Raw genomic sequence first — 55,606 nt, forward strand, 5'->3', positions numbered from 1 at the left:
TCATCATCACGTCCAGGTCGGTGCCGACGCCGTCACGACGGGGCCCCTAGCCGTCCTCACGCAACGTCAGCGCGATCTTCGGGCACAGTTGGACAGCCGTTCGGACGTCATCCTCGCGGTCCTGCGGTATCTCTTCGACGTTGACCACAGCGAGGTCTTCGTCGTCGAGCTCGAACACGTCGGAGGCAATTCCCACACAAACGGCGTTCGACTCGCACAGATCGCGATCCACCTCTACCCGCATCCGATACCCCTCTCCCAAGCCGAATTTCGGCGGTCTGCGATGATGCTGAATGATAGAACGAAATATGTTCAATTGTTACACGCAAGGGAGATGCTCATGAGCCGCCTCGACGATCGGAATGCACTGGTGACCGGCGGAGCGCAGGGGCTCGGCAGGGCGATCTGCCGTCGTCTCTCCGCAGAGGGGGCCAGGGTGACGATCGTCGACCTGAACGATGACAAGGCCGCCGAGTGCATCGAGCTCATCGAGCGCGACGGCGGCGTCGCAAAGTATGTGAAGGCGAATGTCGCCAAGCGTGACGACATCGCCGCCGCCGTCGACGTGGCGGCGCTCGCCGGTGAATTGCACGTACTGGTCAACGCTGCGCAGTATTTCGCGATGCCGAAGGCCCTCGAACTGGTGTCGGACAAGGACTGGGAGCTGTCCGAGGCGACCGGCCCGAAGGCGACGTTCCGGTTCATGCAGCTAGCGCACCCGTTCCTCAAGGCCGCCGGCAAGGCATCGGTGATCAACTTCGTGTCGGGCTCGGCGATCGGTGGAATCGCTTACACCGGACCGTATTCGGCTGCCAAGGGTGCGATCGGCGCGCTGACCAAGGTGGCGGCCAACGAGTGGGCGGCGCACGGGATTCGGGTCAACGCCGTCTGTCCGTTCGCGCTGACCGATGTGCAGCGCGACATGATCGGCACCGAATGGGACAACTACTCCCGAACTGCCGACGCGTCGCCGATGAAGCGCGGGGCCGATCCCGACACCGAAATCGCACCAGCAGTGGCGTTTTTGGCCAGCGACGATGCGGCGTTCGTCACCGGCACCGTGCTGCACATCGATGGCGGGATGACGGAGCTGTCCACCGTCGACTACTCCAGCTCGCCGGGCGTGTTCAAGTAGTCGGCGCTACGCTGCCGGCGTTCTCGGGAAGCGCAGCATCCTGCGGGCGTTCTCCTCGACGATCAACGCGCATTCGTCGTCGGGAACGTTGGCCAACACCTCGGCCGCGCGTTTACGCGAGTTGGGCCAGCTGGAGTCCGAGTGCGGGAAGTCGGTCTCCAGGGTGATGCGGTCGATTCCGATCATGTGGCGATTCGCCAGGCCGTGCTCGTCGTCAATAAAGCAGCCGTAGAAGTGTTTCCGGAACAGCTCCGAAGGCCTGGTATCAAAGTCGATCGGCTGGTAATAGCGGTGGCGCTCCCACACGTAGTCCGTGCGTTCCAGGATGTACGGCAGCCAGCCGATACCGCCTTCGGCGAGGGAGAATTGCAAATCGGGGAATTTCTGGAGCTTCCCGGACAGCAGCAGATCGACGGTCGACCACATCAGGTTCGTCGCGAACAGGGTGATCGCGACGGCGTAGGGCGAGTCCGGCATCGGGCGCACGCCGTTGACGGCGTCGAGGGTCGAGTACTTCTCCATCGAACTGAACGAGAAACCGGGCACGTAGCCGCCCGAGCCGAAGTGCATCGACACCGGCATCTGCGCCTCGGAGCAGATCTGCCACAACGGATCCCAATGGTCGGAGTGGAACGACGGCAGCCCGAGTGGAACGGGACTGTCGGGAAACGACACCGTCCGCGCACCCATGGCAGCCGTTCGCTCGGCCTCGGCGACGCACGCATCGATGTCCCACGTGGGCAATAGCGCCAGCGGTATGTAGCGTTCGGGTGCGGTTGGGCACCACTCCTCGATGTAAAAGTCGTTCCAGGCCTTCACGCACAGCAGGGCCAGTTCCTTATCTTGGGCGCGTTGGAAGGTGCCGCCGGCGAAACCGGGGAACGACGGAAAGCACAACGCGGCCTGAGTGCCGTCGAGATCCATATCCGCGATGCGTGCGACCGGGTCGTAGCAGCCGGGAATCATGTCCTCGTAGCGGACGGGATCCAGACCCCACTCCTGCATCGGCCTACCGGCGACCGCGTTCAAGCCGATGGTGGGGTAGATGACGCCGTCGTAGCTCCAGAGGTGCTTGCCGTCGCGCTCGATGATCCGTGGCCCGGCTTCGCGGTACTTGGCCGGTAGCCGGTCTTGCCACACTCTCGGATGTTCGACGAGGTGGTCATCCACGGAGACGATCTGATGATTGTCCTGCAGCGGCATGGTGGTCCTCCGCGGTGATCTGCACGGCTGTCGGCCGTGCCTGGGCTACGCCTAAATGATAGTACAACTGAACAATCAATGACTAATTGTTACGTATCATCGCCCGGAGTGGGGTGGGAGAGATTCCGGCGCGCAGTTCCGGGATATCCGAAAAATTTCTCGAAGTTGGCGTCGTTGATTGGGCTGACGTCGTTGCGCTTGGCCGCGATACGCAAGTCGCGGAGGCGAATCTCGGCCCGATTGAGTTCCTCGGGGGTGCCAGACTCCGCCACACGCTGCACCTCCCGTGCGGCCGCAGCGATCTCCAGCCGCAAGCGTTCGCCGACCTCGCCGAACGTCAACAGATCGTGATCGGTCTCGTCGAGCTTCTCCCGCTCGGCGTCGTCGGGCTGATCGATCGGCTCAGGCATCGGCGTCATTCCCTGCGACTTTTGCTGGGCGGGTGCGGGCCCACCGCGACGGTCGCAGTGCCCGGGGTCGTGCTCGTACCGTGTTGATCCACCACATCTATCGTCAGGTGAACCAGCTCGACACCGTCGACGATTTCCTTGCCGACGACCTCCCCGACGGCGTGCAGCTCATCGCCCTTCTGGTTCATGCTCTTGTATTTCGCTGTCAGAGAACGGATCTCGCCGTCGTCGCCAATCCAAGCCCGTAACATGTTCGCCAGGTAGGCGAGTCGCAGATTGCCCATGCCGAACGCGCCGGCTTCGTTGCCCGCCGCTCGGCCGGCGGCGTCGTCCATATGGATGGGAATGAATTCGTCATTGACCGCCGCGTACCGGTTCCACTCCGCGAAGCCGGTGGTCCGAACGAACTCCGGGATCCGGTCACCGACGGTGATGGCGTCGTAGTCGAGCGTCATAACGCCACTCCTAGCACCTTGGTGTCGAGGTACTCGGCGAGTCCCGCTCGGGCGCCCTCGCGCCCTAACCCGCTTTCCTTGATACCGCCGAACGGCACTGCCGCCGAGGTCGGGTTGATGTCGTTGATCCCGATCATCCCGAAGTCCAGAGCTTCGGCGACCCGGATGGCGCGGGTGATGTCGCGGGTATAGAGGTAGGCGGCCAGTCCGTAACTTGTCGAGTTCGCCAGCTCGACGGCCTCGTTCTCGTCGTCGAACACCGTGACAGGGGCGATCGGCCCGAATGTCTCCTCCGAACAGATCAGCATGTCCGGTGTGACCTCTGACAGGATCGTCGGCGCGAAGAAGCAGCCGCCGTCGAAACCGGTTCCGCTCAGGCGTGATCCGCCGATCACCACCGTCGCGCCCTTGTCGACGGCGTCTTCGACCTGACGTTCCATCTTCTTGATGGCGACGTCGTCGATGAGCGGACCCACCGTCGTGCCTTTCTGTAGACCGTCACCGGGCACCAGCTTCTCGACGCGTGCACGCAGGGTCGCAAGGAATGGCTCTGCGATCGAGCGATGGACGATGAACCGGTTGGGGCAGATGCAGGCTTGGCCGCTGTTGAGGAACTTGACCAGCGCGGCCCCCTTGGCGGCATGTTCGGGATCGGCATCGGCGAAGACGAGAAACGGTGCGTGGCCGCCGAGTTCCATCGACACGCGTTTCATTGTTGCGCCCGCCCGCGATGCGATCATCTTGCCGATCTCGGTCGACCCGGTGAAGCTGATCTTGCGCACCATGGGGTCGGCGAGGATCTCGTCGGCAACTGGCTCTGGGTCTGAACACGTAACCAGGTTGACCACCCCGGAAGGTACGCCGGCGTCGGCGAACACCCGGAACGTCTCGATCGCGCATAGCGGCGTCTGTTCGGCGGGTTTGAGCACCGACGTGCACCCGGCGGCCAGGGCGGGCGCGACCTTGCGGGTGATCATCGAAATCGGATAATTCCAGGGCGTTATCGCCGCGCAGACGCCCACCGGCTGCTGCAGTACGAGGAACCGTTGGTCGGCGCGGGCAGACGGAATCACTTCCCCGTAAACGCGTTTCGCCTCTTCGGCGAACCAGAGCAGGAAATCGGCCGCGTAGCCGACCTCGGTGCGTGCCATCCGCAGCGGCTTTCCCTGCTCCTTGGTCATCAACGCCGCCAACTCGTCTTGACGTTCGAGCATGATCCGATGTGCCGCGATCAGGACCTCTGCACGCTCATAGGCGGTCTTTGCTCGCCAGGCCGGTAGTGCGGCGGCCGCGGCGTCGATCGCCGCCCTGGCATCAGCGCGGTCACCGTCCGGGACGGTGCCGAGCACGGACCCGGATGCGGGGTTCGTGCTGTCAAATATCCTGCCCGACAACGCTGATCGCCACTCGCCTGCGATGTACATGCTTGTTCTCCTCGTGGGCTTTCAGTAGCGGATCAAGGTGTCGACACGGGTGCGGACCACGTCGCCGCGTTGATTGCTGAGTTCGCGTTCCAGGTTCAGATACAGCATTCGGCCCAGCTTGCCGTCACGTTCGGTCGCGTCTTTGATGCGCCACCGGCCTGTGATCACATCGCCGGGGCGCATCGGCTCGCCGAAGGTGAACTCGACACCGCCGTTGAGCACGCGCTGAGCCGGCTCCCCGGGTTGAGGCAGGGCGTAATGAGCCGGGCCCGCATCCGGCGCCTCGATCGGCCATGCGAAGGGGTTGAAGTCGTCGGGGGCGATGATGCCACCCCACCTGGTCGTGCGGGCGTAGTCCTCATCCCAGTAGAGCCGAGGGGGTGGCTCGGGCCAGTAAGTGGCGATCGCCCACTTCCGGATGTCGGAGCGCTCGATGGGAAACGACGGCGCACCCTGACCGTGCCAGACGCCAAGCACGTCGGCGAGCCGCGCGCTGAGCAGACTCCCGGTCACGCACCACCCCTGGTGCGGCGGACGTCCTTGAACGGGACCCCGCGATCGGCGGCGTGTTCCCGAGGGAATTCCAGCACTCGCTCGGCAATGATGTTGCGCGCGATCTCGGTTGTGCCACCGCCGATGTTGACGATTTGACGGGACAAGAATTTCTCGCCGATAGCGGTGAACGCTGTAGTTCCCACGACGCCCTGTTCTCCGACCAGGGCCAGGGCGGTGTCGAGGACCAAGTTCTCGCATTCGGCGAAGAACAGCCGAGTCATCGATCCGGATGCAGGTGACATCTGCCCGGTGGACACACCGTGAAACACGTGCTCCCCCAGGGCCTTCTCCACAACTCGGTGCGCGAGGGCGCGTCCCGCGAGGCGTCGCGCCCAGCGATCATCGGATTGCTTGGTCGCCGCGACGAGAGCGACGAGGTCGATCGGGCCGCCGCGACCCGATTCGGCTGCGCCGCAGTTGGCGTATTCGGAGCCTTTCGCGACGGCCCGGCGTTCGTGGAACAGTTGCCGCGATGCAACGGCCCATCCGCCGCCAACCTCACCGACCACGTGTGCGTCGCCGAGCTCCACGTCGTCGAGGAACTCCTCGCAGAACTCCGCGGAGCCGTTGACCTGACGAATCCGCCGCAACGTCACACCCGGTGTGTCAAGCGGTACCAGGAACATCGTCAGGCCGTCGTGTTTGGGGACGTCCCAGTCCGTGCGTGCCAGACACAGCCCGAAGTCGGCTGCGAAGGCGCTGCTGCTCCACGTCTTCGCGCCGTTCAGTATCCATCTGTCGCCGCGCCGTTCGGCTCGCGTGACGACGCCCGCGAGGTCCGAGCCACCGCTGGGTTCGGAGAGTAGTTGGCACAGCACTTCTTCGCCGCGCAGTGCGGCGGCGATGTGGGTGCGCTTCTGGTCCTCACTGGCGGTGTCCAACAGGGTGGGGCTGCAGATGGTCAGACTCGGGATGTTGAGGATGACGGGCATGGCGTAGTCCTTGGCCTCTTCGTTGAATGCGAGCTGATACGCGTAGCCGAGTCCCAGGCCGCCGTACTCCCGGGGATAGCAGATGCCGGCAAATCGGCCGTCGAAGAGCCGCCGCTGGAGCTCGCGAGCATGCTGCCACGTGGCATCATCGGCGCGATCGGCGAATTGGGGCTCGCCGTTGAGCGGCGACATGTTGGCGGCGAGCCACTCCGCGGCGCGCTTGCGGAACTGGGGCACGGTCTCGGTCATCGGGTGAACTCTTGTTCTGCGAGAACGGCGTAGACCCGTTCCTGGTGTTCCTCGGTGGTACCGAACAGGGCTCGATCGACCTCGATGCGGCGCAAAAAGACATGCAGGTCGTGCTCCCAGGTCACGCCGATCCCACCGTGCAGCTGGACGCAGTCCTGCGCGATCGCCACCGAATACTCGCCGACGTACGCCTTCGCCGCACTCACCGACACTGCGGCATCAGCCGATCGTGCCGACACGTCCCGCGTTGCCTTCGCCACGATCGCCCGGCACGCCTCGAGATGTGTCTTCATGTCGGCGAACCGATGTTTGAGGGCTTGGTAGGACGCCAGCGGGCGACCGAATGTGTGGCGGTCGAGTGCCCACGCGACTGTCATCGCGAAAACGCTGTCGAGGGCGCCGATGATCTCCGCGCACTGCAGCAGCTGTACGACGAGCGCCTGGCGCTTCACTAATTCGGTTGTCTCCGAAGGTGTTCCGACTGCCGCATCGAGGCCAACTTCCACTCCGTCGAACCGGATAGACGCGTAATCGCGGACCAGGTCAACCCCCGTCTGCGGGCTGATTTCTACGCCAGCTGCGTTTGAAGGCACGAGGAACTGTTGAACTCCCTGCGTGCCCTGTGCTGTTACCAGCAACAGGTCGCTGGAAATGCCCGCTTCCACCCGGTCCTTGATCCCGTCGATCCGGTATCCCCGCGCGGTCAGCGCGGCGCTGGTGGTCGGGCTGTCGCCGAACACTCGGCCCGGCTCGGCAACCGCCCACGATGCCACCAGCGTGCCCGCAACGACGCCACGAAGCGTATCCGCATGTGCTGCAACAGTGCTCGCCTCCACCAACGCCACGGCCACGGCGCTCACGGGCAGTAAGGGACCTGGTGCCACGCCGCGGCCGAACTGCTCGGCGACGATGGTCAGGTCCGCGACGCCGTCGCCCGACACGCAACCGCCGCCGAACTCCTCGGGAACCAGCAAGGCGGTCCAGCCGATTTCAGCACCGCGTTGCCACCAGTCTCGCTCGTAGGGGATGCCGAGCTGATGCAGTTCGCGAACCCGAGCGATGGGCGCTTCACGATCAAGGAAGTCCCTGCTGGTGGACGTGAAGAGTGAGAGCTCGGCGTTATTCGCCACTGCTGTGGACACCCGTCGTCCTTTCACTCAGTCCCCACGAGCCGATACGACTTCCAACAACGAGACAGTATCTGTCATAGTGTTTCGAGGATAGTGGGACGGGAGAGTCGTGATCGAAATCGGTCGACAATGGCATGTCAATCACGTCGTCGACGATTACCGCACGGTCGCCGAGTTTTATCGCACCGTCTTCGGTGCGGTCGACATCTTCACTGATGAGTGGCTGGACGCGGAGAAACGCTGGGCATCCATGCTCGCCATCGCGGACCTCGCCGTCGACGTGATGGAGCCGACTGCTGAGGGAGCGGAGCTGCCTCTCGGTAAATTCCTGAAGCGATTCGGCCCGCACCTCCACGCCGCCGCGTATTTCGTGAACAGTTCACCCGCCGATGTCTACGACGCCTTGAGTGCTGCAGGGGTCCGTTGCTTCGGACTCGGGGGCTCCGGTCGCGACGCTGTGGCCGCTTCGCCGATGAGTCCGATCTTCACCCACCCGAAGGACACTGCAGGCCAGCTCGAATTCATGCCGTTCGTCGAATCGAGGCCAGGACCGCTAGGTGTCCCTGGTAAATGGGAGGACCCCAGATTCGTCGCGGGCTGGTCTACTCGGCCGTGGCAAGCGCATCCGCTCGCCATCGAAGGCTGGCGGATCGGTGTTGTGGTCCGCGAACTGGACCGGGCCACGGGGATCTACACGGCGTTGGGTGCCACGGTGTGCGAGCAGGAGCGTTCGGCCGGCTCCCTGCGGCGGGTGCTAAAGCTGGGAGCCAACACCACCGTCGAACTCATCACGCCATTGTCCGAAGACACCGTCGCGGCGCGCGATCTCGCGGCCAACGGTGAAATCATGCACTCCTGCGTCTTCGAGACGGCTGACCTCGCGGCGGCCGAATCGCACCTCGTCGACCACGGCGTCGTGATCGCCGACCGAGACGGGCACCGCCTCATTGCCGACCCGAAGACATGCCACGGTGCCGCCATCGAATTTATCGGGCATGGCTGAAAGCGCCGCCCGGCTCCGTCCGCTGTGCCGCGTCGACTATGAGCTCGGCGAGCCCATTGAAGTGTCCTCAGGCCCTGCAGGCAGCGTGACAGTCGGCGAGATTACTGCGGCGCGTTTCGACGGCGACCGGCTGCGGGCCTCGCTGAAGGGACGGGCCGCCGCGGATTGGGCAACCGTCGAGCCTGGCGGTCGAGTCCGCGTGGACGCGCGGCTGACGGTCGAAACCGACGACGGCGCAGTCATTCTCGTCACCTACCTCGGCAGAATGAACGCGCACACAGGAATCGTGTACTCATCTATGTACTTCGAAACCGGAGACGACAGGTATGAGTGGTTGACCCGAATACTCGGCGTCGCGAAGGGGAATGTCACCGGACGCAGCCTGACCTACGACGTCTTCGAGGTCGTCTAGGACGGCAACCTCATGCGCGCGACGGGCGTTCGATCAGCTCGAGAAGGTTGCCATCGGGGTCTGTCAACATCAGCCCGCGGTTCCCGCCGCCGAACACTACGGTGCGATCTGCCAGTAGTCGACCACCGTGCTCGACCACCCGATTGGCCAGAGCGTCAACGTCGTCCACTCGAATGGACAGGTGGGTGAAACCGAGCATGTTCATCGGGCGGGGCTCGGCAACCCCGGTGGTGCCCGGTTCGGTGTATCCAAGCAACTCCAGACGGAAGCCATCGCGTTGCAGATAAACAAGATCCAGCACCAGACCCTCGACGTCGAGCAGCTGCGCTGACGCCGCGTCGTCGACGCGCATCTCGCCGACCTTCTCGAAGCCGAGCGCACCGCAGTAGAACGCGGTTGCTTTCGTCACCTCGCGCACGCACAGTCCGATGTGGGTGACGCGGTACCCGGAACTCATCGTGCGATGTCGTCCAGAAGTGCGTTGTGCTCACCAAGCAGCGGAGCGCGCGTGGGTACGGCGGTGGGGCTGGCGCCGAACAGGTAGGGGGCCCCCGGATACGTCACGGTGCGACCCAATTCCGGGTGCTCGACCTGCAGGTGCATACCCCGCGCGATCGTGTGCTCATCGTCGAAAGCCTCGTGTGGCGCCAGGATCGCCCCCGCAGCGAACCCGCGGCGCTGACTCGCGAGGAAGAACTCTTTGGCGGGTAGCCGAGACGCGATGAGGGTGACCGCGTCGCGCGCCGCACTGAGAATCGCGGTGGTCTCATCGTCTTCGCCGATTGCCGCGAGATCGACCGGCTGCTCGCGGTCGGCGGCCAGCTCCAGGAAGTACGTCTCCGGCAGTTCCTCGACGAGGTCGAGCTCGGTGAGCCAGTCGACCAGCCGCGTGAACTCTTCGGGCTTACGTGGCAGCACCCCCGTCGTCGCGTAATGTCCGTCCGCACAACGGACTTGGACCGGTGAGCTCGGGGTCGGGTAGGCGTGCCGTCCGGTCTGCCTGACGCAGACAGCCTGATTGACGAGCCAGTGGTAGGTCGTCTGTTCGCAGGTGACGTTGCACGCAGCGGTCACGTTTACGTCAACGAACTGGCCGACGCCGGAGTGATCGCGGTGCGACAGGGCGACCAGCGCGCCGATCGCCCCGTACATGCCGCCGATGTTGGCGGACTGGTCGCCCGAACCACGCATCGGTGCGATGGAATGGTCGTCGTAACCGCAATTCCATACTGGACCGCCGCCGGCCAGCACGGTGAGATCGGTAACGGGGTCGTCGGCGCGGGCACTCCCGACGCCGAAGGGAGAGATCGACACCCAGATCAACGCGGGCTGTGCCGAGGCGACTTCGCGATAACTCAACGCACCGCTGGCCACGCGGTTGCTGCCTGCCAGTACCACGTCCGCGGTGGCAATCAGCTGGCGCAGTTTCTCGACCCCGACTTCGGCATTGAGATCGATTGTTACACTCCGCTTTCCGACGTTTCCTGCCCACCAGCGCAGGCTCCGGTTCGCATCGCGTTCGTCATCGACGAATGGAGGTCGGTGCCGATGCGGCGAGCCTTCGACAGGCTCGACCACGACGACGTCTGCGCCGAGTTCAGCAAGCGTCCGGCCGGCTATGGGCGTGTACTGATCGGTGATCTCGACGACGCGCACGTCGGCCAGGGCGCTCAGATCACACCTCGCTGGGTCCAGTCGTCGAGTGTCTCGTCGTCGTGGCCCAGCAACTGCCCGAGAATCTCGCGGTTGTGCTGCCCGAGTTTGGGCCCGCCCGAGTCGATACTCCACGGCGTGGCGGAGAACGTCATCGGAACACCCTCCACACGAACGCTTCCGATGTCCGGGTGCGTGACGGTGGGGAACAACCCCATGCGCACCAGGTCGGGATCGGCGTCGATCCGCTCCGGTGGACTCTTGACGACGCTGGCCGGCACGCCCGCACCGACGAGATCGTCAGCGAGGCTGACGGCGTCGCGCACTGCCGTCGCGGCGCCGACGATGCCGTCGAGTTCGTCGGCGGCCGCGACCCGCTGGGCCAGGGTGGCGAATCTGTCCGTGATCAGCGCAGGCTCATCGAGGACCTTTGCTAACAGCGCGACCTCGCGCTCGTCGCGGCACGCGATCGCGATCCACCGATCCTCGCCCTGGCACGGGTAGATGCCGTGTGGCGCGTATTCGTCGAAATCGGCACGGTTGCCTGAGGGGTGAGCGGTTCGCCCGTTAACTGTCCAGTCGAGGACTTCCGTCGGAAGCATCGCTATCCCGGCGGGCACCGTCGCCAAGTCGACGTGCTGTCCTTCCCCGGTGCGGTCGCGGTAGTGCACGGCCGCCAAGATCGCCGCCGTCATGTAGAAGGCGGAACCGTGGTCCATGTAGGAGAACCCCCAGCCTGCCGGCTCGGTGTCGGGCAGCCCTGAGGTGTAGGTCAACCCGCTCATCGCCTGGACGATCGGTCCCCAGGTCTTGAAATCCCGGTAGGGCCCGGTATGTCCGAACCCGCAGTTGGAGACATAGACGATGTCTGACTTGATGCGCTTGAGGTCCTCGTAGCCGAACCCGCGATGTTCCATGACACCCGCCGCGAAGTTCTCGCAGACGACATCGCTGACCGCGACGAGTTCGCTGAGGAGCTGCTTGCCTTCGTCGGTGCGAAGGTTAATCGTGACGCCGTATTTGCCCACGTTGTGATTGTTGAAGCCGGCGCCGAGATCCACACCGCGCCGGTCGTCGATATACGGTCCCACCCCGCGCAGCGCGTCCCACAAGCCGTTGGTGGCCGGATCCTCCACGCGGATGACCTTTGCGCCGAACGCTGCCAGGATCTTCGTCGCACCGGCGCCTGCCAACTGCCCACTCAGATCGCACACCCGAAGGTGTGAAAGCGCGCCTGCCACGCCCGCCACCATATCGCAAATAGACATATGGTGTTCTATTGTTCACCTATGACTGCGGTCACTGACGCACAGAACGGAGAAGCGTGTCGATGAGCAGACCGATGTCCGGAGTGCGTGTGCTCGAAGTCGCCCAGTGGACGTTCGTCCCGGCAGCCGGTGCGGTGCTCGCGGACTGGGGTGCTGACGTCATCAAAATCGAGCACCCGCAGACCGGTGATTCCCAACGGGGGCTTCGGCAACTCGGCCACGTCAAGGTGGAGGGCGACCGTAACCCCGTGATGGAACACGCCAACCGCGGCAAACGCTCAGTGGCACTGGATATGTCGACTTCGGATGGGCACGAGCTGCTCATGGAGATTGCGCGCACCAGCGACGTGTTCCTGACGAACTTCCTGCCCGATGCCCGTGCCAAGCTCCGCATCGACGTGGACGACCTGCGTGCCGTGAACCCCGACATCGTCTACGCCCGCGGAAGCGCTTACGGCCCGCTGGGTCCCGACGCCGGCACCGGGGGCTACGACATGACAGGCTTCTGGAGTCGCGCCGGGGGTGCGATGGGTGCCACGCCGTGCGACCTGGACGGCGTGGTTCCACAACCCGGTCCGGCGTACGGCGATTCGATCGGGGGGATGACGATCGCTGGTGGGATCGCCGCCGCGCTGTTCGAGCGCGAGCGCACGGGACATGCTCGGGTCGTTGACATTTCGCTGTTGGGAGTCGGTGTCTGGGCCTCCGGCGTAGCGGTGAACGCCGCGCTCGTCAGCGGCGAGGCGTGGCAAACCAACCCGGCGGGGGCGAACGTCGCGCCGAACAACCCCCTGACCGGGTTCTACCGGACCAGCGACGGCCGGTTCCTGGGGCTGTCGATGTTGCAGGGGTTTCGCTACTTCGGTGAGTTCTGTCGGCGGGTGGGCGTGGCCGACTTGGCGGTCGATGAACGCTTCGCCAGTCACGCGAAGCTGGCGGAGAACGCGCCCACGGCCATCGAGGTGCTGCGGTCAGCGATCGGTGCTCAACCGTTGGAGCACTGGCGAAGGGTGCTCGACGGTTTCGAGGGCCAGTGGGCAGTAGTGCAGAACACCGCGGAGGTGGCCGCTGATCCGCAGGTCCGCGCGAACGGAAACATCGTCGCGGTGGAACAAGACGGTCAGACGTTCGACCTGGTAGCCAGCCCGGTACTCTATGACGAGATGCCCCTGACGTTGGCTCCGATGCCCGAATTTGCCGCTCACACAGAGGAACTCATTCTCGAGCTCGGGGGTGACTGGGATCGCATCCTGGCCCTCAAAGAGAGCGGCGCGATCGCTTGATCAGGCGCTGAGGATTGCGGCGGCGCACGATCCGCCGCCGCCGACTGCCTGCACAAGTCCGATTCGAGGGTCGCGTACCTGTCGGCCCTCGGCTTCGCCTCGAAGTTGAGCGACGATTTCGGCCGCCTGAGCCAATCCTGTGGCGCCGATGGGGTGGCCGCGCGCGATGCAACCCCCGTCGGTGTTGGTAGGCAGCGTGCCGTCGTTGGCCAGGGCCCCCGACTCCGCGTGTTTGATGACGTCGGCGGAGTCGGCCAGTCCCATCGCGATCAGAGCGGTGATCTCCTCGCTGGCGCACATGTCGTGCAAGGACACTACGTCCACGTCGGACGGATCGACTCGCGCGGCCGCGTAGGCACGCTGAGCGGTCAGCGTCAACTGCGAGGGCGGCCCAACCACCGGTCCGATGGTCGGCCACTGCGGATCTAGGGGCCAACTTGTCTGCTCGATCGCCAGCACCGAGATCGAACGGGATTGCGGCTGCGCGGTGACGACTACCGCCGCGCCCCCGTCCACCGATGCGTGACACATCATCTTGGTCAGCGGATCCGCAACCATGCGCGCGTTCAAGACATCGTCGACGGTCACTGGATCGGCACTCCGCCTGGCCGCCAAGGGATTCAACCGGGCCTGGTTATGCGATTTCGCCGCGACCGCCGCGATGACGTCCGGTCCGCAACCCGCGTCGTGCAGCCACCGCGCCGCCTCGATCGCATAATGCGTCTGAGGCGGGAATCGGTCCCAGAACCCCACCGCGGCAGGCACGACGCCACCAGGCTCCAACGCCGTCGTCTTCTCGTATCCGATCGCCAGCGCGGTTCGACACCGCCCAGATGCCACCGCCCACACGGCGTGCCGAAGCGCGACCAATCCACCGGCCGACGCGCTCTCCGTGGCAGTGACGGGAATTCCCGTTCGGCCCAACGTGAGAGCGACCTTCATCCCTGTCTGCGGCGGCGCGAGGGCGGACGCGGTGAACACCTCGCCGACCTCGTCGTAGTCGACGTTGGCGTCCGCCAGAGCTTTTCGCGCCGCGGCGATTCCCAGATCGGCTAAAGGCACCTCGCCGTGTCTGCCGAATTCAGTGACACCGACACCGCTCAGATAGGCAACCGTCACTGGGCACCTGCACAGAAGACGTCGATCTCCAGATCGTCGAATGTGCGCGTCACCAGTGATCCGACGGTGCCGGGGGCGGGCCGGGCGCCGTCGACGAGAACCTGGATCCGCCCTTTCGGCGTATCGACCCACGCCACGCTGTATCCGTCGGGGCCGAAATCCGCGAATGGCGACTTCGACGGAATGAAGGTCGACGACCAAACGGTCGCGACGTGATCAGGTGATGACATCGGCACGGGCCGTCCTCTCGTGGTCCACATTTGCACTCCCGAGCGCAGGTGGGGGCGACAGCGTCACCGGCCCTTCACCCCTGAACCGCCACGGCAGCCCGACGAGCCGAGCTGTGCCGAGATCGGGGTCAGGGTGTGCAATTTCGGGAAAGAATCCGCGTTCCGTCAGGTGGTTGTCGGTGATCAGCTCGTCGGCGCGGCGCACGACTGCGGCCTCGACTCCCGCTCCCTGCAACTTGAAGACGGCGTCTTCGGACCGATTGATCGCGATGAGTTTCGCGACGAACTCGGCAGTTTCGGCGTGGCATTGCTCGCCGCACAGCTCGACGGCGACCCAGCGCCCGTCGGTGGCTCGATAGACGGCACGCTGGACGTCGAGGTTGTCGGGAAGGGAATCGGTGGACGCCGCGGTGAGGTACTCCGACACCGTCGATGCGACGACTTCGGCCATCGACAGGTCCACGACGGCGCCGCCAGACCGGCTCGGTCCGAGAGCCCACGCGGCGATGACGACCGCGCCCACGACAGACGACAACGGGTCCGCCAGGACCGTGCCCAAGCGCGCCGGTGTTCCGTCCTGGCCCGTGGTGAGTCCGGCGAGGCCCCCGTAGGACTGAACGTTGTTGGCGTACACGCGGTAGCCGGCCATCGGGCCGTCGGAACCGAATCCCGACACCCGCAGGGTGAGTCGACCGGAGTCGGCGAGCTCGGCCGGGTCGACCCCGAAACGGCTCAGGCGGCTCGATCCGACATTTTCGATCAATACGTCAGACTGGTCGAGGATTGCGGCGACGTCGTCGACTGCCCGTGCGGGATCGAGCAGGACGCTGCGCTTGGAGTGGTTCGCGATCGCGAAGTAGGCGCCCCGCTCCGGGCCGGCGATGCCATCCGCGAAAGGTCCACTACGCCGGTAGATGTCGAGCCGATCCGGGTCTTCGAGCCGCACGACGCGGGCGCCCATCGCGCCGAGGAGCGCCCCGACGATGGGGCCTGCAAGTACGTGCGTGAGTTCGGCGATCCTGAGCCCGGCCAGGCCCGGCGCGGACTGCCTGCCTTTCTGGGAGAGGCTGATCGACCATGGTGGACCCAGCACGGCGGCCGTCTGGTCGGCCAGTCGAACGTGGTGCAGCGAACCGCGATGGGCCAACTGCGGTGAGTCGAGGAGCTCGGCGGGGTGGTTGACCGGCGTTGAGGGCACGCCATTGGCCTGCAGGAGTGCAGCACAGTCCGCTTTGAGCCGGCTGGCGGTCCATTCGGTGACCCGCGCGTTGATCAGGTCGGCGTGTTCGATGCGCGCCTGCCGCTCATCAAGTCCCGTGGCCCATGCGGGTTCCTCGAGTGCGGCGCGCAGACCGCTCCACTGATGATTCTCGACAGCGGTGATTCGGACCAGTCCGTCACGACAGGTGAAGACACCGGACGGTGCCAAATAGCGGCCGCTGCCGGCCCGACCGGGACACCGGTAGAGGATGTGGGCGCATTCGGGCAGGGCGGCGGTGAAGATGACCGCCTCCTGGGCGGAGACGTCCACGACGACAGAGCCGCCCTCGCGGTTGCGACGATCCAGTCCGTGCAGCGCGGCCAGCGCCGCAACCGCCCCGACAGCTTTCGATGCGACGTAACCAGGGGCCGGCACCGGAACCCCGCCGGCGTCCTCAATGGTGGCAAGGAGTCCCCCGCTGGCCTGTGCCGTGATCTCGCCGCCGGGCCGATGATGGCGCGGGCCATCCACCCCGAACGCGGACACGACCACCACCACGACCCCGTGCTCGGCATCCGGTGTAGCGTCCGCCTCGTCGACGATGACGATGTCGTAGTCCTGCAAGCTCGGAACGACGCCAGCGGGCAGTACGGCCGCCTCACGGTTCAGCACCAGATCGACGGCCGCGGCCTTCCCGTCGGGTGTCTCGACCACCGGACCAGCGCGATGGACATGGGTGCCCGATATCCGGTCGACGGCCGCCCCAAGGGAGGCGAGAAGCGCCGCCGCCGCGGAGCCGGGTATACCCGTGCCGTTGTGCAGCACGCGAATTCCCGACAAAAACCCCGAAGACGGCACGGCGTCGGTCACCCTTCGTCAGCTCCTGCCCATAACGTATTCACACGGGACGGCATGACGATTGAACAGCATTCGTTCTATTGTTGTCCAACGTGGCGCCCGGCCCGTTGGCTTCACACATTCACATATCGTGTTCTATTGTTCAGGATATGTCGATGATCACAGCTCTGTCCGAGTCCCGGTTCGACGACGCGTCGTTCTACCTCGGCGACCCGAACGCCACCTTTCGCCAGCTGCGCGAGACCGATCCGGTGCATTGGTACGAGCAGGGCAAATTCTGGGTGATCACGAAGTACGACGACATCAAGACGATTTCCGCGCGACCTGAGAAGTTCAAGTCCGAACGCATCGCGATCATGATGGACCTCATCGCGCACCGCGAGGGACGTGACCCGCAGGGTTACGGCGGCCGCGGCATTCTCTTCATGGACCCGCCCGAGCATCGTGCCCATCGCAAGGCGATCGGCGTGCGCTTCACTCCGGCGGCGGTGGCCAAAATCGAGGCGCGCGTGCGCGAGGTGATCGCATCGATTTTCGACGATCTCCCCGACGGCGAGTTCGACTGGATCGAGCGAGTCGCCGAGCCGTTCCCGGTATACGTCTTTGCCCATCTTCTCGGGGTGCCGGAAGTCGACTGGCCGAAGGTCGCCGGCTGGGCCACCACGATCGCCAAAGTCGGCAGCGGCGTGGCCGACGACGGTGACATGGAGACCATCTTCGGTGAGGTAGCGCCCTATCTGATGGCACTGGTCGCCGAGCGCGCCGACGAGCCCACCGACGACTTGTTGTCAATGCTGTCGCAGGTGCATATCGATGGTGAGCCCTTCAACGAGATCCAAGTGATGACCTATGCGCTCACACTCCTCGCCGCCGGTAGCGAGACCACGCAGAGCCTGATCGCCGGTATCGCAGCGTGTTTCGACATGCACCCAGATCAGGCCGAGCAGGCATTCGCGGACCCCGAGGTCGGCACCAACGCCGTCGAGGAGGTGATGCGCTGGTGGACGCCCGTGATGAGCATGGCGCGGCAGGCGGCCCACGATACCGAGGTCCGTGGGGTGACGATCCGCGAAGGCGATGGAGTTCTGCTGGCGTACGCCTCGGCCAATCGCGATACCGACCACTGGGGTCCCACCGCCGAGCGCTTCGACGTCCACCGTCCCGACGCGTCAGGCCACCTGGGGTTTGGCGTCGGGGAGCACTTCTGCATGGGCGCGGCGCTGGCGCGCAGGGAAGCACGCGTCGTACTGGACGAAGTGATCAAGCGGGCCAAGGGATTACACGTCACCGGCGAGGGTGTGCTGCGGCCGTCGGCACTTGTGCATACCTTCGACCGACTGCCGGTGACGCTGGAATACCGGTAAGCCCCGATCCCAACAAACCTGCAGGGACCACGCCGTCACCTCGTCTGCAGCCACGCCGTCACGGCGGTGCGGTGCTCGGCCCGCGATCCCAGCGCCGCGGCCCGCGACGCAGCCCGGCGCAGGTGTACGTGCGCCTCGTGTTCCCAGGTGTAGGCGATCCCGCCGAACACTTGCATCGCCCCCTCGGGCACCCGACGCAGGGAGTCGATAGCCCAGAAGCACGCCAGTGAGACCAGGGCCGCCGCATCGGGATGCTGGAGCTCGACCGCGTCGGCCGCGCGATTCACCAGGGCGCGTGCGATCTCGATCACCGAACGCTGGTCCACCAGGCGATGTTTGATCGCTTGCCGGGTTCCGATCGGTCGGCCGAACGTCACCCGTACTTTGGCGTACTCCACGGCTGCGTCGTTGGCCGCCGCCGCGATCCCGATCAGTTCGGCGACCGTGGCGAGCCGGCTGCGCTGTAGTGCGTCATGGTGCTGCTCGACCGCGCGGGCACCCGACGCCAGGGCCCGCAGCGGCGCGTCGTCCAGGGTGATGCGCGCCGCGGGGTTGTGGTCGAGGGGTTGCTCGGGTTGGCGCCCGACTCCAGGACCTGTGGTGTCGACGACGCCCAGCACGGGTTGGCCGTCGCGCCGTCCGAGAACCAGGAGCTGGTCGGCCGCGCCTCCGTAGGGGACCAGCGGCCAGGTGCCGTTGATTTCTCCCTCGCTGAGGGTTGCGCCGACGTCATCGAGAATCAGGGTGAGGCCAGCGGCACAGCGCTGTTCGCACCAGGCCGCCGCGGCCGCCGAGGCGAGCGGGACCGGGAGCGCGGCCGCGCCCGCCGCCTCGGCAAGCACGCACAGCTCGCGAAGCGAACCACCACCGCCGCCGTGTGCTTCGGCGACCAGAACATCCGGCCACCCCAAGTCGAGCACGGTCTTCCACAGCTGTTCGTCGAACGCTGGGAGAGGGCCGTCCAGGAGCGCGCGGGCGCGCTCGACCGTCCATGCCTGGTTCAGGATGTGGTCCGCAGTGCTGCGCAGCTCGGCGAGTTCTGCTGCAGCGTCGGCGATCTCGTCGAGCGATGGCTCGCGGTCACGGGTCACGGGGCAGTCCCAACAATCTCTCGGCGATGACGTTGCGCTGTATTTCGGATGTGCCGGCGCCGAATGTAGCGGCGCGCATCAGCAGGTAACTCTTTGCTACGTTGCCGTTCTTGGCGGCCGACGGTGAACCGCGCTCCAGAGTGCCAAGCGGGCCGGCCAGGTCAAGTCCGAAGTTCGCCATCGCCTGGTCGACTTCGGAGGTCAGCAGTTTCGCCATGGACGCCTCTGGTCCCGGGCTGACGCCACGGACACCCGCGGCGGTCGCCTGCGAAGCAATCTGGCGCAGCGCCTCGACCCGGGCGGTGAAGCCGGCCAGCTGATCGGCGATGTACTCATCGTCTAATCCCTTGTTGCTCAGCGCATTCGGCCGTTTAGCGAGACCGACGAGAATGTCCAGCCTGCGCTCGATCCGGTGGGTCCGGCTCTGGCCGACCCGCTCGTAACCCAGCGTCGACTTCGCTACCCGCCAACCGTCGTGCAGCGGGCCGAGCACGCGGGACAGCGGCACGCGGGCAGCATCGAAAAACACCTCGCTGAACTCGGCGTCGCCGGAGATCTGCCGGATCGGCCTCACCTCGATGCCCGGCGTCGCGAGATCGGCGAGAATGTAGCTGATTCCCTTGCGCGGCTCAGCGTTTGGATCGGTGCGAGCAAGGAGGTAAATGCGATCCGCGTAGTGCGCCTTCGACGTCCACACCTTCTGACCGGTGATCACCAGCTCGTCACCCTCGATCACGGCGCGTGTCGTGAGCGCGGCGAGGTCGCTACCGGCATTGGGTTCGCTGAAACCCTGGCACCAGACGTCCTCAGCCGACAGGATGCGGGGCAGAAAGAACTTGCGCTGCTCCTCGGTGCCCCACTGGATGATGGTCGGCCCGAGCTGATTGATGGCGCTGCGGTTGATCGGTTCAGGTGTACGCGCAGCGGCCATTTCAGCGGTGAAGATCAACTGCTGGACCGGTGTGGCGGCACGCCCGCCAAACTCCGTCGGCCACGAGATAGCTGCTAATCCGGCCTCGTGAAGCCGCTGCTGCCACAACCGCATCCGGTCCAGACGATCCGCGTCGGTGCCTGCACCAGACGAGATGTCTGCGGTGAGCGCCGACGCAAGAAAGCCCCTGACCTCGTCACGGAACGCGCGGTCCGACGCGGACAGCGGTACCCCGTAGTCGCGGTCGGTCACGGGTGGCCTTGAGCCGCTGCGCCGTCGGCCAGCCAATCCGCCATCATTCCGTAGACGGCTTCGATCGCCTCTCTGGCGGCGTCGGCCTCGCGCTCGGCGGAGCCGACCGGTTCGTAGTCGACATCCCACGTGATGTCGGCGCCGTCCTCGGCTGGATGAACTGTGACGACGGCTTCGAATCGCGAGACCGGCAGCGGATTGTCGGCGATCGAGTAGCCCAGCTCCATCCGATCGTGGTCCAGGTGGGTCAGCGTCTCGACGACGGGGTTGCCGCTGGGGCCGTAGATCGATCGGCTCATGCCGATGCCGTCGCCGGTGACGTCGACTCGACCGGTTACCGGGATCCAACTGACGTCCGCGAAGTCGGCCAGCAGCGCCCACACCCTTGATGCGGGCGCATCAACCCGTTTGGCGATTGCGATTCGGGGCATGGGCGAACATTAGCAGCCGACTGAACAAATAATCGGATAGTGTTCTGATGTGCAGTGGTGCATTCGCGACGAGAGGCGAACAGGATGGGTGAGACGGCGCAGGGTGCCGACGGCCTCGAGGTCGACGACGACTGGGTTCGATACGAGGTGGTGGAGCCACACATCGCCGAGATAACGATCAACCGGCCAGACCGGCGCAACGCCATCCTCTCCCCGGACATGCATGACCTTTTCAAAGACCGGCTCGACAGGGCTGAAGCCGACGATGACGTCAAGGTGGTCGTGCTCGCCGCGGCCGGCAAGGACTTCTCCAGCGGTGACGACGTCCGCAGGCTCCCCATCGAGAAAGCCGGTCTGAACAAAGGAAAGCGGCTCCCGCAGACGGCGCGACTGGCTAACGCTCGCCGACTGCATCGGCATCTCACCAACTGGCTCGAGTTTCCCAAGACGGTGATCGCAGCGTGCCAGGGCGCAACACTCGGGGCCGGGATGAACTTGGCGTTAGCGGCCGACATCCTGGTCGTTTCCGATGACATGTACCTGGCCCGACCGCAGGCGCGTATCGGGTTCGCAGGCTTCTCCACCGCCATGCCACTGGCACTGCTCAAGCTCGGCCCTAACCGGGGATACGAGGCAATGATCACCGGCCGCAAGGTGCGCGCCGCGGAACTCAAAGACTGGGGCGTGGCCGCGTCAGCCGTGCCGGCCGCTGAACTGCGGGATGAGGCAATGCGGTACGCGCGTGCGATCGCGCATCACTCCGCCGACGGCCTGATGATCGGCAAGCACGCGCTCATCACCTTCTGGAACGCCGTGGGCATGGCGCAATTCGGTGACTGGGTTCCGATGGGGCACAGCGTGTTCAGCAATCTGTCGTGGCGGGACGACGAGTTCAATTTCATGAAGGAGCGCTCGGCTCGCGGCGGTCGTGAAGCGATGGCCGAGTTGGAACGTCGCTACGCGGAATGGGGCTTCGAATAATCAGCTATACAGATTGTGTTTATGTGTTCTGTATGCTGAATCGGAGCCACCAGTTAGAGGAGTGATGATGGGTGTTCTTGACGGGCGAAAGGCGCTGGTGACGGGCGCTGGTCGTGGTATCGGTGCCGCCGTCGCAGAAGGTCTGGCGGCTGAAGGAGCTACCGTTCTGGTTTCCGACGCTGGGGTAGCCGTCGACGGCAGTGGCCACGACGCGGGTCCCGCCGAAACCGTCGCCGCGGCGATCAACGAGCGCGGCGGCAAGGCGTTCTCCGACAGCACCGACATCACCGATTTCGCTGCGTGCGAAGAGTTGATCACCCGGGCCGCCGCCACGCTCGGCGGATTCGACATCATGGTGAACGCAGCGGGGATCTTGCGCGACGGCATGGTTTTCAAGATGAGCGAGCAGGACTTCGACTCCGTCGTCGCGGTGCATCTCAAGGGCACGTTCAACCTGACCAGGCATGCGGCGGCGTGGTGGCGGGAGAATCGCGGCGGCCAGTATCGCCTGATCAATTTCACATCGATGTCGGGCCTGCAGGGTGCGCCGAGCCAACCCAACTACGCCGCCGCAAAGATGGGCATCGTCGGGTTGACCTTTTCCTGTGCGAACGCACTCAAGGGCTACGGCGTGCGCTCCAACGCGATCGCCCCTATCGCGGGCACGCGCATGACCCAGGGCATCAAAGGCGGTGGCAGCATGGACTATTCGCCGGAGAACAAGCGGCTCGCGCCGGAGAACGTCGTCCCTCCGGTCGTGTACCTGGCCAGCGAACAATCGGAATGGCTGAACCGTCGCGTGATCTTCGCCGGCAACGGCCGCATCAGTCTGATGTCGAACCCTGTCGTTGAACGCGAGATCGTCTCCGCGTCCGGCACCTGGGACGTTGCCAGCGCGTTCACCGAGATCGAGACGTCGTTCAAAGAAGCGGTGCTCTATCCCAACATCTTCGACAAGCCGCCCGCCGGCTAAGTCACCGGAGAGGGGTGCGCGATGACCGCCATCGACGTTGGGACCGAATCGGAGGCGACTGGCAAGGTGCCGCCGCGCTATGCGTGCGGGGAGACGTTCGTTCCCAAGAGCCGCTACATCGATCCCGAGTTCCTGCAGCTTGAGCTTGACCGGCTCTTCACGCAGGTCTGGCAGCCTGCGTGCCGGGAGGAAGAGATCCCCGACCCGGGAAGCTATTACGAGTACACCATCGGCCGACAGTCGATCATGGTGGTGCGGCAAAAGGATGGAGAAATCAAGGCGTTCTACAACGCCTGCACCCATCGTGGCATGAAAGTCGTGCGGGGGACCGGGTGCGCTGTCGGCGGCGACCTGCGATGCGAATTCCACGGTTGGCGATACGCGCTCGACGGTCGTTCGTCATTCGTCCCGTCGCGCGACGAGTTCCTCAACCGTCCAAGAGAGCAGTGGTCGTTACGTCAGGTCGCCGTGGGCACGTGGGGCGGTTGGGTGTTCGTCAGCATGGCCGAAGACCCGCCTGAGCTACTCGAATGGCTGGACCCGCTTCCCACCGCGTTGGAACCGTTTCGTCTGCAGGACATGCGATTTCGCTGGCGCAAGCGCACCACGTTGGCGGCCAACTACAAGACGGTCATCGACGCGTTCATCGAGGGCTACCACACCCCGGGCACGCACCCGCAGACATTGCGACCTGTTCAGGGGCCGCGGCCTTCCGCTGAACCCGCACCACCCCAAGAGTTCGTCTACGCGCCGTACACGCCGACAATCCCTTACCGCAATCACTCGCGCTTTATCTACACAGCCCGGCCCGACAGCGGTGACCGCGACAACGCGCGCAAGGAACAGGCGGCGCGACCAGAGGTGTTCGCCAATTCCATGCAGTACAACTACCTCGAGGTCGGTTCACTGGTCACCGAGCGGGACTACCGCGCGGCACAGCAGCTGGCCACCATGGAGCCCAGTGACATCCCGCCGTTCGTGTTGTACCACCAGATGTGCGAGGAGTTAGCGCAGGCCGAGGGCGTCGATTTCCCGAAGATGAGCATGGAGCAGTACTTCGCCGGCAACGGTGACTGGCATGTCTTCCCCACGCTGGTGATCTTGGTAGAGAAGTCGTGCTTGCTGGGCTACCGCATGCTCCCTGACGCCGAGGACCCGAATCGCTGTGTGTTCGAGATGTTCTCGCTCGAGCATTTCGCCCCGGGTGAGGTGCCCGAGACGAGCTGGCTCGAGGTTGAACGCTGGCAGGACCACGACGGCTGGGGCGAACTGCCCACCCAGGATCTCAAGAACATCGACGCCATTCACGCCGGTATGCATTCGCGTGGCTTCGAAGGTCTCTGGCTGAATACCGCGCAGGAAATGTCGATCCGCAACGAGCACGCAATCGCCGACCGTTTCCTTTTCGGTGTCGACGTCGATGCCTGACGATTCTGCGGGCACGCGACCGTTACCCGCGCTGACTGCCGGCAATCGCCCATACTGGACATCGGGCGCAGACGGGGTATGGCGTTTGCAGCGCTGTCCGAAATGCGAGCGCCTGCTTCACCCGCCCACGCTGCGTTGCCAATACGACCACGCCGTACCGGTGTGGGAGGCGCTGTCGGGCCGCGGCACCGTCGAATCCTGGACGGTCAATCATCACCCATTCTTTCCCGGTATGCCGACGCCGTACGTCATCGCCTTCGTCAACCCGATCGAAGACCCCCGCGCACGAGTGTTGACCAACCTCGTCGACGTCGACCCCGAACGGATTCACGCCGGCATGCCGGTACGCGTGACATTCGAATGTTGTTCTGACGGTGAGGACGACGACGTATACCTGCCCATGTTCGCCCCGGAGCACTGATGTCGGGACGGCTCACTGACGATGTGATCATCAGCGGCATAGGCCAATCCGACGTCGGACGCCGACTCGGACGCGATCCGCTGGAGCTGACGGTCGATGCATGTGTTGCCGCAGTCGAGGACGCCGGACTCACCCTCGCAGACATCGACGGCCTGACGACCTATCCGGGGGCCTCAATGGCCGGAAAGGGCTTTTCCGGAGCCGGACTACGGGAACTGCACGACGCGCTCGGAATTCGGCCCAACTGGGTCGCCGGTGGTGTCGAGTACCCGGGGCAGCTGGGCGCGGTGGTCGATGCGATGCTCGCCGTCGCGGGAGGTATGGCGAACCACGTACTCTGCTGGCGCAGCATCTGGGAGGGCACGGCGCAGGGCAGCGGCCGCCGTCGCGGCTACGGCGTGCCCGCGGGCTCGCGCGCGACCGGTCAACTCGGCTGGCAGTTGCCTTACGGTGTGTCAGCGGCGAACCTCGCCGCGATGCAGATCCGTTCGCGTATGGAGCGTTTCGGGCTGAAGCGGGAGCAACTCGCTCAAATCGCGATCGTGCAGCGCACGCACGCCAAGCTCAACCCGAGCGCGGTGTACACCGATCCCATCGACCTCGACGCCTATCTCGGGGCGAAGATGGTCTCGGACCCGCTGTGCATGTACGACTGCGATATCGCCTGCGACGGCGCGACGGCGTTCGTGGTGTCACGCGCGGAACACGCAGCCGCACTGGATCATCCCGGTGTCGTCATCGAGGCGCTGGACTGTGCGCACCACGATAGGTTTCTCTGGGAGGGTGGTGAGGACATCGCCCGCTTGAACTCCCGGTGGTCGACCATTTGGGACCGTACCGATTTCACGCCGGCCGACGTCGACTACGCGTCTCTATATGACGGTTTCAGCGTCTTCGTCCTGTGCTTCCTCGAGGACTTCGGGTTCTGTCAGTTCGGCGAGTCAGGGGAGTGGGTGGCCGATCCGGCGCGATTTTCACTCGGCGGCGAGTTGCCCATCAACACCGCGGGCGGGCAGCTCTCGGGTGGTCGCTTACATGGCTTCGGTCATTTGCACGAAGCCTGTGTGCAGGTACGCGGTGACGGTGGCGCCCGTCAGGTGGCTGATGCCACCCTGGCGGCCTGTGGTGTCGGTGGTGCCAACAGCGGCACAACGATGATGCTGTTACGCCGGTCGAACTGATGAGCGCACACCGAGACGAAGACCTGCTTGCCCGGGTCAGGCTTCTGGAGGACGAACGGGATATCGCGCGATTGGTGGCGTCGTACGGTCCTCTCGCGGATGCGGCGGATTCCGACGGCGTAGCGAACCTGTGGACGGAGGACGGAACTTACGACGTCGACGGGTGGGTTATGCGCGGCCGCAACGAGATTCGGGCGATGGTGAGCTCACCGCAGCATCACGCACTTGTCACCGATGGGTGCTGTCATTTCCTCGGACCATGCGCGGTGACCGTCACCGGCGATGCCGCCACGGCGGTGTGTGAGTCGTTGGTGCTCCGGCGACGAGATGAGCGTTACGTCGTATTCCGAGCGTCTGTCAACCACATTGAGCTGAACCGGACAAGCGGCGGTTGGAAGATCGCGGCGCGTGTCACACGAACACTCACCGGCAACGGTGATGCAGCCGACCTCGTCCGCAAAGGCATCGGCCAACCCGCTGGCGATTAGGCGACGAACGTCGTCTTCGTATCGAGGTACTCCATGATGCCGGCGCGACCGTTCTCCGAACCGAGACCAGATTGCTTGACACCGCCGAACGGCGCGTGCGGCTGCAGGGTCCAGGTGTTAATGCCGACGTTGCCCGCCCTCAGCGCACCGCCGACCCTCATCGCACGGCTGACATCTTTGGTGTAAACGGCTGCGCCAAGCCCATATTCGCTGTCGTTGGCGATGCGGATGGCATCGTCTTCGGAATCGAACGGGATGACGCACAGGACCGGGCCGAAGATCTCCTCCCTCGCAACGGGCATCCGGTTGTCGACCTCGACGAGGACCGTGGGAGCGACGAAGTTTCCCGTCGTGGGTGCACTGGCTGGTGCCTCGATGCCTCCCGCAGCGACCGTCGCGCCGTCGGCGACGGCGCGACTGATGTGGTCGAGCACGCGATCCCGGTGTCCGGCGCTGATCATCGGCGCCGCGTTGACGACGGGATCGAATGGATCGCCGTATCCGGCGGCCGCCGCGAATCCGACCAATTGATTGACGACATCGTCGTGCACCGACCGCTCGACCAGAATCCGAGATTGGCACACGCAGACCTGACCAGACATCCCGAGAAACGCATTGCCCGCTGCCATCGCCACTGCGAGACCCACGTCGCCGTCGGCGAAAATGAGCGCCGGACTTTTGCCTCCGAGTTCCAGTGATACGCGGCCGATTCGGGCGCCCATGGCCGATGCGATGGCGCCTCCGACAGCGCGGCTACCCGTGAACGACACCTTGTCGACGCGCGGATCTGCGACGAGTGCCGTGCCCACGTCGGGGCCGGACCCCGTCACGACGTTGAAGACTCCGGGCGGTAGGTCGGCCTCGGCGATCAACTCACCGAGACGAAGGCTGGTCAACGGCGCCATCTCGGACGGTTTGGCGACGATCGTGCAACCGGCTGCCAGCGCGGGGGCGACCTTCTGGCTCATCAGGCCAAGGGGCGCGTTCCACGGCGTGATCAGACCGACGACGCCGACTGGCTCGTAGGTACTGAAAGCGAACGGCTGCCCCGCTTCCCACGCCGGATACGTTTCACCGGTGATCTTGTCGATCCATCCCGCGAAGATGTCGAAGAGGTCGGCGGGGTACTCGGCGCCCATCTGATAAAAACCCACGAAGGACGCCGGCGTGGCGTTGTCGAGTGACAGCAGGGTTGCCAGGTTGTCGGCGTCGCCGCGAATCGCCTCGGCGATCCGGTGCAGGTAGCGGGCACGTTCGCGGCCTGGCATCCGCGCCCACGGGCCCTCGTCGAAAGCAGTGCGCGCGGCGCCCACAGCGGTCTGCACGGTATCGGCGTTTCCGCCGGGAACCTCGAAGACCGTTTCGCCAGTGGTGGGGTGACGGTGACTGATTGCCTGCTCGACGCCGTCCACCAAGTCGCCGGCAATGAGCATCTTGGCGGGCGGCAACGTCGCACTACAGAGGCGGTCGGCAATCGATAGCGTTGTCATGGCGTCAACAATAGAACATGATATGTATATCTGTGCTGTGTACACTGATCAGCGTAAGCCGCTAATACCAAACTCTTCCATGTGCTTTCGGACCGTTTCGGGGCGGTTGAGATCGAACGAGCGGGCGGGACCCACCGTGGCTAGGGAGAAGACGATCCGGGCCAGCCACTCGCTGGCTTGCTCAACGTCGATCCCTTCGCGGACTTCGCCGCGACGGTGGACATCCTGCACGTAGGGGAGTACGAACGTCGCAATTCTGTCGACGGCCTTACCGCCGCAGAAAATTATGTGGCGGACAAGTCGAGGTTGGCGACGCTTCACCTCCGTAACCCGAGCATCCGCGTGGTTCGCGGGCGGAGAAGTGGGCGCTTGCGCAGAAATATACAATACGACGATAGTTGTCGCATTGCTCTGATTCATCGTTGTAGTGAATCGGACGATGCTAGACGTCAGACTGCTCAAAAATATCCCGTAGACGATAGGTCGCCGGACAGCCAGAGGAACCCATCTATGGTGATCGGATTTCGCGAAAGCTCTTGTTGTGAGGGCATTGCGCATCGCGCAGCGCAGTTAATCAGCCCGGGACCGAAGGATGATCAAAGTCGTGCTCAATGTTGTCGCGCCACGTCGAACGCCTTGACCCCGCCTTCTGCTTTTCGGCGCTCTGAGCACTTGCGGTCCACATCATCTCGCCGACGCGACGTCGAAGTGAACGAGGATCGGATACTGCAAGGGGCGCTGGATGTGCTTAACAAAGTTGACGGCCAGTTATCGATGGGCCGTCTCGCCAATGCAGTCGGGCTAAGCCGGGCGACGCTCTACCGTCATTTTCCCAATCGAGAGTCGCTGATGAGCAAGCTCACCGAAAGGGCCATCGACGAGGGAAGTACGCTCGTCGAGACCATCCCACTCGAGCAACCATCTACGGATGAAATCCGCAGACTGGCATCGGCGTTCACGATGTTCATTGATCGATATAGTTTCCTGATCAGCGGCTCGATAGTTGTCGGGCCAGGGCTCGACACAATTGGTTTGAATTCACTGATTGAGCGATGGCAGCACGCCTCGCTGATCCGCGCCGATCTGCCGACGCACTACATAGCGTCTTCGTTCACCGCCCTTGCGCTTGCGCTCAGGCAGTCGGCTGTGCTGTCTTGCGCGTTCCAAGAAATAGACCGCGGCGAGCTACTCTTCACCCTGTTTTGTCACGGCGTAGTAAGCGACCACGACTGACGTCCTGGCGCAATCTGGCCCTGCCGCGTGCGGCGAGCGATGGTCGATAATGCTGGGGTCGAGAAGTATAGAAGTGAGTTATTGGTACACCAGATACTCAAAGATGCCAGCGTGGCCAGTAACGAACTTGGCACCGAGCGGATCTTCTGGACGTTCCGTAACACCGGTCACGTCGCCCGTTATTCAGTATCCCTTGAGGTGGTCGGAATCCATTCGGGCGGTGGGCAGTTCGGCGACATCGCACATCTGGCAACGGGCAAGCGAGGCGCGATAGTCTACGAGACCGGCGATCTGCTCCCCTGGCCAATTGCGATCAGTCTGATCGGCAAGCATCCTCGCATTCGAACGCTGAATCCGGCCATGCTGTTGGTTCTGCGCGACTACTGGTTCCATCGCCTTGCGTCTAGGGAGTACAACCACGGCAGCTGGATGAAGGGCGTCAGGTAGAAGATATCGAAGATCCACCAGCCGGTTACGCCGAACAGGGACGCGCCCATGCGATGGTCGAAGCCCATCAGGATGTTGAAAAGGTAACCGATCCACAGGAATAGGTAGCCCCAACCGGTGATGATCATCCACCGCAGGCCCCAGCGCTTCAACTTCAAAAAGGCCCAGGTGGCTGCCGCCCTAGCCGGGAAGATGCACAGCACCGAGAACAACGCTATGGCTTTTTCGCCGTTGTCGTTGATGCCGCCGACTGGGCCGGCGTTGTAGTTGACGTAGTAGCCGCCATCGACGAGCTTGCCGAATCCGGTGCCCATCGCCTGCACCACGTGAGTGTGGTTAGCGAAGACGTCCAGAGACCAACCGATCCAGTTGATACCGCCGTCGACGAGTGCGAAAACGGCGAGCAGTGAGACCGATAGCGGGCGTATCCAGCCGAGCTGCCCGGCACGTCGCAACTTCAGCATCCCCATGATGATGACCACAAGTCCTATAGGTGCCAAAACGACTGTGCCGCAGAGGATGCTGCCGACCAGAAGCCATACGTCGGCTTTTTGCATCGCGGCGTAGGCGGCCGACTGCTTGAGGTCGGTTCGTTCGGCGTGTTCCAGTTCGATTGTCATGGAATCAGTTCCAGCCGTAGCGAAATAGGGCCAGGGGCAAGATAGCGGCGGCGAAGAAGGACAAGCCGGCGACGCACGCCCACCCGGTCACGACGAAGACTTTCAGTAGTCCCGGAGAGTAGACGTAGTACCAACTTGCCTCCTGAGACAGGTCAGCGTCGTCGGGGGCGGGCAACGGATTATCGTCTGCCACACCGTCCAACCGGAGCATCAGCCAGTGCCAGCCGAAGAGCAGCGCGAAATCGAGAACGAGAGTGCCGATCAAGATCGCGAGATCGCCGAAGAAACCGGTACCACCTTTATGCGCACCGGTCCCCGCAGGTAGTTGGCGGCCATCGCCGAAGCCGGTGCCGTAGCCGTGCGTGAGAGCAAGGATGTAGCTGATCACGATCCCGGCGGAGAAGAACAGGAAGCAAAACGTAGTAAGGGCAGTCACGGCTTGTCGTCGATACCGGACGGCAACCAGGTCACGCGCCGGACCAGTGGGTGCTGCTGCGGTTGTCATCAGGGCTTCTTTCCTTCTGGCTCGTGCTCCTGTGCCTGTCGCGCAACGCGCTGGTCGTGAATGGTTATCAGCTCACGGAACCCAAGCCGCGGGTAATGCGGTTTGGGCTGAACCCCCCAGGTGTCCTGCGAGGTCTTCTCACCGGCAGCCTCTGCGGGGCCCAAGAGTGGGTAAGGGTACTTACACTCACGGGTCTCGTCGGAGTACATGACCTTCTGTAATTCGTTGCAAATCTGGTGCATCGACAGCGTCGGCCAGCCGTACCAGACGACCAGGAACGGCACGAACAACGTGCCCTCCACGACCAAGGCGAACAGGCAGACATAAATCGCCCGCCGCAGCCAGGTGTGCAGCCTCCGGTAGTACGGGGTGGTGCCTTCGGGCAACACCTCCGGACCCGCGGCCTGATCGGATTCCGTTGTGCTCATGGAGTTTTCCTCTGCTTCAGTTGTGTCAGTCCGAGAAAATCTCGCGGTTGACGGTGTGCAGGTAGGGGATCGACAGAAATGGCGTGATGTAGAAGATGTCGTAGACCCACCAGGCGATCACCGGAAAGCCGACGTGTGTGTAGCGGAGGTCCGCGTACATCGTCATGTTGAACACATAGCCAACCCAGATGACGACGCCGAACCAGCACGTCACGATCAACCACTGGTGGCCCCACCGTTTCATCTGCAGGAAGGCGATCGCAGCGGCCATGCGCATCGGAAAGACGACCAGGACGCAGGCGACCTCCCAGGACTTTTCGCCGGGCGCGCCCGAGCCTCCGATCCACAGCTGGTTGTAATGCCAGAAGTAGCCGGCGTCGAAAAAGTTTCCCCACGCCACCGTGATGGTCCGGTTGATCAGCGTGTGGTTGGCCACCAGGTCGAGCGCCCATCCGAAACTGTTGAGCGCCGCGTCGATGAACACCAGGAAGCCGATCAGGGTCACCATCAAGGGGCGGACCGAGAGTCCTTGCCTGCCGGCTCGACGCAGAATGGTCAACCCGTAGAAGAAGATCGGGAACCCGATCACACCAAGTACCAGCGTGCCCATGAAGAACCCGCCGACCATCAGGTAGATGTCGGCCTTACGTTGAACCCTCTTGGACTCGGCCATGTGGTCGTCGTAGCTCACCGACCCTGAGGCGACCTGGCCGGGAAGCGACGCAACGGAGCCGGCGAGCCTGGTCTTGACTTTGGGAAAATTCACGGATTCACCTCACCAGTTTCGGGTAAAGCCCATATACAGTTGAATTGCGAAGTTGCCCAACAAGAATCCGTATATCGCGATCTGGAACCAGAACAGCGCCAGCCGACGTTTTCTGTCTTGCTCGTTGACTACCACGGTGTGTCCTCTCGGGTGTTATCGGGCTGAAGGCTCGCGTGCGCCGGCCAGGCTGGCGGCGGCTACTTCCTGCAGACCCTGCGTTATGGCGCCGTCAGTACTAAGTGGGGCCAGCACCGCGGCGGTGACGGCTTCGAGTTCGCCAGCGCCGACCGCGATGAGTTGAGCGGCGGTGACCAACACGCGCGTCGACGGCGGTTCGAAGTGGAACACGTCATCGGCAGTACGGATACTGTTGGCGCACTTGATCAGTCGCTGGGCAACGTCGTGGGCGATGCCTGACTCTTGTACCAGCACCTCGGTCTCGCGTTCGGCGGATAGATAATCCATCGCCATGGTGACGAACCGCTGCCGAAAGGACGGCTTGAGTTCCTTGAGTGAACTGCGGTATGCCGGGTTGTAGGAACAGACCAGCATGAATGAATCGGGCGCCTGGATCGTCTCGTTGGGTCGGTCCAGATGCAGTGTCCGGCGATGGTCGGTGAGAGAGTGCAGGATGGCCAGGGAGTCGTGTCTCGCCTCGACCACCTCGTCGAGGTAACAGATCGCACCGGTGCGCACCGCGCGGGTCAGCGGCCCATCGGTCCAGACGACATCACCGCCCGTGACGACGAATCGGCCGACCAGGTCGGAGCTGGTGAGGTCGTCGTGACAACTCACGGTGACTACCGGACGGCCCAGCAACCCGGCCATGTGCTCAACGAACCGAGTCTTGCCGCAACCAGTCGGCCCAGTGATCATCACCGGTAACCGGCGTTCGTAGGCCTGCTCGAAGAGCTTGACCTCGTTACCGCTCTCCGAGTAAAACTCGCTTGACACACAACCTCCTGATTGGGCTAGGCCGCGACAAGTTCGCGGTGGACGTGTCCCAAAACCCTTGGCAATTCTTCTATCTGGCGGATCCGCTGTGACCGTCGTGGGCCGAAGACGGTAGGAAGCGGGTCGACTCGGGTGGGCCCCACCCCGACGTAATAGACGAAGACCCCGGCATCTTCGGCCTCTACGACGGCATGGCTGACGTCCGCCCAGGCGTAGCGACCCTCATAACCCTCGTCAGACATCAGCCCATCGCCGATCACGATCAGCAGCCGGCGCTCCGACGGTTGCTGCAGCAGACGGTTGGTCAAGTGCCGCAGCGGCGCACCGAGCCGCGTGTAGCCGGCAGTTACAAGGCCTTGAGTGCTTGGGGCCACGAAGTGACGGTCTTTGAAGTCCTTCAGGCATCGCACCTCGACGCGATGACGGGTGTTGCCGGTGAACGTGAAGATGCCGTGTCGCTCTTTGGCGTGGGTCATCGCCTGCGACAACGCATCGGCACACTGCATCTCGAGCTGGAAGATGTGGCCCTGGTGCGCGCCGAGCGACGAACTTCCATCCAGCAGAAGGCATGTGGTGACGTCGCGGTGCGCCGGAATGAGATCCCGGAACACCCGGCTTTCGGTCGAGTGGCCCGTACGGGTGTCCAGAAAATGCTCGACATAGCGATCGATGTCGAGATCGCATCCGTCCTCGAGGCCGCTTCGCAGCACCCGCTCGGTACGCATCTCGAAGTACCGGCGCAGGTCGGCGGGCAGCCGGGTTGGCCGTTCCGCCGAGGCGGTGTGCCCGACCTCGAGCACCGCGACGTGCTCGAGTAGGAACTTCTCGGACCAGAAGTTCCACTCCGGATAGGGCACACCGGCGCGCTGGTCGGGCCTGATCTCAAGCTCTTCGTCTTCTGGTCGGCTCGGTGGCGGCAGGTTGGGATTTTTGACGCCGCCTTCTCCACCGACGGGTACCGAATAGATCCGATAGGCATCCTGGCGGCGGGAGGTCCAGGGCATCCGACCCCACAACTTGCGGGCGGTCTGAGCCATACCACGGTGTGGCGCGACCGTGCTCGGGAGTCGGCCGAGCAGCGCCCACGTCGGCAACGGCTGGCCCGAATCCGCCAGGGCGAGAGCCTGATCGAGTATTGCGTCGCCGTCGAGCTCGTCGACAATGGGTTCCACACCGGGCAGCCGATGTGCTAGTTCGGACATCATGCCGGGCCAATGAGTCGCCAACCATCCCATCGCGATCCGGCCTTCCACAATGGTGAGTGCGCGTAGCTCTCGTGCGGTCAGATGGTGGATTGATCGCTGTGCAATCAAGTCTTTCGAGGGCGCACATTGCAGTCCGACGCCGCAGGACATCGTTCGCAAGGTCCAGTCGGGTTCAGTGGCGGGAAAGGGGACATTGACGATCGTGCGGTCGGCGTTGGTGCCGAAGGCTCGATGCTCACCAGAGACCAGTCGCACGCCTCTCCGACTCCCGTCGGAGAGGGCTACGGCGACCAGCGCGCAACTTCGTTCGGTAGGTAGCGCTGACAATTGGGTGTCACTCATGGTCGGCTCCGAAGCCCCCGAGCAGAAGGGGGTGTCAGAAGGTGCCGATGTTGCCGATCACCCAGTACCAGAACCAGACGATCAGGGCGCATCCTCCCCAGGCGACGATGAAGCGAACGATGTCTTGGATCATGAGGCAGCCTCCAGATGGGTAGTGAATTCTCGAATATGAACATCACCGCGACTCCAGTCCGCGGTAGAAGTGGGCGAGATACTCATCAAGCACGGCTGCCCGGGCGGGTGAGGGGTCTCGATTAGTGACCAGCAGGCCGTACAAGCCAATCAGAAAGAAGACGGCGCTGGTGCCGGCATCCACGTCGCCGTCGACCTCCCCGCGGTGCCGGGCCATCTCGATTTGCTCGATGACGATGAGCACGATTGGGTGCGTTGCAGAGTCGCTCAGCTCGGGCTGGGTCGCTGAAAAGTAGAGGTTGAGCACGTCCCGAAAAAGTAAGTGTCCGAGGCGCTCTTCTTCTGCTACGACGCCCTTGATCACTTCGGCCAGAGCCGACCTGAGGTCGGCCACGGAGGTCAGCACTTCGGTGAGTTCGTCGGCGATCTGAGCTTCTTCGCGTCGAGTGAGCTCGGCCAATGCATGTTCTTTAGTCGGAAAGTGAAAGTAGAAGGTACCGCGGGCCACCCCGGCGTCCGAGACAATCGCGTTGACGTCGGTGTCGTTGACACCGTTCTGCTCGAACTGGCGGACTGCGGCATTGAACACCCGCTCGCGCGTCTCGAGGCGGTGAGCCTCTCGGCTCGGGAACCGCGCGCGCGGGTGCCGCGTCAACGGCGACTCAGCAAACGAGCCCGCACGGGTTGACATTGTGACTCCTCCTGAGGTTCAGGTCGGTTCGCGATCTCAGTGACCGTACAGCCAATGTATGACGTTCGTCAATGACGTCTGTCGATGACGAACGTCAAAGATTGGCGCGGCAGGCGACCGCGGTTTACCTTGCTATGGACGTAGCGTGACATATGAACAGGAGATGTTCCACTATTCAGTGTCATGACTGAGCCGCAGGAAACTTCTCAGCCGGCGAAACCCCCGGAATAACTTCAGACGCACGTCGGCAATGCGCTGACTCGCCGCGCCGGACCGTGCGGGAGTTGGTCCAATTCCCGCTCTCGGTCATTGCCGCCGTCAACGGTGCGCGGTCGAATTCGGTTGCAGTATCCCGGTTTTGTTCGACATGGTGTTGATGTCGGACCGCGGGTTCTTCGCCGCCGCTTACGTCACCAGTGGTCTGGATAGCCCAAGACGCAGACGGTGCTGAGGCTGGGTTGCGGCGCCAACACGGCACTCGCCCTGGTCATACACACCGCAGTCCGACCGCGTTTATCGGCCGAGGTCCCTGCGAGCCCTGGGCTTAACCCCGTAGATAAACTGCAGCGGAAGAGAATTCAAGCGATGGGTGGGCTCGATCTCGCGAATCGGCGCGAATCGTCTTTAAATGCCGGCGCGATGCTTCTAGGCTCACCATCGGGCCAGACGTTTACTGATGCCAGTGGGGCGGGCGTGCCGGGAAACGTATGACATCGACAACCTTTGTGCTGCAGTAACTTTCAGAGCACGCTGCTTTGCTTCGCACGGCGTCAGGTACCGGCGGCACCATCATCTTCAGCGAGTGTCACAGTGACAAAACGGTCACGTAAGGCGCTGCAACTGTCACGGAAGAACGATATGCGGGCGAACGTCTCGTTTGGGACGTTCTAGAAAAGTGGACACGCAAGTGAGACAAATCGGTGTGGACACGACGTGAGACAAGCTGCGTCAGTGCAGGCCACAGCTTCGCGAGTGGACAAGGGAAGTGAGAACCTACAGTAGTTGTAGGTTCTCAAACAAAATGGCCACGCCGATACGGTCATTCGATGGAGCACGAGCATCATCGATGGCCTGGCCGACGTCAACGACGACATCGTCGAGGAGTACAACCGCGACCAAGAGATGGCCGAACAGCCCCGCAACATCCAGCGCATCGGCCATCGCGTTGAATCCCGTTGGCACAAAATCTCCTGGAATGGTTGCCGCCCCAGTATGACGTCGTCAAGCGTAAGTATCTCTTGCTCGAAACCGATGATGGGCCAGCGGTAACCAAGGAACACGACCTCGTCGTATTCCACCCAGACTTTGCGCCCTACCACCGTTAGGACGCTCGGTTGGCGATTGAGCGCCGCGTGCCACGTTTGAGTTCCTGGTCGCGTTCCTGTTGCGCTAGGGAGCCGGGCAGACGCCGCGCTCGAAGGTCCGGGCGATTAGCGGCGCGACGGTGTGCCGCGGCAGTGCACCGGCCATGGCTTGCTCACAGCCTTGCAGGATCAATCCGTAGAGCGCGCGCCAAATCCAGGTCGGGCTGAGGGCGGAGTCGAACACGCCTTCGTCCTGCCCCCGTGTGATCAGGTTGATCACCAACTCCTCGTTCGGGGACTGCGCCGGTGGGATGTCGCGGAGCACCGCCGGGTCACCGAAGAGAAAGACGAGCCGTTCACCGATTGAGACGGCTCCGGTGATGAATCGCCGCATCGCGTCGACTGCCGGCCCGTCGTCGATGGCGGCCTCCTCCACCGCTTCAGTGAGCACGCGGATCGAGTCCAGGGTCGCCTCGTGGATCAACGTCTCGCGGTCGGCGAAGTAGCGGTGCAGCGTGGTGCGGCCGACCCCGGCCACGGCTGCGATCTCGGGCATGGTGGCCGTCCGGTTCGCCGCCAACGCAGAGGCCGTCGCAGCGAGGATCGCGGCTCGGGTGCGCGTTTGTACACCCGAGAGTTGCTTTGTCGCGACCGACACGATGTGATCTTAGCCCGCTCCGGAATAGAACGGTGACGTTCCGATATTGAACGTGTATGTTCTTTTGAAACGGGTCTCAACTCGGTTGGTTCTGACGGGTTGAGCCGCATGACCCCACCGTTAGGAAACGGTTCACATGGCAACAGCACGACCCGTCGCACTCGTCACCGGCGCCAACTCGGGCCTTGGCAAGTTCGCCGCACGCGCTCTGACCGAAGCGGGATTCACCGTAGTGGGCACAAGCCGCAATACGGCAGGGCTTGATTCCAGTCAGGGGATGACGTTCGTCGATCTCGACGTCACAAGTGACAAGTCCGTCGCTGCATCGGTTGAGGCGGTGATCGCGCAGTTCGGGCGGATCGACGTGCTGGTCAACAACGCCGGTATGGGGCTCGTCGGAGCCAGCGAGGAGAACTCGATCGCCCAGACACAGAAACTCTTCGACCTCAATGTGTTTGGCGTCATCCGAATGACGAATGCCGTCCTGCCGCACATGCGCAAGCAGGGCAGCGGACGCATCATCAACATCTCGTCGATCTTCGGATTGATGCCCGCGCCATACATGGCTGCCTACAGCGCGACCAAGTACGCCGTCGAGGGCTATTCCGAGTCCGTGGACCACGAGGTCCGAGGACACAACATCCGCGTGCTCCTCGTCGAGCCCGGTGGCACCAGAACCGGTTTCGACGACAACACCGCAAAACCGGACAATCCGCTGGCGACATACGAACGCCAGCGGGAGCGCTCCAACCAGGCAGTGGGCGAACAGGTCAACAACGGCGACGATCCTGTTGTTGTGTCGAAGGTCATTGTGGCCGCCGCGACGGACTCCACTCCGAAAGTGCGCTATCCCGCAGGCTCAGCCCGTCAACTCAGCGCGATGCGTCGCTTTGCTCCCCGCCGAATCTTCGACACACAATTGCGCAAATCCCTAGGCGTCCAGGGGTGAGGGGCCACGTGGCGATGCCGACTTCACCGATACGTAGGGCGGCCGCCCGCCATTGGACGGCGCTCGTGGCGATCATCGTGGTGGTCTTGGTCGTCAGCGGCGTCTACCGCTTACACGGCATCTTCGGATCGCAGGACCAAACCTCAAGGCCCTCAGCTGATTCGCCCGAGAACACCGGATTCAACCCCAAACGCGTCCACCTGCAGGTCCTCGGAGACCCCGGCGCGCGGGCAACCATCAACTTCCTCGACGAGGACGCACAACCCCAGCGCGTCGACGACGCACCCCTGCCCTGGTCGCACGACTTGGTCACCGACGATCCGACACTGTTCGCCGACCTACGCGCCCAGGGAAATTCGAGCACCATCACCTGCCGCATAACCGTCAATGGCATCGTCAAGAGTGAAAGGTCTTCCCACGACGTGAACGGATACATCGCCTGTCTGGACAAGACGGCATGAGCCAGCACGGAGCAGAGGGATCTGACCGCTCTCGCGCAGCGCGTGTCATCCGCACACTGGCCCTACCGATCATTTTGATCTGGATCGCGGTCGCCGGCGTGACGAATGTGCTGGTGCCCCAACTCGAGATCGTGGGTACTGAACGTTCGGTGGCCTTGAACGCCCCTGATTCCCCGTCGGTCATGGCCATGAAGCACATCGGGAAGAAATTCGGCGAGTTCGACTCCGACAGTGCCGCCGTCATCGTGCTCGAAGGCGATCAGTCGCTGGGCCAGGACGCGCACACCTACTACGACCGCCTGATCGCGAAGTTGCGAGCCGATACCAAACACGTCCAGCACGTTCAGGACTTCTGGGGCGATTCGATCACCGCGGGCGGCGCCCAGAGCAAGGACGGCAAGTCAGCGCTCGTTCAGGTCTACCTCCAAGGCAACCAAGGCGAGGCGCGATCCAATGATTCCGTCGACAGCATCCGCCAGACGGTGGCCGACACGCCGCCCCCGCCGGGGGTCAAGGCGTACGTCACCGGCGCCGCCCCGGTGATCACCGATAACTTCGAGATCGGCAACGAAGGCACTCACCTCATCACTGCCGTCACGTTTCTCGTCATCGCGGTGATGCTGCTCATCGTCTACCGCTCCTTGGTCACCATGTTGATCGTTCTCCTCGCGGTCGCGGTCGAACTCGGCGCAGCGCGCGGTGTGGTTGCGCTGGTGGGCCACGCGGGCATGCTCGACCTCTCCACATACGCGGTGAACCTTCTGACCGGCATGGCCATCGCCGCGGGCACCGACTACGCCATCTTCCTCGTCGGGCGGTACCAGGAAGCCCGGGGCAAGGGCCTACATCGCGAGGCGGCTTACTACGACATGTTCGGTGGCACCGCCCATGTCATCGTCGGCTCTGGCCTCACGATTATCGGAGCAGTGGCGTGCCTGCACTTCACCCGGCTCCCGTATTTCAGCACCCTCGGCGCCCCCACGGCTCTGGCCCTTGTCGTGACGTTGGCCGCGGCGCTGACCCTCGGGCCGGCGGTGGTGACGACCGCCGCACGCTTCGGGTTCCTCGATCCCAAACGGGTGCTTCGCACCACGGGCTGGCGCCGCATCGGCACGACGATCGTGCGGTGGCCGGGGCCCGTGCTCGTCGTCTCGTTGGCGGTGTCCGCGGTGGGCCTACTCGCCCTTCCGGGAGCGCAGATCAGCTTCGACGGGCGGCCCTATAACCCCCATGACGCCCCGGCCAACATCGGATATACCGCCGCGGAACGCCACTTCTCGGAGGCCCGGCTCAACCCCGAGTTGCTGATGATCGAATCCGATCACGACATGCGCAATCCAGCGGACATGCTGATTCTGGAACGCGTTGCCAAAGCGGTGTTGCACACCCCCGGGGTCGCACTGGTGCAGTCGGTCACCCGACCCCTCGGTACGCCGATCAAGCACAGTTCCATTCCCTTTCAGATCAGCGCCCAGAGTGCGGGACAGGTCATGAACCTGAGCTACCAGGGGGACAGGGCACGTGACCTCCTGACCCAGATCGATCAGACCGGCAAGGCGATCGATATTCTGCAACGTCAGCTCTCCTTGCAGCAGCAAGCCACCGATGCCACCGACGAGCAGGTGCGGGCATTCCACGACACCATCGACACCATCAACGAGATCCGAGACAACCTCGCCAACTTCGACGACTTCTTCCGGCCGCTACGCAACTACTTCTACTGGGAGCCACACTGCTTCGACATCCCGACGTGTGCGGCCCTGCGATCGGTGTTCGACGCGCTCGACGGAATCGACAAACTCAGTGAACAATTCGGCAAGATCACCGCAAGCCTCGACAAACTCAACGCGCTGCAGCCGCAGGTGCTGTCGCTGATCCCACCCCAGGTCGACATCCAGCAGACCAATCGCTCGCTGCTGCAGTCGAATTACGCCACCATCAGCGGCACATTGAAACAGGGCCGCGAAGCGCTGGAGAACGCCACCGCGCTCGGCAAGGCCTTCGATAATGCCAAGAGCGACGATTCGTTCTACCTGCCACCGGAGGCGTTCGACAACGCCGATTTCAAACGCGGCCTCGAGCAGTTCATGTCGCCCGACGGCAAGGCCGCCCGAATGACGATCACCCACGAGGGCAAACCCGCCAGCCCCGAAGGAATCTCGCACATCGACGCCATCCGGCACTCTGCCTTCGACGCGATCAAGGCGACCCCCCTGGCGGAGGCGAAGATCTACATCGCCGGGACGGCGTCGACCTACAAGGACATCCAGGAGGCATCGCTGTACGACCTGATGATCGTCACGTTGGCGGCGATCTCGTTGATCCTGCTGGTGATGATCCTCATCACCCGCAGCTTCGTAGCCGCCATCGTGATCGTCGGCACCGTCATCCTTTCACTGGGAGCTGCGCTCGGGCTATCGATCCTGTTGTGGCAGTACATCTTCGGAGTCAAGCTATTCTGGCTCGTCCCCGCCCTCGCGATCATCATCCTGCTCGCGGTCGGGGCAGACTACAACCTGCTGCTGATCTCCCGATTCAAGGAGGAAGTAAGTGCCGGATTGAATACCGGCATCATCCGCGCGATAGGCGGCACCGGCGGAGTGGTCACCGCCGCAGGACTGGTGTTCGCCTTCACCCTCGGCTCGTTCATCGTCAGCGACCTGGTCATGATCCAGCAGATCGGCACCACGATCTGCCTCGGCCTCGTCTTTGACACGTTGATCGTGCGATCGCTCTTGACGCCGTCGATCGCGGCGCTACTGGGCCGCTGGTTCTGGTGGCCGCTGAACGTGCGCACCAGGCCGGCCAGTCAGATGCTGCAGCCGTTCGGTTCGCGGATCTCCGTCCGCAAACTGTTGGGACCAGATCCCAGACTCTCGACGGGCCGGACCGGCGAGCATGACCAAACAGGCGGATCGCGCATCGAAGACGGCGCGGCACAGAACGAAAGCTCACCAGCCGGTGACGCCGCGCACGATCGTCACGTCACACAAGGATAAGCGATGAAACAACTCAGGATCACCGTCGGCGAGTACTCAATGACGCGATTGAACATCAGCACAAGCGTTCCCGTCCGGCACACCACAGGTAGCCACCCCGTGCGGGTGAAAGCCCTCGGGACGGACACGCGCAAAACCGACCGCGTCAACGCTCGAAACATTTGGGGGATTAGGTCATGAACACCACATGGGACTGCGTCGTCGTTGGTGGCGGAGCCGCGGGCTTGAGCGCGGGTTTGGTACTTGGCCGGGCGCGGCGGCGAACGCTGCTGGTCGACGCGGGTCAGCAGAGCAACCTGGCTTCCCACGGCATCGGCGGGTTGTTGGGTCACGACGGCCGACCGCCGGGCGAGCTGTACGAGGCTGGGCGGCGGGAGATCGCCGCCTACCCGTCCGTCGAAGTGCGGACCGGTGAAGCGGTGGCGGGAGAGCGTGCCGGCGATGTGTTCGAACTGGAACTGTCCGACGGTCGGCGTGAACGCACGCGTCGGGTGCTGCTGGCCGCTGGCATGGAGTACCGGCCGCCTGCGCTGCCCGGGCTCGCGGAGTTGTGGGGGCGGTCGGTGTTTCACTGCCCGTTCTGCCACGGCTGGGAGGTTCGCGATCAACCGTTGGCGGTATGGGCTAACGGCAAGCGGGCAGTGCAATCGTCGGTATTGCTGCGGGCATGGAGCGACGACGTTGTGCTCCTGACTGGAGGGCCTGCGGAGCTCGATGGTGACGCGCGATCCTGGTTGGCCGCCGCACGAGTCGCGGTCGACGAGCGGCCCGTTGCCGAACTCGCTTCAAGCAACGGCGAATTGGAAGCCATCGTGTTCACCGACGGAACTCGGCTGGCACGCAGCGGCCTGCTCGTCGCGACGACACTGCATCAGCGGTCGCAGCTGGTTGAACAGCTCGGGGTCGGATTCGGTGAGCCGACGCCGGCGGCGGCGAGTCCCATCGCAATCGATGCACTCTGCCGGACAACGGTTCCCGGAGTCTTCGCGGCCGGCGACAACGCCAGTGCGCAAATGCCGCAGGTAGCCTCGGCGATCGCGACAGGTTCGCTCGCGGCCACGTCGATTGTGCAGAGTTTATTGGCCGAGGACGCCGGCCTACCGATACCGGAATGAACGGGACCACAGTCAACGGTGAGCTGAATCATGAACTGGAGTCCCGGAGCTTTGACCAGCTATCTGGTCGCAATTGGCAAGGGCGGCACCACAATCGGACTCGGGTTGCTGTCCGACACGTTGGTGGTGCGGTCGCTGATGACGCCGTCGATTGCGGCGCTGCTGGGTCGCTGGTTCTGGTGGCCACTACGAGTGCGCAGCCGACCGATGCGGACCGCACCCATACCGGCAGCACTACCGCAAGGAGCCACCGTATGAGAGCAACCATGAGTTTCAGCGTTTGGACGCTGCTGGGATCATGGCAGTTGTCGCCGGCGTCCTGCTGGCATGGCCTGCGCACGCGGATCCCGACACCGATTTCGCCAACGAACTCCGCACGTATGGCATCTACGGGCAGAAGGATTACAACGCGTGGATCGGCAAAATCACCTGTAAGCGGCTGTACAACGGGCTCGATGCGGACGCCGACAATTCGGCGCAGTTCGTGTTCAACCAACTCGAGAGGGGCAGCACCACTGAGCAGGCGTGGCGGTTCCTCGGCGCCGCGATCAACACCTACTGCCCCGACCAAGTGGTGATCCTGCGACGGGCCGCCGGATAGGAGCGATGACGATGTATCTGCGCGCAGCGTTGGCGGCGCTGATCATGAGCGGAACCTGCATGGCCACAGCAGGTTTCGCGTCGGCCGATGCCAGCGACGACTATCCGATTCCGAATCGGATACTCAAGACGACGTGCACCGTCGACCAGTACATGGAAGCCGTGCGCGATGTGGAGCCGATCTACTACGAGCGCTACATGACCGACTACAAGAACCGGCCCGTCGACGTCCAAGACGGCGCCCGCGATCGGATCTACTGGTTCTTCTCGCTGGACTACGCTGGCCGCCGACAGTACTCGGAGGACACCGCGACCAACGTCTACTACGAGCAGATGGCCACCCACTGGGGCAACTGGGCCAAGTTGTTCTTCAACAACAAGGGCGTGGCCGCACACGGCACCGATATCTGCATTAACTATCCACCGAACGATGCGACGGTCTGGAACTGGTGACGGCCCAACCGCGTCCCCACAGGGTCTGGGCCGTGCATCGCCTCGATCAATTCTTCGAAGTCAGGGCTCGGAAGTCGACGTCGCAACGCACCTTAGGATCGCTGCTCGGATCCGAGCGCAGGTCCATCTCGGGATCTCCGAGCCGGTCGGGAAGCTCGTTGCTGGCGACGCGAGGCCGGACGACGTGTGCGGCACTCTCAGTCGCGGGCCATCACCAGTCGGGATTATCGATGTGGGGGCGGTTTCCCTGCGCGTTGGGCGATCAACCGTCACAGTGACGGAACCTTTGGGGTCCGGCCATAACAAGGCCTGAGCAGCGGTTGCGGCCTAACCTCGACCCGTTGAAAAATGGACACGAAGCTGAGACAAATCGGTGTGGACACGGAGTGAGACGACTTAAATCGTTGCAGTTCAGAACACCGAGAGTTGACACGGAGTTTGAGACCCTACAGTAGCTCCCTGGAACCGTCGAGCCGGTCGGTGCTTATTGTAAGAGCTCAAACAAAATGGCCACGCGGCACTGCATCTCCGGTGGATTCAGGCCATGCGGGGTTGATGCTGTGTGGCGCAAACTTGGGTTGTCATCAGGCGGCGACGAAGCGCCGAGGTGTTTCGGTCTCATTTTGAAGGGAGCCGTGGCTCACGGGTGGGGAGTTTTACGTGCTCGACGTCCGGGGGCGGCCGCTGCCGGCAATTCCAGCGAACGCCTTAGGTATTGGGTGAGTTCGAGTGCCACGTCGTCAGCGGGCCTGTCGAATTCGCTATTGACCCAGTCGGTTAACCAAACTTGCAGTGCTGACACCACGAGGCCCGCTAACAGCGATGGCCGCATGGGGGGAACTCCTTCGGATTCGACTGCGTCGTGCGCCAGGGCGACCATCGTGTCGATGCCGGTACGCCAGGCGTCGCGCTGGTTGCCGCGGCCCCAATTGTGACCGCCTGTGGCCCAGCTCAGTCCTTCGCTGACGTGAATGCGCAAGTAGTTGGGATGTTCGGCGAAGTAGGTGACGAGCGCATGAAGCGATGCGAACAGTCGTTGGACCGGCGAAGTGCAATCAGCTATGGCTTGTTGTCCTGCAAAAATGAATTCTTCGACACGCTGCTGATTGAGGACGTCCCATATTTCGTCCTTGCCGGCGAAGTGTTTGTAAAGCGTCGCCAGGGACACATCGGCGGTGCGCGCGATGTTTGCGACCTTGGTCTTGTCGAACCCTGCCCTGGCGAACTCGTACTCAGCGGCTGAAATGATCTGCATCCGATACATTTGCCGGCGGGTTTCGTGAATGCTGGGGACGTTCACCGGTATCGAGTCACTGTGCCATACCGTCCTTCGGGCCAGGGTACTGACTGCTCGAGCATAATTGACCCGTCAGTGAGTTCCTCTGACCACCGGCGATGGGCCTGACGTGCGTTATCGAGACTTGCCTTCACGTCCTATTTGTTCCACTTCTCGCGGTTGAGAGCGTAGAGCCACGGCAGCACTACGTAAGGGGTTAGGTACCAGATGAATACGGCCCACCAGCCGACAACGCCGAACCGGCTGGCGCCGAATCGAACGTCGAAGTCTTGGGTCACATTTACCAGATAGCCGAAGAAGGTGATGGCATACATCCACGATGTAAGAACCATGAAGTCATATCCCCAGCGCTTCATTTCCAGAAATGCCCATACTGCGACGACTCGGATGGGGAACAAGAGCATGACAGCCATTACGCCCCAGCCTTTTTCGCCAGCGCCGGTGGCGCCGCCCAGCATTAAGGTGTTGAACCCCAGGTAGTAGCCGCCGTCGAAGAGCAGACCGTAGCCGGTGACGAACGCCTGCACGAGATGGGTTGAGCTTCCGAATATCTCGACGGCCCAGGAGACGAAGTTGATCGATGCATCCGCCATGACGAAGACGCCGATGATCGTGACCTCCAAGGGGCGCTGGCGCTCGCCGGCAGGTGCGGCGCGCCGTAATTCCCGAGAACCCAACGCGATCAGGATGAGCCCCGTCTTGTTGGTGGTTCACCGTTGGTGGGTTCGCAAGGCGATCATCAGGGCGGTTGCTTTGGCCAGTGTCGTTGTGTCGTTGGAGCGGGTCAACTCGGCGCTGAGGAAGGTTTTGCGTCCTTCGATGACGTCGATGCGGGCGGTGGCCTGCAGTGGGGTGTCGGTCAATACGTAGTCGGCGTAGTCGACGTGGAGGTAGGCGGTGCGGCTGATCGGGCGGCCGGCGGCGTCGATGGTGAGGGCGAAGTGCCAGTCGAAAAGTAGCGGTAGCGCGCCGCCGAGGACGACGTCATGGGCGCCATGGTAGAAGCGGCCGAACTTTCCCTGCAGAACAACACCTTTGGCGCTAGTGGTGTGGATGGTGAACGCTGGTATCAGTGGGTTCCCGAAGCCGGGTAGTGCGGCATCGCGACCGGCTGGGGCCCGTGTTGCAGGTGCCCGATTCTGGGTGAGGATTGTCGTGAGTCGGCGCAGTTGGGTTGCCGCTTCGGTCCACACGGCGGCGTCGGGGTTCGCCGACTGTGTGGCGTCTTGTAATTCCCGCAGGCTTTGGACGTACTCAACGAATTCAGGGCTGGCAGCCTCGGGTCGATACTGTGAGAAGTCGTAGGCGGGTGATGTCATCGTGTCCGTTCGCGGCTATGCGGCGCCAGGGTCCTCTTGAATGGCGGATGTCGCTGAGCGTCGCGCAGTGACACTGAAAATCCGTGTGCCTTCTTCGCTTTCGGCATCGTTGCAACGGCTGTGTGTGGGAATTGCCGGGTGCGCCCCCAGCGCTTGGGTGCATTGGCTGAACCCGATCTTCGCCAACGCACCCAAGCCCGGCGTGGCGATTGCCTAGGCGCGGACCGAGACAGGAGTGCCGCGGACAGCGCCCGCTCGGGTTGACGCCCGGTCCGCCTCCAGAGCTTTGCGCCCGTAGAGGTAGCCCAGTTGCTTGGCGACGAAAGGAAGGCTGACGATGGGTGCGATCATCCACGGCAGGTTCTCATAGATCAGCACGATCGAGACGTCCCAGAATCCATGGCGTGGGAAGTTGGGAAAGCCGTGGCGCGCCTCGGCGATGAAGTAGATGAAAAACACCGTCAACATGACCGCCATCGTGAAAAAGGTCCACCACAGCGGACGGATGCGTTTGTCGGGGTCGTTGCCGGCTTTCCTCAACTTCGACCACGAGTACAGCAGGATGGCGGCGCCGGTTACGACGGCCAGTTCCATCGCCCACAACGCTCCGTCGCTGTTGAGATAGCGCACATCGTTGATGCCGTAGTACCAGATCACCCATCCCCAGCGCTGACCTTGGGTGATGTGCATCTTGCCCATCAGGTCACCGACGAGCCAGATGACCTCCCACCAGAGCTCACTTGCGGCGCCGGCAATGCAAAACCAGAGCATCTGAAACTCATTGGCTTTTTCCAACGTCGTGCGTGCCTCGCCCGGAGTATCAATCCATGACGTGACGAACATGATGAAAACCGGGGTCATAAACAGAAAACAGGCGATGGTGCCGGTCACGGGCACCATCGGGATCAGCCCCACGCCGACTCCGATGATGCTGCCCACCGCGATCGTTGTCGTAAACGCCGCGCACCACGCGTAAGTCCGGACGCGCCGTTTGGCCCATGGTCGGGCGAAATCGTGTTCAAGGGCGGTTGTCATCACAGCCTCCTGCTGCTGAAGTGGAAAACTTCGTACGACCTGGATACGAACAGAATCGCTATTCTGGAAGATAGCATCACGATACTGCGCTGCGCAATGGGTGTTCTATTGTGGGGCGGCAGCCGCGGTGCGCGGGGGCCGGGCGTGGCGACAAAATCATGAAGGGAGTCCGGCGTTGATGACTTATGGACTGCCGGCGTCAGTTGTGGAGCGGACGCGGAAGTTGTTAGATCCGCAGCGATGTAACGACTTTCGCTTCATCGAGTCGGGTTATATGGATTTTCTTGGTTGCCGCAAACTGTAGATACAGCAGGGTGTCGATCTCTCGGGCGGATTGGGCCCGCGGCCGCTGTAATCTCGGTTCTTGATACCTCAACGCGCTCTGATGTCGGCTGGCGACTGATTCCTCTGAGGAATCAGCGTCATCGCAATGCCTCACGATCGATGTCCGTCAAAGATTCTGCAGCGCAGAACAATTGGGACGTGATCTTATTCAAACGCTGATTACCGATCAAACAGGTTGTGTGACAACGTGATTCGGAATACAGAGCGGTTTACCGGTAATCCACGGTTCTTGCTTATTCCTCTCGTCGCGGTCTCGGATCGGGGGCGGCTACCGCGGGGGTGCCGGAATCCAGCGTGCGGCCAGGGTGTCACAGATCGCACGTTGTTGGTCCTCGTCGAGGTTGTGCATGAGCAGTCCCTCGACGGCGAAGGTGCCGATCATCACTTCGGCGTCCAGCTGTGCTGCGGGCACGATTCCGGCATTTTCCAGTTCAACCCGCACCAGGCTGGCGGTGAAGAAGTGAAAGTTGTTGTGCCACTGCGTGATCGCGGGGGAGCGTTCGGCGCGGGCGTGGACAGTGCTGACCAGGCGGCTCATCTGTTGCAGCTCGTGGACGAGCCACAATAGCCGCACAGACAAAGGTTCAGCGGCCACCGACTCATACCGCGTCCAAGCCTCAGCCATGACGTAGTTGAGGACCGCCAGCAGCACGTCGTCCTTGTCGGCGAAGTACCAGTAGATGGTGTTGGCCGAGACGCCGGCCGCGCTGGCCAGGCGCCCCATCGAGGTGGCGTCGTAGCCGGCGTCGATGAACAGCTCGCGGGCGGCGGACACGATCTCGGCGCGTTTCTCCGCCGGCGGTTGTGGTCGTTTGTTCCGCGGCATGACCTCAGCCTAGACCCGGATCTTGAATGACGGTCAAGAAACTGTTACGTTCTTAAACGACGATCAAGAACCTATCCGTGAGGACACTTCAGTGACTGCCCAGCACACCTTCGTCCGGACCGACGTCACGTTCCCCTCCGCGGGGACCCCGTGCGCGGCGTGGCTCTACCGCCCCGATGGTGTGCCGAATCCGCCGATTGTGGTGCTCGCGCACGGGTTCGCGGCCTTCCGTGAGCTGCGCCTGGACGCCTACGCCGAACGGTTCGCCCAGGCCGGGTATGCCGCGCTGGTGTTCGACTACCGGTACTGGGGTGCCAGTGGAGGCCAACCACGCCGAGTCCTTGACATCAAGGCCCAGCATGCCGATTGGCGCGCCGCGATCGCCTATGCCCGCAGCCTCGACGGCGTCGACACCACCCGGGTGGTGGGGTGGGGGTCATCGTTCGGCGGTGGGCACGTCCTGGTGCTGGCCGGCCACGACCACGACCTGGCGGCCGCGATCGTCCAGGTGCCCCACGTCACCGGCCCGGCCTCGGCATTTTCTCAATCCCCGAAGTTGGTGTCGCGGTTGATCCTGGCCGGCCTGCGCGATCAGGTCGGCGCCTGGCTGGGGCGCCCGCCCTACCGGGTGGACGCGATCGGCTACCCCGGTGACGTCGCGATGATGACCTCCCCGGGAGCTGCGGAGCTCGTCGAACGGATGGCTGGGGACCGGCGCGAGGAACTGCTCGCCGAGAACGACGTCGCCGCCCGCATCGCGCTGCGCGTCCCGTTCTACTCCCCGGGACGCCACGTCGCCGACATCACCGCACCAGTACTAGTGCAGCTGGCCAAACGCGACGACGTCACTCCCTATGCCACCGCCCAGAAGATCGTGGCCCGCATCCCCAAGGGCGAGGTGCTGTCCTATGACTGCAGCCATTTCGAGCCCTACCTGGACCCGCATTTCGAGAAGATCATCACCGCCCAGATCGACTTCCTCGACCGCCACGTGGGAGGCGGCCGGTGACCACGGCCCCCACCCTGCCGACCGTTGTGGACACCCTGGTGGTGGGTGCGGGGTTTGCCGGGCTCGCGGCCGCCGCGGCGGTGCTGCGCGACGACCCGACCGCCGACGTGCTGGTCATCGAGCGGGCCGATGAGGTCGGCGGGACCTGGCGCGACAACACCTATCCCGGCTGCGCCTGCGATGTCCCGACGTCGTTGTACTCGTTCTCCTTCGCCCCCAGTGCCCGCTGGAGTCACACCTTCGCCCGCCAACCCGAGATCTACCGCTACCTCAAAGCCGTAGTTGAGGACACCGGACTGCGGCGGCATCTGCTCACTGGCTGCGAATTACTCGCTGCCGTGTGGGATGCCGAGCAGCAGCGCTGGCGGGTCCGGACTTCGGTGGGGGAGCTGACCGCCCGAATCCTGGTCGCCGCGACCGGGGCGCTGTCGACTCCGAAGCTGCCCGACGTGCCGGGACTGAACACCTTCACCGGCGCGGTGTTTCACTCCGCGACCTGGAATCACGACCACGACCTGACCGGCCAGCGGGTCGCCGTCATCGGCACCGGGGCCTCCGCGGTGCAGTTCGTCCCCGAGATCGTCGAGCGGGCCGAGCACCTCACGGTGTTTCAGCGCACACCGGCATGGGTGCTGCCCCGACTGGATCGCACCCTGGGCCGCCTCGAAAAAGCGCTCTACCGCCGAATCCCCCTGATACAGAAGATGGTTCGCGCGAGCGTGTACGGCTACCGCGAGATCTACCTCGCAGCACTGGCACACCTGACCTGGCTGCTGCCGCTGATCCAACTCGTCGCCAAAGCCCAACTGCGCCTGCAAGTCCCCGACACCGCCCTGAGGAAAGCCCTGACGCCGAACTTCACCATCGGCTGCAAACGGATCCTGCTGACCAACGACTGGCTGCCCACCCTGGCCCGCGACGACGTCGAGGTGGTCACCACCGGGTTGGCCGAGGTCACCGAGACCGCCGCCCGCGACGGCGCCGGGCGACTCCACGAGGTCGACACCATCATCTTCGCCACCGGATTCACCCCCACCGAACCGCCGGTGGCCCACCTACTCACCGGCACTCACGGAATCACGCTGGCCGAGCACTGGGCTGGGAGCCCCAGCGCGCATCTGGGCACCACGGTGGCAGGATTTCCCAACTTGTTCCTGATGTATGGACCCAACACCAACCTCGGGCACAGCTCGATCGTCTACATGCTGGAATCCCAAGCCGCCTACCTCGCCGCCGCCCTGCGCGTGATGCGCACCGAAGATCTCGCCTCGATCGACGTGGAAAACCACGCCCAACAGGCCTACACCTCGTGGGTCAACGACGCACTGGCCGGCACCGTCTGGAACTCCGGCGGATGCTCCAGCTGGTACCTCGACGCCAGCGGTCGCAACTCAGTGATGTGGCCGACGTTCACCTTCCGATTCCGTTCCCGCACAAGCACCTTCGATCGTCACCACTACCGCGGCCAGCCGCGCCATGACCTGCCCCGAACACCACCCGATCCGCACACCCGCGCACAGACAGGAACCCTCCCGTGACAACGAATCGGCGTTCTGCGCTGATCACCGGTGCCTCATCGGGCATCGGCGCGAGCTTCGCCCGCCACCTCGCCGCGCAAGGCCACGACGTGCTGCTCGTCGCCCGACGCGCCGAGCGTCTTGAAAAGCTGGCCGCCGAACTGCACCAAGATCACGGTGTACGCAGCGAAGTCTTTCCCGCAGACCTCACCGACCCCGCCGCTGCTGCCGCCATCACCGACCACGCTGCCGCGCAGAACATGGCCATCGACATCCTCATCAACAACGCCGGCCTGTCCGCCAGCACGAAATTCACCGCCACCCCGTGGGAATCAGTGGCAGCCGAAATCCAGCTCATGGTCACCACCTCGACCCAGCTGTGCCACCTAGTCATCCCGGGCATGAAACAACAGAACTGGGGACGCATCGTCAACCTGTCCTCACTGGCCGCGCTGTTCCCACCGGTTGAAGGCCTGCTCTACACCGGAATCAAGGCCTACGTGCTCGACATGTCCCAATCCCTCGATATGGAACTTAAGCCCCACGGCATCCACGTCACCGCGCTGTGCCCCGGGTTCACCCACAGTGAGTTCCACGACGTCATGGACACCCGCGAAACTGCCGACCGACTACCGCGCTTGCTGTGGCAGCAGCCCGAAGACGTGGTGCGCGAGGGCTGGGCCGCAGTGATGAACGGCAAGCCAGTCTGCATACCAGGCACCGTCAACAAGCTCAACGCCGCCGCGATACGACCACTCCCACAACGCATCCAGTACATCCTGGGCCGCAGCCTCAACCCTTTCAAATAAAGGCAACCAGCTCCCCGAACACAAACCGCTCCATAGCCGTAGCATGCAAGCGGGTCACCAAACCCGTTGCCGCAGTGGCAGTTTCGCACCGCGGCTGCTGTCGATACACGACGTCCGAATGTGGCCTATCGCACGCGCAATCGGCCAGGTTGGCGCCACACATGAAGTGCGCACCTCGATAGGGCAAGAGGATGCAAACCCGCGTACAAGGCAGGAAACGACCTGGTGTTACGCGACAGTTGCACAGCCGCAGCGGATCTAGGTTGTTTGGACTTCTTAAGGGGCGAGGTTTATTGGGCCGAGGTTGACTGAGCCAGTGGGGTGTGGGATCCGTTGGCGAGGTTGATCATTGCTTTGGCGAGGAGGGTGTGCAGGGCGCAGAGTTCGGTGGGTTCCAGGCCGAGGAGCCGTTGTTCGAGGTCGGCGGCGACGTTTTCGATGTCGGCGAGGCGGCGTCGCCCGGCTTTGGTGATCAGTACGTTGTGTTTGCGTCGGTCTTCGGGGGAACGGCGGCGTTCGATGAGCCCTTCGTCTTCGAGGCTGTTGAGCAGGGCCACGACACCGGTGGCATCGATGCCCAGCGCTTGAGGTAGCTCGGACTGGGGTTGTTCTCCGAGGTCACGTAGCAGGGTGAGCACGACTGCGTGACGTGTCTTCATTCCGTGGGGAAGCAGGTCCTTGTCTGCTTCGGCCTGCATGCGCCGAAGGATGTAGTTCATCATGACGCCGACCATGTTTTCCGGTGATTTCAAGTCGTTGCCGTCACCCGAACTGCTCATGAGAGCGAGGTTACCGGCAAGAGTTGACAGTTCCACCTCTCCTTCGATTTGCGTTGTGCAAATTGTTGCTCTCCGCGTCTGACGTTCGGCGATATCGATGCAGGTTGGGAGTGGGACTCAGCTGTTTCATTCACGGATATGAGATTACGGGGATTTCTCGACGATGGGTGTTGCTGTGATAGTTTGCACCACGCAAACGAAAGCTTCGACCCGGTTGACCGAGTGAAAGGCATAACCATGAGCCACCTCCTGCACATCGACTCCTCCATCCAGGGTGACGCCTCGATCAGCCGGCGGCTCACCGCGCACGCCGCTCAGCGCTGGGCGCAGGCCCATCCTGGAGGCACGGTGGCCTACCGCGACCTGGCTGCAGAGCCGATTCCGCATTTCGACGCCGTGAGTGGTCTGGCTCGCAACATTCCCGCCGATCAGCACACGCCCGCGCAAGCCGAATCCTTCGCCCTGTCGAAGCGTCTGATCGACGAAATCAAGGCCGCCGACACCGTGTTGCTGGGCTTGCCCCTGTACAACTACGGCGCCCCCAGCATCGTGAAGTCCTGGGTGGACCACATCGTGGCCGCTGGGTTGTCGTTCGATCCGGCCACCGGCGCCGGCCTGCTCGGCGACACCGAGTTCATCGTGCTGGAAAGCCAGGGCGGCGGCTACGGCGAAGGCACTCCGCGCGCGGGCTGGGACCACGCCGGCAATTGGATCGTGCATGGTGTGTCGCCCACCGGCCTGGCGCCGCGCGTCATCACGGCCGAACTGACCATGGCACCGGTCAACCCCGCCATGGCCGACCTCATCCCGCTGCACGAGAAGAGCTACGCCGACGCCCTGGCCGAGATCGACACCCTTTGGGCGGCAAACGAAGCCACCGCCTGACCACCGCCACCCATACCCGCCACCACCAATTCCGCGCCCGCAGCGCCGGTACCGCTCAGAGGAGGCCACCATGAAGGTCGGTCTCGTCGGCGCCGGGTGGATCGGACAGAACACACAGAAGGAGACCACCATGGAGATCGGCTTCATCGGCGCCGGCATGATCGGCAAAGCCGTCAGCACCCAGCTGGCCAAGGTCGGACACGACGTCCTGGTCAGCAACAGCCGCGGCCCCGAAACCCTCACTGAGACATTCGATCCGCTCAACATCAGCGTCGGCACCACGGCCCAGGCCGCGGCCCGCGACGTCGTATTCGTCGCAGTGGCCTGGCGCGACATCCCCGCCGCACTGGCCAGCGTGGACCTGTCGGGCAAGATCCTCGTCGACACCAACAACCCGATCATCATGCCCGGCTTCACCCGCGCCGACACCGGCGGGAAAACCTCCAGCGAGGTCATCGAAGAACTCGCGCCCGGCGCGAAGGTGGTCAAGGCGTTCAACCACATGCTGTCCACCAGCTACGACGAAGGCCCCACCGTCGACGGTGCACCCAAGGTGTTGTTCCACTCCAGCGACCACGACGACGCGCACGCCGTCGCCGCCCAACTCATCGAAGACCTCGGCTACGTCCCGATCAACCTCGGCGCCCTCGTCACCGGCGGCGTCCTGCACGAATCTCCCGGCGCGCTGGCCGGCCGCGTCTTCGTCGAACCCGCAGCAGCGAAGTAACACCCGATCACAGTTCATCAGTCAGCCACCACGGGCCTTGAGGAACAAGAGGGCGGGCTTGGTACCCTCGCGACCCATCACCGGAGTGGACAAGCCGCCGGCGGTGCGGAGCGTACTTGGGCCCGCGCGCGTTCATCACTGGAACGCAACTGCCTAGTACGGGGGCCGACCGAGATTGATAGCGCCCCTGACTACGACATACTAAGACGGGCCTGTTAGCCCAAACCGCACCGCCGAGTTTGTCGGCAAGGGTAAAGCGGCGCGTAGCTTTCAACCTCCAGGAGCGATCAACGCGTAGAAAACAAGGAGCCCCCGTGGCTGTCAAAGACCATCCCAACACGCTGTCGAGTAGTGGCCGCGGTTGGCTTCTGGCTGGATATGCCGGGGCTGCAGGGTTTTTCGTCCAAGAGCTATTCCTTCGGGGACGCGGTGCAGCCTCCAGCCTGAAGACCTCTGACGACGACAACGGCACCACGCGCATGCTCCTGACATCTGCTGGGCTCGGGTACGGGCTACCACTGGTGCTGCGCCGACTTCCTCTGCCGATGCTGCCGTCGGCCGCGGCTGCCACCGGGCTGATCATCGAGGCGGGCGGACTCGCTTTGCGGGTATGGTCCATGCGCACACTGGGCAGTTTCTACACCCGAACCCTGCGCACCACCCAAGGACAACACCTCGTTACTACCGGCCCCTACCGGATGATTCGCCACCCTGGATACGCCGGCGCCCTGATGTTGTGGATTGGCTTGGCGCTCTCTTCACGCAGTGCGCCGACAACCGTCTTAGTGCCCACACTGATGGGACGCGCTTATCACCGACGCATCGCCGCCGAAGAAAACCTCATGCGACGGGCCATACCCGAGTACCGAGATTACAGTCGCCGGACTAAGAAACTGATTCCACTCATCTGGTGAAAACCGCTGAGCGGACGCGAGGTCATCGCAGCGCACCGGAGCGTCGCGAAGTTGGAAACCATCTAACCGGTGTAACTTGGCGCGGCGGAAACTTCAGCCGCCGCCGAGGATGGCGCGGGCAAGGTTCGGCGAAAGTCGTTGTCCGCGTTCAGCTACGTCCCGCAGGATCAGTGTTCGGGCAGCAGATTTTTTATCAGAGATCGCGCGGGCCACGCGAACCAGCGGGCGACGCCCAGTGCGGATTCAAGACCGCGATGTGGTCGAGGTTCTCCTCGGCCCACGTACGCAGCAAGCGCAGCGGGTCAGCGGCGCTCGTGCCGAGTGCGGTCAATTCGTACTCAACGCGGGGTGGGACGTCCGCATAAACCGTCCGAGTGATCAGTGCGGCCGATTCGAGCCTTCGCAGTGTGCGAGTCAGCATCTTGGAACTGATTCCGGGTAGTCGATCCCGCAGGGCGGTGAATCGTGCCGGTCCAGGTTCGAGCAGACCGATCAACAGCGCCGACCATTTGTTTGCAAGCAGGTCCAGCAGGATCCGGCACGGACACGATTCTGCGTACGCGTCGTGAACATCGTGCTGGCCCGTCCGGCAGGTTTGGGTCATGCTCGCGCCTTTCTTGCGTGGGTGCTTGCCGACCGGCGAGCACCCGGGCTTCGGGTCAGCCCGTCGAGCAACACTTGCACCGCTTTGGCGCGACCGGGGTGATCGTCGGCTGCCACGGTCATGCGAA

General features: G+C 63.5%; 61 protein-coding genes and 1 pseudogene (1 of these 62 running past the window's edge). 26 read left to right on the top strand and 36 right to left on the bottom strand.

All coding sequences use genetic code 11. The features are described from left to right. Positions 1-46: 46 nt before the first annotated feature. Entirely contained in the window at positions 47-244 is a 198-nt protein-coding gene (locus tag A5658_RS27610; protein ID WP_082993225.1) for a ferredoxin, read from the bottom strand. 96 nt (positions 245-340) lie between these two features. Between A5658_RS27610 and A5658_RS16855 the strand changes: the two genes are divergently transcribed. Beyond that, positions 341-1,135: an SDR family NAD(P)-dependent oxidoreductase gene (locus A5658_RS16855; RefSeq protein WP_067338395.1), complete on the top strand. Its 795-nt coding sequence runs from the start codon at positions 341-343 to the stop codon at positions 1,133-1,135. Positions 1,136-1,141: 6 nt separating this feature from the next. Here A5658_RS16855 and A5658_RS16860 read toward each other — a convergent pair whose 3' ends face one another. From A5658_RS16860 to A5658_RS16890, 7 genes are all read right to left on the bottom strand, one after another. After that, positions 1,142-2,338, bottom strand: a complete 1,197-nt coding sequence (locus A5658_RS16860) for an amidohydrolase family protein (RefSeq protein ID WP_067337477.1) — start codon at positions 2,336-2,338, stop codon at positions 1,142-1,144. A gap of 89 nt (positions 2,339-2,427) precedes the next feature. Continuing rightward, complete coding sequence (locus A5658_RS16865) at positions 2,428-2,748, bottom strand: acyl-CoA synthetase (protein ID WP_067338398.1); 321 nt, start codon at positions 2,746-2,748, stop codon at positions 2,428-2,430. A gap of 5 nt (positions 2,749-2,753) precedes the next feature. Then, positions 2,754-3,203 carry a MaoC/PaaZ C-terminal domain-containing protein gene (locus A5658_RS16870; RefSeq protein ID WP_067337480.1) on the bottom strand — a complete coding sequence of 150 codons (450 nt, stop codon included), beginning with the start codon at positions 3,201-3,203 and terminating at the stop codon, positions 2,754-2,756. Beyond that, the gene (locus A5658_RS16875; RefSeq protein WP_067337484.1) at positions 3,200-4,627 is read right to left on the bottom strand and encodes an NAD-dependent succinate-semialdehyde dehydrogenase; all 1,428 of its coding nucleotides are present in this window, start codon (positions 4,625-4,627) and stop codon (positions 3,200-3,202) included. The genes A5658_RS16870 and A5658_RS16875 overlap by 4 nt, the downstream gene beginning before the upstream one ends. A gap of 21 nt (positions 4,628-4,648) precedes the next feature. After that, positions 4,649-5,140 (bottom strand): MaoC family dehydratase N-terminal domain-containing protein, encoded by a 492-nt coding sequence (locus tag A5658_RS16880; protein WP_067337488.1) that lies wholly within the window; start codon positions 5,138-5,140, stop codon positions 4,649-4,651. Continuing rightward, a complete protein-coding gene (locus A5658_RS16885; protein WP_067337491.1) occupies positions 5,137-6,363 on the bottom strand; it encodes an acyl-CoA dehydrogenase family protein in 1,227 nt (408 codons plus the stop codon). Before A5658_RS16885 ends, A5658_RS16880 begins: the two co-directional genes overlap by 4 nt. Then, complete coding sequence (locus A5658_RS16890; RefSeq protein WP_082993226.1) at positions 6,360-7,505, bottom strand: acyl-CoA dehydrogenase family protein; 1,146 nt, start codon at positions 7,503-7,505, stop codon at positions 6,360-6,362. The genes A5658_RS16885 and A5658_RS16890 overlap by 4 nt, the downstream gene beginning before the upstream one ends. 97 nt (positions 7,506-7,602) lie before the next feature. On the opposite strand from A5658_RS16890, the gene A5658_RS16895 reads away from it, so the two are divergent. Then, complete coding sequence (locus A5658_RS16895) at positions 7,603-8,496, top strand: VOC family protein (protein WP_067337497.1); 894 nt, start codon at positions 7,603-7,605, stop codon at positions 8,494-8,496. Then, positions 8,489-8,908 carry a DUF3237 domain-containing protein gene (locus A5658_RS16900; protein ID WP_067337500.1) on the top strand — a complete coding sequence of 140 codons (420 nt, stop codon included), beginning with the start codon at positions 8,489-8,491 and terminating at the stop codon, positions 8,906-8,908. Before A5658_RS16895 ends, A5658_RS16900 begins: the two co-directional genes overlap by 8 nt. A gap of 10 nt (positions 8,909-8,918) precedes the next feature. Here A5658_RS16900 and A5658_RS16905 read toward each other — a convergent pair whose 3' ends face one another. The 3 genes from A5658_RS16905 to A5658_RS16915 are packed head-to-tail and all read right to left on the bottom strand — an operon-like array spanning position 8,919 to position 11,802. Beyond that, positions 8,919-9,365 carry a VOC family protein gene (locus A5658_RS16905; RefSeq protein WP_067337503.1) on the bottom strand — a complete coding sequence of 149 codons (447 nt, stop codon included), beginning with the start codon at positions 9,363-9,365 and terminating at the stop codon, positions 8,919-8,921. Beyond that, positions 9,362-10,564: a CoA transferase gene (locus tag A5658_RS16910; protein WP_231997346.1), complete on the bottom strand. Its 1,203-nt coding sequence runs from the start codon at positions 10,562-10,564 to the stop codon at positions 9,362-9,364. The genes A5658_RS16905 and A5658_RS16910 overlap by 4 nt, the downstream gene beginning before the upstream one ends. A gap of 14 nt (positions 10,565-10,578) precedes the next feature. Continuing rightward, on the bottom strand, positions 10,579-11,802 hold the full coding sequence (locus A5658_RS16915) for a CaiB/BaiF CoA-transferase family protein (RefSeq protein WP_082993266.1): 1,224 nt from the start codon (positions 11,800-11,802) through the stop codon (positions 10,579-10,581). 89 nt (positions 11,803-11,891) lie between these two features. Between A5658_RS16915 and A5658_RS16920 the strand changes: the two genes are divergently transcribed. Continuing rightward, positions 11,892-13,112, top strand: coding sequence for a CaiB/BaiF CoA-transferase family protein (locus tag A5658_RS16920; protein ID WP_082993227.1), 1,221 nt, complete (start codon positions 11,892-11,894; stop codon positions 13,110-13,112). Here the strand turns inward: A5658_RS16920 and A5658_RS16925 are convergent, their stop codons facing one another. The 3 genes from A5658_RS16925 to A5658_RS16935 are packed head-to-tail and all read right to left on the bottom strand — an operon-like array spanning position 13,113 to position 16,532. Next, a complete protein-coding gene (locus tag A5658_RS16925) occupies positions 13,113-14,231 on the bottom strand; it encodes a thiolase family protein (RefSeq protein WP_067337513.1) in 1,119 nt (372 codons plus the stop codon). Next, positions 14,228-14,461: a hypothetical protein gene (locus A5658_RS16930; RefSeq protein WP_067338404.1), complete on the bottom strand. Its 234-nt coding sequence runs from the start codon at positions 14,459-14,461 to the stop codon at positions 14,228-14,230. The genes A5658_RS16925 and A5658_RS16930 overlap by 4 nt, the downstream gene beginning before the upstream one ends. Continuing rightward, on the bottom strand, positions 14,448-16,532 hold the full coding sequence (locus tag A5658_RS16935) for a CoA transferase (protein ID WP_067337516.1): 2,085 nt from the start codon (positions 16,530-16,532) through the stop codon (positions 14,448-14,450). The genes A5658_RS16930 and A5658_RS16935 overlap by 14 nt, the downstream gene beginning before the upstream one ends. 143 nt (positions 16,533-16,675) lie before the next feature. On the opposite strand from A5658_RS16935, the gene A5658_RS16940 reads away from it, so the two are divergent. Beyond that, a complete protein-coding gene (locus A5658_RS16940; protein WP_231997347.1) occupies positions 16,676-17,884 on the top strand; it encodes a cytochrome P450 in 1,209 nt (402 codons plus the stop codon). A 35-nt stretch (positions 17,885-17,919) separates the two neighbouring features. On the opposite strand, the gene A5658_RS16945 is transcribed toward A5658_RS16940, so the two are convergent. From A5658_RS16945 to A5658_RS16955, 3 genes are read right to left on the bottom strand one after another with little or no spacing between them, the layout of a single operon-like run. Beyond that, the gene (locus A5658_RS16945) at positions 17,920-18,975 is read right to left on the bottom strand and encodes an acyl-CoA dehydrogenase family protein (protein WP_067337523.1); all 1,056 of its coding nucleotides are present in this window, start codon (positions 18,973-18,975) and stop codon (positions 17,920-17,922) included. Further along, positions 18,965-20,158: an acyl-CoA dehydrogenase family protein gene (locus tag A5658_RS16950; RefSeq protein WP_067337526.1), complete on the bottom strand. Its 1,194-nt coding sequence runs from the start codon at positions 20,156-20,158 to the stop codon at positions 18,965-18,967. The genes A5658_RS16945 and A5658_RS16950 overlap by 11 nt, the downstream gene beginning before the upstream one ends. Continuing rightward, positions 20,155-20,589, bottom strand: coding sequence for an SRPBCC family protein (locus A5658_RS16955; RefSeq protein ID WP_082993228.1), 435 nt, complete (start codon positions 20,587-20,589; stop codon positions 20,155-20,157). Before A5658_RS16955 ends, A5658_RS16950 begins: the two co-directional genes overlap by 4 nt. A gap of 84 nt (positions 20,590-20,673) precedes the next feature. Here A5658_RS16955 and A5658_RS16960 point away from each other — a divergent pair, with 84 nt between their 5' ends. The 6 genes from A5658_RS16960 to A5658_RS16985 all read left to right on the top strand — a co-directional run bounded on the left by A5658_RS16960 (position 20,674) and on the right by A5658_RS16985 (position 26,061). Then, a complete protein-coding gene (locus A5658_RS16960) occupies positions 20,674-21,570 on the top strand; it encodes an enoyl-CoA hydratase/isomerase family protein (RefSeq protein WP_067337533.1) in 897 nt (298 codons plus the stop codon). 67 nt (positions 21,571-21,637) lie between these two features. Further along, positions 21,638-22,543: an SDR family NAD(P)-dependent oxidoreductase gene (locus tag A5658_RS16965; RefSeq protein ID WP_067338407.1), complete on the top strand. Its 906-nt coding sequence runs from the start codon at positions 21,638-21,640 to the stop codon at positions 22,541-22,543. A gap of 21 nt (positions 22,544-22,564) precedes the next feature. Next, positions 22,565-23,971, top strand: coding sequence for a Rieske 2Fe-2S domain-containing protein (locus A5658_RS16970; RefSeq protein WP_067337535.1), 1,407 nt, complete (start codon positions 22,565-22,567; stop codon positions 23,969-23,971). Next, positions 23,964-24,392 carry a Zn-ribbon domain-containing OB-fold protein gene (locus tag A5658_RS16975; protein ID WP_067337538.1) on the top strand — a complete coding sequence of 143 codons (429 nt, stop codon included), beginning with the start codon at positions 23,964-23,966 and terminating at the stop codon, positions 24,390-24,392. The genes A5658_RS16970 and A5658_RS16975 overlap by 8 nt, the downstream gene beginning before the upstream one ends. After that, positions 24,392-25,573: a thiolase family protein gene (locus A5658_RS16980; protein WP_067337541.1), complete on the top strand. Its 1,182-nt coding sequence runs from the start codon at positions 24,392-24,394 to the stop codon at positions 25,571-25,573. The genes A5658_RS16975 and A5658_RS16980 overlap by 1 nt, the downstream gene beginning before the upstream one ends. After that, a complete protein-coding gene (locus tag A5658_RS16985; RefSeq protein WP_067337544.1) occupies positions 25,573-26,061 on the top strand; it encodes a nuclear transport factor 2 family protein in 489 nt (162 codons plus the stop codon). Before A5658_RS16980 ends, A5658_RS16985 begins: the two co-directional genes overlap by 1 nt. On the opposite strand, the gene A5658_RS16990 is transcribed toward A5658_RS16985, so the two are convergent. Then, positions 26,058-27,551 (bottom strand): aldehyde dehydrogenase, encoded by a 1,494-nt coding sequence (locus tag A5658_RS16990; protein ID WP_067337547.1) that lies wholly within the window; start codon positions 27,549-27,551, stop codon positions 26,058-26,060. The genes A5658_RS16985 and A5658_RS16990 overlap by 4 nt on opposite strands. A 48-nt stretch (positions 27,552-27,599) precedes the next feature. Beyond that, the gene (locus A5658_RS16995; protein WP_067337551.1) at positions 27,600-27,971 is read right to left on the bottom strand and encodes a hypothetical protein; all 372 of its coding nucleotides are present in this window, start codon (positions 27,969-27,971) and stop codon (positions 27,600-27,602) included. 90 nt (positions 27,972-28,061) lie between these two features. Between A5658_RS16995 and A5658_RS17000 the strand changes: the two genes are divergently transcribed. Both A5658_RS17000 and A5658_RS28175 read left to right on the top strand, forming a co-directional pair. Continuing rightward, the gene (locus A5658_RS17000) at positions 28,062-28,784 is read left to right on the top strand and encodes a TetR/AcrR family transcriptional regulator (protein ID WP_082993229.1); all 723 of its coding nucleotides are present in this window, start codon (positions 28,062-28,064) and stop codon (positions 28,782-28,784) included. Positions 28,785-28,895: 111 nt separating this feature from the next. Further along, the gene (locus tag A5658_RS28175) at positions 28,896-29,231 is read left to right on the top strand and encodes a hypothetical protein (RefSeq protein ID WP_156751512.1); all 336 of its coding nucleotides are present in this window, start codon (positions 28,896-28,898) and stop codon (positions 29,229-29,231) included. Here A5658_RS28175 and A5658_RS17010 read toward each other — a convergent pair. The 9 genes from A5658_RS17010 to A5658_RS17045 form a co-directional block, all read right to left on the bottom strand. Continuing rightward, positions 29,165-29,851, bottom strand: coding sequence for a hypothetical protein (locus A5658_RS17010; RefSeq protein WP_067337562.1), 687 nt, complete (start codon positions 29,849-29,851; stop codon positions 29,165-29,167). The genes A5658_RS28175 and A5658_RS17010 overlap by 67 nt on opposite strands. A 4-nt stretch (positions 29,852-29,855) precedes the next feature. Continuing rightward, positions 29,856-30,356, bottom strand: coding sequence for a hypothetical protein (locus A5658_RS17015; protein WP_156751513.1), 501 nt, complete (start codon positions 30,354-30,356; stop codon positions 29,856-29,858). Further along, positions 30,356-30,784, bottom strand: coding sequence for a hypothetical protein (locus tag A5658_RS17020; protein ID WP_067337569.1), 429 nt, complete (start codon positions 30,782-30,784; stop codon positions 30,356-30,358). Before A5658_RS17020 ends, A5658_RS17015 begins: the two co-directional genes overlap by 1 nt. A 25-nt stretch (positions 30,785-30,809) precedes the next feature. Continuing rightward, the gene (locus tag A5658_RS17025; RefSeq protein ID WP_067337572.1) at positions 30,810-31,550 is read right to left on the bottom strand and encodes a hypothetical protein; all 741 of its coding nucleotides are present in this window, start codon (positions 31,548-31,550) and stop codon (positions 30,810-30,812) included. Between the two features lie 153 nt (positions 31,551-31,703). Further along, positions 31,704-32,504: a CbbQ/NirQ/NorQ/GpvN family protein gene (locus A5658_RS17030; protein WP_067337576.1), complete on the bottom strand. Its 801-nt coding sequence runs from the start codon at positions 32,502-32,504 to the stop codon at positions 31,704-31,706. Between the two features lie 17 nt (positions 32,505-32,521). Beyond that, positions 32,522-34,051, bottom strand: a complete 1,530-nt coding sequence (locus tag A5658_RS17035; RefSeq protein WP_067337579.1) for a nitric oxide reductase activation protein NorD — start codon at positions 34,049-34,051, stop codon at positions 32,522-32,524. Positions 34,052-34,226: 175 nt separating this feature from the next. Continuing rightward, positions 34,227-34,874, bottom strand: coding sequence for a TetR/AcrR family transcriptional regulator (locus A5658_RS17040; RefSeq protein WP_082993230.1), 648 nt, complete (start codon positions 34,872-34,874; stop codon positions 34,227-34,229). Between the two features lie 993 nt (positions 34,875-35,867). After that, a complete protein-coding gene (locus tag A5658_RS28180; protein ID WP_156751514.1) occupies positions 35,868-36,056 on the bottom strand; it encodes a hypothetical protein in 189 nt (62 codons plus the stop codon). Positions 36,057-36,263: 207 nt separating this feature from the next. Further along, on the bottom strand, positions 36,264-36,836 hold the full coding sequence (locus A5658_RS17045) for a TetR/AcrR family transcriptional regulator (protein WP_197503144.1): 573 nt from the start codon (positions 36,834-36,836) through the stop codon (positions 36,264-36,266). Positions 36,837-36,972: 136 nt separating this feature from the next. Between A5658_RS17045 and A5658_RS17050 the strand changes: the two genes are divergently transcribed. The 7 genes and pseudogenes from A5658_RS17050 to A5658_RS17080 all read left to right on the top strand — a co-directional run bounded on the left by A5658_RS17050 (position 36,973) and on the right by A5658_RS17080 (position 43,413). Next, complete coding sequence (locus tag A5658_RS17050; protein ID WP_067337582.1) at positions 36,973-37,785, top strand: oxidoreductase; 813 nt, start codon at positions 36,973-36,975, stop codon at positions 37,783-37,785. A 14-nt stretch (positions 37,786-37,799) separates the two neighbouring features. After that, on the top strand, positions 37,800-38,246 hold the full coding sequence (locus A5658_RS17055) for an MmpS family transport accessory protein (RefSeq protein WP_067338416.1): 447 nt from the start codon (positions 37,800-37,802) through the stop codon (positions 38,244-38,246). Continuing rightward, on the top strand, positions 38,243-41,245 hold the full coding sequence (locus tag A5658_RS17060; protein ID WP_082993231.1) for an RND family transporter: 3,003 nt from the start codon (positions 38,243-38,245) through the stop codon (positions 41,243-41,245). Before A5658_RS17055 ends, A5658_RS17060 begins: the two co-directional genes overlap by 4 nt. 176 nt (positions 41,246-41,421) lie before the next feature. Further along, positions 41,422-42,360, top strand: coding sequence for an NAD(P)/FAD-dependent oxidoreductase (locus A5658_RS17065; RefSeq protein ID WP_067337586.1), 939 nt, complete (start codon positions 41,422-41,424; stop codon positions 42,358-42,360). Positions 42,361-42,417: 57 nt separating this feature from the next. Further along, positions 42,418-42,618, top strand: a pseudogene (locus A5658_RS17070) (MMPL family transporter); the annotation flags it as partial. 40 nt (positions 42,619-42,658) lie between these two features. Then, the gene (locus A5658_RS17075; protein ID WP_067337592.1) at positions 42,659-42,961 is read left to right on the top strand and encodes a DUF732 domain-containing protein; all 303 of its coding nucleotides are present in this window, start codon (positions 42,659-42,661) and stop codon (positions 42,959-42,961) included. Between the two features lie 11 nt (positions 42,962-42,972). Beyond that, a complete protein-coding gene (locus A5658_RS17080) occupies positions 42,973-43,413 on the top strand; it encodes a DUF5078 domain-containing protein (RefSeq protein WP_067338419.1) in 441 nt (146 codons plus the stop codon). A 640-nt stretch (positions 43,414-44,053) separates the two neighbouring features. On the opposite strand, the gene A5658_RS17085 is transcribed toward A5658_RS17080, so the two are convergent. The 5 genes from A5658_RS17085 to A5658_RS17105 all read right to left on the bottom strand — a co-directional run bounded on the left by A5658_RS17085 (position 44,054) and on the right by A5658_RS17105 (position 48,235). Next, complete coding sequence (locus A5658_RS17085; RefSeq protein WP_231997348.1) at positions 44,054-44,668, bottom strand: TetR/AcrR family transcriptional regulator; 615 nt, start codon at positions 44,666-44,668, stop codon at positions 44,054-44,056. A gap of 179 nt (positions 44,669-44,847) precedes the next feature. After that, on the bottom strand, positions 44,848-45,387 hold the full coding sequence (locus A5658_RS17090) for a hypothetical protein (RefSeq protein WP_156751515.1): 540 nt from the start codon (positions 45,385-45,387) through the stop codon (positions 44,848-44,850). Positions 45,388-45,420: 33 nt separating this feature from the next. Further along, positions 45,421-46,029: a hypothetical protein gene (locus A5658_RS17095; RefSeq protein ID WP_067337599.1), complete on the bottom strand. Its 609-nt coding sequence runs from the start codon at positions 46,027-46,029 to the stop codon at positions 45,421-45,423. A gap of 213 nt (positions 46,030-46,242) precedes the next feature. Beyond that, positions 46,243-46,968: an Emopamil-binding protein gene (locus A5658_RS17100; RefSeq protein ID WP_231997349.1), complete on the bottom strand. Its 726-nt coding sequence runs from the start codon at positions 46,966-46,968 to the stop codon at positions 46,243-46,245. Positions 46,969-47,677: 709 nt separating this feature from the next. Then, on the bottom strand, positions 47,678-48,235 hold the full coding sequence (locus tag A5658_RS17105; RefSeq protein ID WP_067337606.1) for a TetR/AcrR family transcriptional regulator: 558 nt from the start codon (positions 48,233-48,235) through the stop codon (positions 47,678-47,680). Between the two features lie 91 nt (positions 48,236-48,326). On the opposite strand from A5658_RS17105, the gene A5658_RS17110 reads away from it, so the two are divergent. From A5658_RS17110 to A5658_RS17120, 3 genes are read left to right on the top strand one after another with little or no spacing between them, the layout of a single operon-like run. Beyond that, a complete protein-coding gene (locus A5658_RS17110; RefSeq protein ID WP_067337609.1) occupies positions 48,327-49,244 on the top strand; it encodes an alpha/beta hydrolase in 918 nt (305 codons plus the stop codon). Beyond that, positions 49,241-50,782, top strand: a complete 1,542-nt coding sequence (locus tag A5658_RS17115; protein WP_082993233.1) for an NAD(P)/FAD-dependent oxidoreductase — start codon at positions 49,241-49,243, stop codon at positions 50,780-50,782. Before A5658_RS17110 ends, A5658_RS17115 begins: the two co-directional genes overlap by 4 nt. Further along, positions 50,779-51,570, top strand: coding sequence for an SDR family oxidoreductase (locus A5658_RS17120; RefSeq protein ID WP_067337612.1), 792 nt, complete (start codon positions 50,779-50,781; stop codon positions 51,568-51,570). Before A5658_RS17115 ends, A5658_RS17120 begins: the two co-directional genes overlap by 4 nt. A 290-nt stretch (positions 51,571-51,860) precedes the next feature. On the opposite strand, the gene A5658_RS17125 is transcribed toward A5658_RS17120, so the two are convergent. Continuing rightward, positions 51,861-52,349, bottom strand: coding sequence for a MarR family winged helix-turn-helix transcriptional regulator (locus A5658_RS17125; RefSeq protein ID WP_067337616.1), 489 nt, complete (start codon positions 52,347-52,349; stop codon positions 51,861-51,863). A 237-nt stretch (positions 52,350-52,586) separates the two neighbouring features. On the opposite strand from A5658_RS17125, the gene A5658_RS17130 reads away from it, so the two are divergent. The 3 genes from A5658_RS17130 (at position 52,587) to A5658_RS17140 (ending at position 54,875) form a co-directional block, all read left to right on the top strand. After that, positions 52,587-53,234, top strand: a complete 648-nt coding sequence (locus tag A5658_RS17130; RefSeq protein ID WP_067337621.1) for an FMN-dependent NADH-azoreductase — start codon at positions 52,587-52,589, stop codon at positions 53,232-53,234. Positions 53,235-53,304: 70 nt separating this feature from the next. Then, on the top strand, positions 53,305-53,961 hold the full coding sequence (locus A5658_RS17135; protein WP_082993234.1) for an NADPH-dependent F420 reductase: 657 nt from the start codon (positions 53,305-53,307) through the stop codon (positions 53,959-53,961). A 314-nt stretch (positions 53,962-54,275) separates the two neighbouring features. Then, positions 54,276-54,875: an isoprenylcysteine carboxylmethyltransferase family protein gene (locus tag A5658_RS17140; protein WP_067337624.1), complete on the top strand. Its 600-nt coding sequence runs from the start codon at positions 54,276-54,278 to the stop codon at positions 54,873-54,875. 193 nt (positions 54,876-55,068) lie between these two features. On the opposite strand, the gene A5658_RS17145 is transcribed toward A5658_RS17140, so the two are convergent. Both A5658_RS17145 and A5658_RS17150 read right to left on the bottom strand, forming a co-directional pair. After that, on the bottom strand, positions 55,069-55,479 hold the full coding sequence (locus A5658_RS17145; RefSeq protein ID WP_067337627.1) for a helix-turn-helix domain-containing protein: 411 nt from the start codon (positions 55,477-55,479) through the stop codon (positions 55,069-55,071). Then, a protein-coding gene (locus A5658_RS17150; protein ID WP_067337630.1) for a TetR/AcrR family transcriptional regulator crosses the window boundary here: on the bottom strand, positions 55,476-55,606 show its 3' end. It continues 451 nt past the right edge of the window; only the last 131 of its 582 coding nucleotides appear in the window; the start codon falls outside the window, past its right edge; its stop codon occupies positions 55,476-55,478. Before A5658_RS17150 ends, A5658_RS17145 begins: the two co-directional genes overlap by 4 nt.

The organism is Mycobacterium sp. 1245111.1 (assembly GCF_001673405.1).
Classification (GTDB): domain Bacteria; phylum Actinomycetota; class Actinomycetes; order Mycobacteriales; family Mycobacteriaceae; genus Mycobacterium.

Bases quoted from the DNA above. Each gene is read 5' to 3' on its own strand.
- A5658_RS27610 (WP_082993225.1), bottom strand. From the start codon at position 244: ATGCGGGTAGAGGTGGATCGCGATCTGTGCGAGTCGAACGCCGTTTGT.
- A5658_RS16855 (WP_067338395.1), top strand. From the start codon at position 341: ATGAGCCGCCTCGACGATCGGAATGCACTGGTGACCGGCGGAGCGCAG.
- A5658_RS16860 (WP_067337477.1), bottom strand. From the start codon at position 2,338: ATGCCGCTGCAGGACAATCATCAGATCGTCTCCGTGGATGACCACCTC.
- A5658_RS16865 (WP_067338398.1), bottom strand. From the start codon at position 2,748: ATGCCTGAGCCGATCGATCAGCCCGACGACGCCGAGCGGGAGAAGCTC.
- A5658_RS16870 (WP_067337480.1), bottom strand. From the start codon at position 3,203: ATGACGCTCGACTACGACGCCATCACCGTCGGTGACCGGATCCCGGAG.
- A5658_RS16875 (WP_067337484.1), bottom strand. From the start codon at position 4,627: ATGTACATCGCAGGCGAGTGGCGATCAGCGTTGTCGGGCAGGATATTT.
- A5658_RS16885 (WP_067337491.1), bottom strand. From the start codon at position 6,363: ATGACCGAGACCGTGCCCCAGTTCCGCAAGCGCGCCGCGGAGTGGCTC.
- A5658_RS16900 (WP_067337500.1), top strand. From the start codon at position 8,489: ATGGCTGAAAGCGCCGCCCGGCTCCGTCCGCTGTGCCGCGTCGACTAT.
- A5658_RS16905 (WP_067337503.1), bottom strand. From the start codon at position 9,365: ATGAGTTCCGGGTACCGCGTCACCCACATCGGACTGTGCGTGCGCGAG.
- A5658_RS16920 (WP_082993227.1), top strand. From the start codon at position 11,892: ATGAGCAGACCGATGTCCGGAGTGCGTGTGCTCGAAGTCGCCCAGTGG.
- A5658_RS16930 (WP_067338404.1), bottom strand. From the start codon at position 14,461: ATGTCATCACCTGATCACGTCGCGACCGTTTGGTCGTCGACCTTCATT.
- A5658_RS16940 (WP_231997347.1), top strand. From the start codon at position 16,676: ATGATCACAGCTCTGTCCGAGTCCCGGTTCGACGACGCGTCGTTCTAC.
- A5658_RS16955 (WP_082993228.1), bottom strand. From the start codon at position 20,589: ATGCCCCGAATCGCAATCGCCAAACGGGTTGATGCGCCCGCATCAAGG.
- A5658_RS16960 (WP_067337533.1), top strand. From the start codon at position 20,674: ATGGGTGAGACGGCGCAGGGTGCCGACGGCCTCGAGGTCGACGACGAC.
- A5658_RS16965 (WP_067338407.1), top strand. From the start codon at position 21,638: ATGGGTGTTCTTGACGGGCGAAAGGCGCTGGTGACGGGCGCTGGTCGT.
- A5658_RS16970 (WP_067337535.1), top strand. From the start codon at position 22,565: ATGACCGCCATCGACGTTGGGACCGAATCGGAGGCGACTGGCAAGGTG.
- A5658_RS16975 (WP_067337538.1), top strand. From the start codon at position 23,964: ATGCCTGACGATTCTGCGGGCACGCGACCGTTACCCGCGCTGACTGCC.
- A5658_RS16980 (WP_067337541.1), top strand. From the start codon at position 24,392: ATGTCGGGACGGCTCACTGACGATGTGATCATCAGCGGCATAGGCCAA.
- A5658_RS16985 (WP_067337544.1), top strand. From the start codon at position 25,573: ATGAGCGCACACCGAGACGAAGACCTGCTTGCCCGGGTCAGGCTTCTG.
- A5658_RS16990 (WP_067337547.1), bottom strand. From the start codon at position 27,551: ATGACAACGCTATCGATTGCCGACCGCCTCTGTAGTGCGACGTTGCCG.
- A5658_RS16995 (WP_067337551.1), bottom strand. From the start codon at position 27,971: ATGAATCAGAGCAATGCGACAACTATCGTCGTATTGTATATTTCTGCG.
- A5658_RS17000 (WP_082993229.1), top strand. From the start codon at position 28,062: ATGGTGATCGGATTTCGCGAAAGCTCTTGTTGTGAGGGCATTGCGCAT.
- A5658_RS17010 (WP_067337562.1), bottom strand. From the start codon at position 29,851: ATGACAATCGAACTGGAACACGCCGAACGAACCGACCTCAAGCAGTCG.
- A5658_RS17015 (WP_156751513.1), bottom strand. From the start codon at position 30,356: ATGACAACCGCAGCAGCACCCACTGGTCCGGCGCGTGACCTGGTTGCC.
- A5658_RS17020 (WP_067337569.1), bottom strand. From the start codon at position 30,784: ATGAGCACAACGGAATCCGATCAGGCCGCGGGTCCGGAGGTGTTGCCC.
- A5658_RS17035 (WP_067337579.1), bottom strand. From the start codon at position 34,051: ATGAGTGACACCCAATTGTCAGCGCTACCTACCGAACGAAGTTGCGCG.
- A5658_RS17040 (WP_082993230.1), bottom strand. From the start codon at position 34,874: ATGTCAACCCGTGCGGGCTCGTTTGCTGAGTCGCCGTTGACGCGGCAC.
- A5658_RS17050 (WP_067337582.1), top strand. From the start codon at position 36,973: ATGGCAACAGCACGACCCGTCGCACTCGTCACCGGCGCCAACTCGGGC.
- A5658_RS17055 (WP_067338416.1), top strand. From the start codon at position 37,800: ATGCCGACTTCACCGATACGTAGGGCGGCCGCCCGCCATTGGACGGCG.
- A5658_RS17060 (WP_082993231.1), top strand. From the start codon at position 38,243: ATGAGCCAGCACGGAGCAGAGGGATCTGACCGCTCTCGCGCAGCGCGT.
- A5658_RS17065 (WP_067337586.1), top strand. From the start codon at position 41,422: ATGAACACCACATGGGACTGCGTCGTCGTTGGTGGCGGAGCCGCGGGC.
- A5658_RS17075 (WP_067337592.1), top strand. From the start codon at position 42,659: ATGGCAGTTGTCGCCGGCGTCCTGCTGGCATGGCCTGCGCACGCGGAT.
- A5658_RS17080 (WP_067338419.1), top strand. From the start codon at position 42,973: ATGTATCTGCGCGCAGCGTTGGCGGCGCTGATCATGAGCGGAACCTGC.
- A5658_RS17085 (WP_231997348.1), bottom strand. From the start codon at position 44,668: ATGCAGATCATTTCAGCCGCTGAGTACGAGTTCGCCAGGGCAGGGTTC.
- A5658_RS17095 (WP_067337599.1), bottom strand. From the start codon at position 46,029: ATGACATCACCCGCCTACGACTTCTCACAGTATCGACCCGAGGCTGCC.
- A5658_RS17105 (WP_067337606.1), bottom strand. From the start codon at position 48,235: ATGCCGCGGAACAAACGACCACAACCGCCGGCGGAGAAACGCGCCGAG.
- A5658_RS17125 (WP_067337616.1), bottom strand. From the start codon at position 52,349: ATGAGCAGTTCGGGTGACGGCAACGACTTGAAATCACCGGAAAACATG.
- A5658_RS17130 (WP_067337621.1), top strand. From the start codon at position 52,587: ATGAGCCACCTCCTGCACATCGACTCCTCCATCCAGGGTGACGCCTCG.
- A5658_RS17135 (WP_082993234.1), top strand. From the start codon at position 53,305: ATGAAGGTCGGTCTCGTCGGCGCCGGGTGGATCGGACAGAACACACAG.
- A5658_RS17145 (WP_067337627.1), bottom strand. From the start codon at position 55,479: ATGACCCAAACCTGCCGGACGGGCCAGCACGATGTTCACGACGCGTAC.